The organism is Streptomyces sp. NPDC006384 (assembly GCF_042870695.1).
Classification (GTDB): Bacteria; Actinomycetota; Actinomycetes; order Streptomycetales; family Streptomycetaceae; genus Streptomyces.
The window spans coordinates 1-56,731 of sequence record NZ_JBIAHR010000033.1 but is presented as its reverse complement, the minus strand read 5'-3'; the positions used below and the strand labels follow the sequence as shown (position 1 = coordinate 56,731).

The following is a 56,731-nucleotide window of genomic DNA, read 5'->3' as shown; positions in this document are numbered from 1 at the left end:
GCCCTGGCCGCGGGCGCCGTGGTGCTGCGCCCGCGGGCGGTCTACGGCACCGGCGACCCGCACCTGGTGCCCCGGCTGCTGGCCCGCGTCCGCCACGGCCTGCTCGTGCTGCCGGGACCGAGCGTGCCCCTCAGCCTGACGGCCGTCGAGAACCTCGCGGACGCCTGCCTCTCGGCCGCCGGCTGGCCGCCGGGCGCGTACAACATCGCCGACCCGGAGCCGTACGACCGGGACGAGGCGATCCGCGCCGTACTGAAGGCGCACGGGGAACGGGCGCGCATCGGCCGTCTGCCCCTGCCCGTCGCCCGCACCGCGGCGGGCGCCGCCCAGCGGATGGCCCGGCTGCTGGGCCGCGGGGAGTCGCCGCTCACCCGCTACGCGGTGGACCAGCTGGCGTCCCCGGTCGTCCTGGACGTGTCCAGAGCCGTGTCCCGGGGCTGGACGGCCCGTCGGACCCTGAAGGACTACACCACCGCCGTACCGGACGACTGCCGCACCGAGCGGACGAACCAGCCGTGACACCGCCGGCGCGCGCGGCACGACCGGAGCCCCGGAGCGGACACGGAGCCCCGGCGCGGGCACCGACGCGTGCGCCGGCGCCAGTAGGATGCCCGGATGCCCGAGCCGATACGGAGGAGCCGCAGAACACCGCTCGCCGCGACAGCGGGACTGGTCTGCGCCGGCGCCGTGGCGGTCGTCGCCGTGAACGCCGCGTCGGATCCGGAACCGGAGCCGCGGCCCACGCCGTCGCGGGTGTACTCCTCCTGCCTGGCGGTCGACACCGAGCCGGTGCCGGCGGGCGGCGACCCGTGCGGCGGCCGTTGAGGAACAGCTGAGCGGCTGCCCGCCGCAGGGGAGGGCGGCCGCCGGCACCGAGCAGCCGCAACGCCAGGGCCCGCCCCCGCTCGTGACGCCGGTGGCGTCGACGGTCGGGGACGGGCGGCCGCGGCCGCGCGGGCCACGGGAAGGTCAGCAGGGCCGGATGTAGAAGACCGGTGTCCAGGACGCGGTGCCGGTGTCCTTGGCGCGGTTCGTCCAGCGCAGGCTGCCGTCGGAGTTGTAGAACCGGGCGACGGTGCCGGACGTCTGGTTGTTGTTGAAGGTGCCGTCGCCGATGCCGTCGAAGCTGTAGCGGCCGCACCGGTAGTAGTCGTAGTGACGGCCGCGGCCGTCCACGATGCACAGGTGGCCGTGGGCGCAGGCGACCGCGGCCTCGGGCGAGGCGAGGTCACGGACCTGGCTCTGTCCGGGAGCCGGGAGGGTCACGGACCCGCCCTCGGTCGCGAGCCGGTTCGCCGACACCTGACGGGCGTCCGGGTGCGTCGCCAGGTAGGCGTCCACCTGCCGCTGGAGCTCGGAGGCCTGGGCACCGGTGAGACCGGCTTCCAGCGCCTGCCGGGTGTACGCGGACTGCGTGGCCGCCGGCTCGGCCGTCGCGGAGCCGGACAGCGCCGGCCCCATGACCAGAGTCACCGCGGCCGCCGCCATGGCCAGGACCTTACGTGCTGACATGCTCGTTACCCCCTTCTCGGGCACTTCCGGCGGCCGCGTCCCATAGCGGCCGTCCGGGAGACGTCACACATCGTGCCCGTCGGCGGGTCGGCACTTGAAGAGTTAACTCATGCGCATGCGCTGCATATTGATGTTCCGAAGGTTATCGACGGAGGTGAACACGCTTGTGGGGGACTGCGGGAGGGGCAGGCGGCAGGGCACTGTGGGGGAGACACTGACGGGGGCGCTACGGGAGAAGTGGTGACGGACGGTTACGGGGGGCCTGGCGAGGGCAAGGGGTTCGGCCCCTTCCCCGAGCCGTGCGGGAGCGGGCCGGACACGAGCAGGGCAGGGGCCACGGCCTCCGCCGTGGCGAAAGCGGACGCCGGAAGAAGCGGTGAGCCGCCCCCCGGCGGCGGTTCCCTCACCGCGGCCGACCCGAGCACGCACCAGCTGCGGCTCTTCCTGGCACTGGCCCAGGACCTGCATTTCGGACGGGCGGCGAAGCGGATGTTCATCAGCCAGCCCGCGCTCAGCCGGCAGATCATCGCCCTCGAACGCCGGATGGGCGTCGGCCTGGTCCGGCGCTCCACCCGCCGGGTGGAGCTCACCCCGGCGGGGCAGGCACTGCTGCCCGAGGCCCGCGCCGTCGTGGAGGCGACGAACCGGCTGAACGAGGTGATACGGAGCCACTCGCGCCGGATGTGCGGGAGGCTGCGGGTCGGCTTCATCGGCGCCGAGGCGGCGATGCCGTACGCCCGGCGGATCCTCGCCGAGTTCCGGCGGAGGCATCCGGAGAGCGAGATCGAGATGCGTTCCCTGGACCTGGTGAACCAGGTCCAGGCACTGGTCGGCGGCGAGGTGGACGCCGCCTTCCTGCGGCAGCCGCTGCCCGCGGGCATCCGCACCCTGCAGCTCGCCAGCGAGCCACGGGTGGTGTGCCTGCCCGCGGGCGACCCGCTCGCCACCCGCAGCGGGGAACCGCTCACCATGGCGGACCTCGCCGACCGGGTCTTCGTGGACATCCCGGGCGACGCGGTGCGCGGCTGGTGGGACCACTGGACCGGCAACCCACGGCCCGACGGCACCCCCGTACGCTACGGGCCGGTCGTCACCGACATGGAATCCCTGCTGCTCGCGGTCGCGAACGGACAGGGCATCGCCTTCCTGCCGGCGGCGGCCCGCGAGTTCTACCCCCGCCCGGGACTCGTCTACGCGGAGGTCGGGGGACTCTCCCCCTGCACCGCCGCACTCGCCTGGCTCGCCGAGCACGGCGAGGACACCGAGGTCGCCGCCCTGCGCGCGGCGGCCCGCGCCGTACTGCGCACGACCGGCCCCGGCAGGTAGCCGGCCGGCGGGTCGCCCAGGTCTCCCGAGCCGCCGGCCGCGATGCGGTCACGGCCGCGGCGACCGGACGATCGGACGACCGCTCTCCACCCGGCCCCACGACGCCCCTGCCGTCTCCACCGATGCGGCCGAACGGGCGGGCGGCGAGAACTGCTTCCGAGGACACATCCGGAACACGTGCCACGCGTGAGCGATGAATTCGAGCGATGAGCCGGGTCTGCCCTGGTATGACACGGATCATCGCTGACATCTCGGTCTCCCTCGACGGATTCGTCACCGGACCCGACCCCGGCCCGGACAACGGACTGGGCACCGGCGGCGAGGCCCTGCACACCTGGGCCTTCTCCGACGACCCCGACGACCGCCGGATACTGCGCGAGGCCACCGCCCGCTCGGGCGCCGTCGTCCTCGGCCGCCGTCTCTTCGACATCGTCGACGGGCCGAACGGCTGGGACGACACGACCGGCTACGGCGCCGGCGAGGTCGGCAAGCCCGCGTTCGTCGTCGTGACGAGTTCGCCACCGCGGTCGGTACGGCTCACCGGCCTCGACTGGACGTTCGTCACCACCGGCCTGCCCGATGCCGTCGCCGCCGCACGCGAGCGCGCCGAGGCCGCGTCGTCGGACAGCGGCAAGGACCTCGACGTCGTCCTCATGGGCGGCGGGGCCACGATCGGTTCGGCGCTCGGAGCGGGCCTGGTCGACACGCTCGCGCTGCATCTCGCCCCCGTCGTCCTGGGCGCCGGGACGCCACTGTTCACCGGCGGAGCGCCGCGCACGCTGGTGCAGCGCGGCACGACCCCGACATCGACGGCGACACACCTGACCTACGACGTCCTGCGGTGACCACGACGCGCCACTCGTCCCGCCCTCACCGCCACCGCCGCCGTCCGGCTGTCCCTCACGCCGTGCCCGGGCACACCCCTCCGCCAAGGACGTGGGTGCGGAGCCGACCTGCCGTTCCCGGACCCGGGAGGCGGCGGACCCGGTACGCAGTCTTGAACAATGCTCATCTTTCCTGATGTGATCTGCGGCACTGTCGACCGACCGTGCCGGAGGTCCCGTGTACCGCCGTCTGTTCGCCACGCTCGTCTGCACCCTCCTGCTGTCCGTCACCACCACCGCCCACGCGGGGGCCGCCGTCGCGGACCACCGCGATCCGTCCCCCGCCGTCCCCCGGCTCACGGACGACCGGGGCCGCGTGCTGACCCTGCGCGGCTGGAACGTCGAGGACAAGACCCACCGCGGCGAGGCCGCCCTGTCCGCGATCGGCGAGCACCACTTCCGTGATCTGCGGGCCCGGGGCTTCAACTTCGCGCGGCTGCTGGTCTTCTGGGACGACCTCGAACCCGAGAAGGGCCGTTACAGCGAGCGGTACCTCCGCAGGATCGAACGCATCCTGGACTGGGCGCACAAGCACCGCGTCCAGGTCCTGATCGACGCGCACCAGGACGTCTTCGGGCCCGCGTTCGGCCACCGCGGCATCCCCGAGTGGGCGACCAGGACCGACGGACTGCCGTTCACCCCGCACCCCGACGACTGGTTCGCCGAGTACTTCGAACCGGCCGTGCAGCGGGCGTTCACCCACCTCTACGAGGACCCGGACCTGCGGCGCGCCCAGGCGGACATGTGGCGCGTGCTGGCCGGACGGCTCGGGGACCACCCGGCCGTCCTCGGCTACGACCTGATCAACGAGCCCATGGGCGAGATCGCGGAGGGCGAGGACCTGCCGACGGCCGCCCGGCGCATCGAACGCGAGCACCTCACCCCCCTCTACAACCGCCTCGCCGACGCCGTCCGCTCCGTCGACGACGACTCCTGGATCTTCTTCGAACCGACCCCCATCGTGGGCGAGGGCGTCCCCACCGGCCTGGGCCGGATCCACGACCCCAAGGCCGTCTACGCGCCCCACTTCTACAACACCGCGATGGAGGCGGGTGCCGACTACGACCCCTCGGCCGGCTGGATCGAGGCGTACGAGGCCGCGGTGACCGTCTACCCGAGCCGGTACCGCGTCCCCGTCGTGGTGGGGGAGTGGGGGCCGCTCAACAACACCCTGCCGAACATGGGACGTTTCTACCGTGACGCCCTGGCGTCCCTGAACCGCTACAGCTCCGGCTGGGCGGGCTACGTCTGGTGCTACGGCGGCGGATACTGCGCCGTCGACGCCGAGGGACGCTTCAGGGCCAACAAGGAGCAGACCGCCGCGCCGTACGCCCCGGCGGTCGCCGGCCGGGTCACCGCCGAGACGTACGAGCCGGACAGGGGTGTCTTCCGGCTGACGTACCGGGCCGGCCACGGGGTCACCGAGGTCTCCGTGCCGCCCCGGGCGGGCGGCTGGCGCGTCGCGCTGACCGGGGACGCCCGGACCGCCGCACCCGTGCTCCCCGGCGACCGCGCGACGGTCGCGCAGGTACGGGCCAGGCCCGGGGCGCGGGTCACCGTCGTCGTCACTCCGCGTAAAAGTTGAGCAGTTGTCTTGTTCCAAGGGTTCCCATGGGGCCTACCGGCCAATAAAACCCTCGGTAACCCCACCACCAGGAGGTGCAGTGAAGGGCACACGGCACAGACACCACTGGCTGACGGCGGCCGCCGCCGCGGTGGCGGTGATCGGCGGGACCATGTCCGCCACCGCCCCCGCGCAGGCCGCACCGTCCGGCCCCGGCGCGACCGTCTCCTCCGTCCCGCTCCCTCCCGAACTGGAGACCCTCCGCGCGGCCGAGGCCGTCGAGCTCTACGGAAGCCCCGCCGAACGGCCGCTCGACGACCGCAGGACCAGCCTGGTCTCCCTCGGCGACAGCGAGATCTCCGGCGAGGGCATCGGCACCTACGAACCCGGCACCAACGGCCCCGACAACTGGTGCCACCGCTCACCGGAAGCCGCCATCCACCGCACCGGCATCCCCGCCGACCTCACGTTCGACGTGTCGTGCTCCGGCGCGTCCACCGTCAACATCCGCATCGGCGGCACCAAGCAGTACGCCGACGAACTCGTGCAGAGCGACAACCTGGCGATCAAGGCGCGCAACACCCGCGTCAAGATGGTGCTGCTGGTCGCCGGGGCCAACGACGACCTCCAGTTCGGCCCCGTCATGACCGACTGCGTCACGCGCTACCTGCTCGGCCAGGGCCCCTGCGAACCCAAGTACGCCCCCGGCTGGCAGGCCCGCGTCGACGGCCTCGTCCCCAAGGTCGAGCAGACCGTACGCGACCTGAGGAGCGTGATGAGGGACGCGGGGTACGCCGACGGCGACTACAAGCTCGTCCTCATGGGCTACCCCAGCCCCATCGGCCCCGACTTCCGCGACAACCCGGACTTCTCCGGCAAGCTCGCCTGCGGCGGCCTGGGATACGACTCCGACACCGTCTGGGGCCGCAACACCGCCGTACCCGCCTTCGAACGCGGCATGCGCAGGGCCGCGGCCGAGACCGGGGCGATCTACCTCGACAACTCCCGGCTCTTCCACGGACACGAGGTCTGCATGGAGGACACCTGGGCCCGGGGCGCCTACATCGACCTCTCCAAACCCGGCACACCCGACGAGAACTCCCTGCGCCAGTCCTTCCACCCCAACGCGCGCGGCCACGCCGCCTTCGCCTCCTGCCTCACGCAGCTGTACGCCTCGGGAGCCCGGGAGGCGAGCTGCGCGGACGTCGACTCCTCCGGGAAGCCGGTCCTCTTCCCGCACGCCTGGGACGCGGTCTACCGGCCGCTGACCAACAGGGCGACCGGCACCTGCGTGGACGCCGACGCCGCCGCGAGCGCCAACGGCACCCGTGTCGTGGGCTGGACGTGTCACGGCGGCCGCAACCAGGGCTGGTGGTACGACCCGCAGCGGGGAACCGTCCACACCGAGCTGACCCAGGACCGCTGCCTGGACGTCCCCGACGCCCGCTACCCGGCCGGCACGGGCCTGGTCCTGTGGAACTGCCACGGCGGGACGCACCAGAAGTTCGTCCGTGACGGGGACACGATCCGGCCGTCGGCCGCGCGGGGGCTCTGCCTCACCCTGGCCGGCCCGAAGGAGCCGCTGCGGATCCAGAACTGCGACGGCTCGGCGAACCAGCAGTTCACCTAGGCACCCCACCACCCCACCGGCCCACCCGGGCACCCCGCCCCCCGGCGGGGTGCCCCCGGCGGGACCCGCCGGAACGGCCGGGCGGGAAGCCGGCCGTGCCGTCCGAGTGGTGTGCCATCCGGGTGGTGTGCGGGCCGCGGCTGTGCCTGTGCCCGCCCGCGTACGCGTCGACTGCCAGAGTTGCCCGCATGGAAATCGGCTACAAACTGGCCTCAGAGGCCTTCGGCCCGGAAGAACTCGTCCGCCAGGCGGTACTCGCGGAAGCCGCGGGCTTCGACTTCGTCGAGATGAGCGACCACTTCCATCCGTGGCTGGACGTCCAGGGCCACTCCTCCTTCACCTGGACCGTGCTCGGCGCGATCGCGGCGAAGACGGAACGCGTGGGACTGGTGACCGGAGTGACGTGTCCGACGGTCCGCTACCATCCGGCGATCATCGCGCAGGCCGCCGCGACCCTCGCCCTGGTCTCCGGCGGCCGCTTCGTCCTGGGAGTGGGCTCCGGCGAGCGCCTCAACGAACACGTGGTCGGCCGGGGGTTCCCCGACTCGGTCCGGGTCCGCCACGAACTGCTGCGCGAGGCACTGGACATCATCCGCCTGCTGTGGCGCGGCGGATACCGCTCGTACGAGGGAAAGCACCTCAGGCTGGAGGACGCGCAGGTCTTCGACCTGCCGGAGAAGCCCCCGCTGATCGCCGTGGCCGCCAGCGGTGCCGATTCGGCGCGCATCGCCGCCGAACTGGGGGACGGCCTGTTCGCCACCGAGGACAAAGCCTCGATCGTCCAGCACTACCGCGCCGCCGGCGGCACGGGCCCCGGCTACGCCGAAGTGCCCATGGCCTGGGCCCCCGACGAACAGACGGCCGCCCAGGCCGCGCTGAAGACGTCACGGTGGGCCCTGACGGGCTGGAAGGTGATGAGCGAACTCCCCAACCCCGTCAACTTCGACGCCGCCACCACCACGGTCCGCACGGAGGACATCCTCGGGAAGTTCGCCTGCGGCCCCGATCCGGACCGCTACGTGACGGCGGTCCAGTCCTACCTCGACGCCGGGTTCGACAGGCTGGTCATGCAGAACGCGGGCCCCGACCCCGACGGGTTCATCGACTTCTACCGCCGTGAACTCGACCAGCCGCTGCGACGACTGCGTCCCGCCCGTGCCTCTTCCTGACGGCCACCGCGGCACCTCTCCCGTCCGCGGCATCGACCACGTCGGCGTCACCGTCCCCGGCACCGAGACCGCCGCCGCCCGCGTCGAGGAAGCGGGCGGGCGCGTCCTGCCCGGACCCAACCCCCTGCCCGGCCCCGAGAACGGGCAGCGCAACCGCCTGGTCCACACGCACACCCCCTGGGGCAGCACCCTCGAGCCGATCACCCACCCGGATCCCCAGCCCTACGAGAAACACACCGCACGCCGACGCCGGCGCCCCTGACCTCCCTGTTCCGCCCGGTTCGCCAGAGCGGGCGGACGGCGCCCGGACGCCGGCTCGTTCCGTCTCGCGCAGTGACCTGTCGGGTGCGCTCCGGCGACCCCGAAGTACCGCTCGGAGCGGCGGCGGGCCCGGCCGGCACTTCGCAGCACGACGGAACGCCGCGTACAGGGCGCCCTTGGACCCCGGCAGCACTCTTAGGCCACAAGTGGCGTGCGTCGGCTCGTAGTTGGGAATTAGGGTCGTACTCCTGGAGGTCGTCGGAAGGGGAGACGCGTGGAACCCGTGGCAGCGGACCTTCTCATGGCTCTGGCGAGCGGGACCGCCGGGGCCGCCGGACAGAACCTCTGGGAGCGGCTGCGTACCCTCGCCCAGCGGCCCCCCGCCCGGCAGCCCGACGCCGCACAGGCCGACGGCGAGCCCGCGGTGGACGAGTTGGCCGTGGCCCTGGACGAGGACGCCTCCGACGAACAGCGCGCCGCCCGGCTGGCCGAGGGCCTCGCCCTGCGGGCCCGCCAGGACCCGGCGTTCGCCGAGGCCCTCACCCTGTGGCGACGGGAGGCGGAGCAGCTGTCCGCCGTGGCGGCCGGCAAAGGCACCCAGCATCAGGAGATCTCGGGAGGCACCCAGCACAACGTCGTCTTCACCCGTGACGTCCACGGTTCGGTCAACCTCGGCTGACCGGGGAACGGAAGCGGGGGAGACGGGTGTGGCGGGCGGCGAGGGAGGCCGGACGGCCGACGGCGGCGGTTTGCATCAGGAGATCTCCGGGGGAACCCAGCAGAACGTCGTCTTCGCGCAGGTCATCGAGAACGTCTCTCTTCACGGGGATCACGACCTTCGCGCGGTGCGCGGCACCGGCGGTCCCGGCGCGGCGGTCCTGCCGTCCGCCGTCGTTCTGCTCGGGGTTTTCCTGCTCCTCGCCCGCCCCAGGCTTCCGCTGCCCGCGGAACTCGACCCGGGGCCGGTGACCGGCGGCTGGGCACTCCTCGCAGGCGCCGCCGGATATGCCGTATGGTCCCGGGTCCGCAGGGAGCGGGCCCGCCGACGCCTGGCCGCCTGGCGCACCAGGCGCAGCCTCGCCCGCGCCACCGAGGCCCTGGCGGAGGGCCTGGCCGTCCGCTACGACGAGGACGAACGTCTGACAAGGATCAACGACCCCTACCCGCTGGACGTGACCTGGACGACTCCGGAGGCAGAGGAGGCAGGGGAGGGAGCCGACGCAGAGGAACACCACCTGCCGGCGCGTCCCGCCCCGCCCGACATCGCCGCCTTCTACACCACCACCCCCGCCCGCCGCCTGGTCGTCCTCGGTGGCGCCGGGGCCGGCAAGTCCGTGCTCGTCCTGCGCCTGGCCCAGACACTGCTGCACCGCCGCGCCAAGGGCTCCGACGACCCGGTGCCGGCGGTCGTGTCCCTGGCCTCCTGGGACCCGGACCAAGGACTGCTGCGCTGGATGGCGGAGCAGCTCGCCGACGCACACCCACAGGCGTGCACCCCGGTCCCCGAAGCGCCCGCGGCGGACGTCGCCTTCCACCTCCTCCTCACCGGCCGGGTCCTGCCCGTACTCGACGGCTTCGACGAACTCCCCGAGGACCGGCGGGCCGCCGCCCTCCACCAGATCAGCCAGACCATGCGCGGCCGCCGCCCCTTCGTGCTGACCAGCCGTGAACCCGAGTACCGCGAACACGCGCCCGAAGAGGCGGACTTCGAGCGCACCGAGATCCGGCTGAGCCCGCTCGGTGACGCGACCGTACGGGCATACCTCGCCCCCGGCCGGGCCCGCAGCCGATGGACACCGGTCCTGGACCGGCTCGCCGGCCACTCCTTTGCCGCACCGCCCGAAGTGCGGCGGCTGCGCGAGGTGCTGAGCGTTCCGCTGATGGTCGGCCTGGCCCGGGTCGCGTACGCCCGCACCACCGCCGATCCGTCGGAGCTGCTGGACCCGGTCACGTTCAGGACCCGCGCCGACATCGAACGTCACCTGTACGACGCGTTCCTGGACGCCGTCTACAGCTCCTCGCGCGACATACAGGCGGCGCACGGCGGCTGGTCGCCCCAGCAGGCCCGCGCCTGGGCCGGTTTTCTCGCCGCCCGGATGAAGGCGGCGAACGAACAGGACCTCGCCTGGTGGCGCCTGGACGAGTCCCTGCCCCGGTCCGTCGCCGTGCTCGTCCTGGTGCCGGCGCTCCTCGTCGGCTCGCTGTCGGTCGCGGGCATTGGCTACGGCCTGCCGTGGTGGTGGCAGTGGCTGCCGCTGCTGTCTCTGTCCGGCGCGTACGCGATGCTCTGCGGGCTGGCACTCGCCGGGGAGGCGGCAGCGCGGACCACGGGGCGGCATGTGCCGCCGCGCAGGCTGCGCCGGCCCGGCCGCGAAGACGTCCGGGACGCCTTTGCCCGGTGGCCGGACCGGGCGCGGGCGGCCCTGGCCGTCTTCGCGATCGCCGCGGCAGGGACAGCCGCCCTCCGCGGGGGCGACCTGGGGTTCTTCCCGCTGGCCTACGGCTCCGGCGTGGTGGTGTGGTGGTACGGGCGCCGGGTCCTGGGGCGCGTGTGGCGCAGCGCCGATCCGGCCCTGGCCGGCACCCCGGCCGCCCTGCTGCGGGCGGACCGGCGAGGCGTGCTCACCCTGGGCTGGTTCGCCCCGCTCCGCCCGGGCAACGAGGCGACACCGCTGAGGTATGTCCTCCTCCTGCCACCCGTGATGCTGCTCACCTGGCAGTTCATAGGAGGCGGCAGGGACGTCGTCACCGTCCGCCACTGGGCGCTGATGGCCGTGACCATGCCGGTGTTCTGGCTGCTGTTCTCCTTCGGCCACTCCGCATGGGGCGGGTTCACCATGGCCCGCCTGTACTTCTGGGCCACCGGCCGGCTTCCCTGGCGTCTCCTGCCGTTCCTGGAGGACGCGCACGCCCGCGGGGTGCTGCGGCAGGCCGGCGGCGCCTACCGGTTCCGGCACATCGAACTGCGGGACCGCCTTGCCTGCAGCGTGCCGGCCGAGGTGCTCGCGCAGCCCCGGACCACCCCCGAGCGGGTTCGCCGGGCCGTGGCCGCGGTGCTCGCCCTCGCGGTCTCGGGCGGGCAACTCGCGGTGGTCTACGGCGTAGTGCACGCCGAGAACCTGCCGGGGCCGGTCCGCTCGCTGCCCGCCGCCTGCGCACTCCTCGACCCGGCGGACCTGTCCCGGCTGATGAAGGACCCGGCCGAGGCAGGCACAGCCGACGGAGGGTCATGCTCGGCGGACGAGCAGGCGCCGTTCAGCCGCAACGTGTCCATCCGCATCAGTCAGAACCTGCTGGCCGGCGACGGGGCCTCCCTCAGCGGACCCGAGACAACCCAGTCCTTCTACGTGCAGTTACGGGACCAGGCGACGAAAACCGCAGAGAAGGACGCGTCGGCCGGCGGCTTCCACCGGGATCTCAGCGGCCTGGGACACGAAGCGTACCTGGCGGTCTGGCCCGGTTCGACCGACCTGGCGGGGAGCAACGAGGCGCCGGGGGCGACGGCCAGGGTCGGCGTGCGGACCGGCAACGCCCTGATCCAGCTCGACTACACCGAGGAATTCGCCCCCCTCGGCCGCGCCGCCGAGATCGCCCAGATCCTGTCCCGAAAGGCGCTCCAGAGGGCGGACCTCACCGGGCTCCAGCCCCGCGAGGGGGATCCGGAGCCTTTCTTCCAGGGGACCACCGAGCCGGCCGTCGACCGGCCGCTCACCTCCGTCACGCCACAGCCGCCCCTCCCCGGCAGAGACCACCGCTTCGTGTTCTACAACCGGCGGACTGAGGGTTCGGTGCACGGCGCGACCTGGCAGGGCGACGAACGTTCCCACCTTTGGCTGCTGTCCCTCGCCCACTTCGTCTTCCGCGCACCCAAGCACATGGACTGCCGTTTCGGCAGTTACGGCGCCGGCGCCCCGCCCACGTACACGTGCACAGCGCTGCCCGACCACGTCGAGGCGGGTCTGCTCCCCGAACTGCGACTGGAGTTCCGCAGCCTGTGGTGCGGAGAGAACTGCACCGACGAACAGAAGACCGAATTCCTGCGCGCCGCCCCCGGCCATGCCGCCACCACCTGGACGAAGCACGACAGACGTACTTACTACGCGCCCGAATCCGTCGGCGACAACCGCTACCGCATGGCCATGAAACGGCTCTGGGGCTGGCAGGACAGGAGCGAAGGCACCCAGCACGCCTTCCTGCTGTGGGTGCGCATCGAGGTTCCGTCCGAGCACCGTGCCCTGGCGCAGAAGGTCGTCAACGACATGTACGCGCAGACGGGCGCCGCCGAGATCATGCAGTTCGACTGACTCCGTACCGGCCCGGCCCGCACCCGCCCGCCTCCGGACACCAGGGCTCGCCCCCGCCCCCGGCCGGCGGCCGGAGGGTGACCGCCGTGCAGATACCCGCCAGGGAGTCCCTCTCCGCCACGTTCCAGTCGCTGGAGAAGGCCGGGACCGCACCGGCGTCACGCAGGCGGCGCATCGGCCACGTCTTGTGCCGGCGGTCCGCGGCTCGATCACATCGTCGGTGTACGGCTTCAGCGGCCCCACGCGCAGGCGGCCGCAGCCCTTGCCGCAGTGGAACCTGGCGGGACGTCAACGGCTGTACCGCCGGCCCCATGGCCGATCCAGAACAAGCGTCGGTGCGATCATCTCCCCATGGACACGAGCGCGGGAAAGATGATCGCCGTTCCGCCGGGGCAGGTGACGCTGTCGGACCGGCGGACGCAGCGCAGTTGGCCGGTCGAGCTCGCGCCCTACGCACTCGCGGCGCTCCCGGTCACCCAGGCGCTGTACGCACAGGTCACCGGCCTGCGGCCGAGCACCGCCCAGGGGGACTCACTGCCCGTCGAGAGCGTTTCCTGGTGGGACGCGGCCCGGTTCTGCAATGCCCTGTCCCGACGTGACGGGCGCTCACCCGCCTACCGCTTCCACGACGTCGGGGAAGGAATCGAGTGGGACGCCTCCGCCGACGGGTACCGGCTGCCGACCGAAGCCGAGTGGGAGTACGCCTGCCGTGCCGGTACGACCGGACCTCACTACGGGCCGCTCGACGAGATCGCCTGGTACCGCGACAACTCGCACGAGCGGATCCACGACGTGGGCGGCAAGCAGCCCAGTCAGTGGGGCCTTTACGACATGCTCGGCAACGTCTGGGAGTGGTGCTGGGACGTCTACGACGCCGAGGTCTACGGCGCCTACAGAGTGCTGCGTGGCGGAGGCTGGTTCGACGAGCACTGGAGCTGCCGGGCGTCCGTGCGGCGTCGCAGCCACCCGGCTTTCCAGGTCGACGACGTGGGATTCCGCATCGCGCGTTCCCTTTGAGTGTCGAGGACGGCCACCAGGCGGCCTCCCGCGGACGTCCCGTCCGAGCCCCGTCCGGCTCCTGTACGGCCTACGGGAGCCGCCCTGCGCAGCCTGACCGCACACCAAGTGGACGTGCCCGGCGGGGCCCTGCCGACTTCCACCAGCCGTTCCTGCCCGAGGGGCCGGCGCGCATGACGGCGGTGGAGGAGGAACGCCCGCGCGCTGCTCGCGGGCGCCTCGCGGCAACGGGTGCGGCTGATGCCGCGGGCCGTGGCGTTCGTGCTGTGCGCCGCCCTGCCGCCCGTGATCGCAACACCGCGCGGGGAAGAGTGTGTTCGCGTGCGCTCGGGGCATCCGGGTCGGCAGGAAGCCGCCGAGCCGCAGGGGCCGGACGCTGTCGAGGGGATGGGAACGCACATGCGGAGCAGAGGGACGAAGGCGAGCACGATCGGTGTGGCCGCCGTCATGGCGAGCGTCGTTCTGACGGGCTGCGGTGGCGACGATGAACCGAAGGCGCAGAAGACCGGTGCCGCACCGAGTACGAGCGGTGGCGCTGGTGCTCAGGAGCAGGGCACCGCGCAGGTGCGGGCCGCCTACGACAAGACGGCCGCGGCCGAGACAGCCAGGATGACGATCGACATGAAGCTCTCCGCACAGGGTGAGTCGATCACGACCGCGGGCAAGGGCGCGCTCGACTTCGAAGAGGGCGAGAGCGTCATGACCGTGACCGCCGAGGGCAAGAGCATCGAACAGCGCGTGGTCGACCAAGTCCTCTACCAGAAGGTGCCCGGGCAGAAGGTCCAGGGCGGCAAGACCTGGATGAAGATCGATCTGAAGAAGGCCGCGCAGGCCCAGGGCGTGAACGGCCGGCAGATCGGCGACCCGGCCCAGTCGGCCGCCTACGCCAAGGCGATCACCGACAAGGACGTCACCGAGGCCGGCAAGGAGAAGATCGACGGCGTCGACACCACCCACTACAAGGTTTCGGTGGACGTCGCCGAGCTGCCGAACGGTGCCCAGCTGCGCCGGCAGGTCGGCCCCACCCTGCCGATGCATGTCTGGCTCGACGACGAGGGGCGGCTGCGACGCCAGCAGCTCGACATGACGGTCAAGGCCCCGGCGTCCGCCGGCGCGAAACCGGACAACGGTGCCTCGCCGCAGCAGATCAGGATGACCATGGTGATGCACTACTCCGACTTCGGTACCGAGGTCGACGCGGAGGCACCGCCGGCCGCCCAGGTGGCCGACATGACGGACGAGGTGATGAAGCAGGGCCAGAAACGGTAAGGCGGTGCAAGGAACGGGCGGTCGGGCGGCACGGCTACGGCCCGGCAACCGGGGCGTGTTCGGCCGCCGGTTGCTGGGGCCGCCCCACGAGGAAGAACCACGGATGACCGAGAACCCGTCTGTGCCCGGTCCGCGCCGGGACATGGTGATGCGCAACGACCGGTGGGATTCGGGCTGGAACCACGTCCTGCCCCGCCAGGGCTTCCCGCCGACGATGCGGATCAGCCCCCTGGACCGCCTGGCGGCCGCCACCGGCCAGAACACCGACGATGTCCGCGTCACCCTCACGGAACTCGTGAAGTCCGGCGACGCCCAGGCCCGGCACGGGCAGGAACCGGCCGACACGGTACGCCTGGCGACACACCGGCGTCTCCGCCCGGTCATGAACTGGGACCACTTCCACGAGAACCGGACGGAGCCGAGCGCAGGACCGACGGCCCATGACTGAGAACGTGCCGGGCGCGGTGGGAAGGGAAGACACCCGCCTGATCGTGATCCGCGGCAACAGCGCCTCGGGGAAGTCGTCCGTCGCGGCCGGCCTGCGCGAGAAGTTCGGCCGCAATCTCGCGATCGTCGGCCAGGACAACCTGCGCCGGACCGTGCTGCGCGAACACGACCGGCCCGGCGGCGCGAACATCGGCCTGATCGACCTGACCGCCCGCTACGCCCTGGACAACGGCTTCCACGTCGTCGTGGAGGGCATCCTGTACGCCGACCGCTACGGCACGATGCTCCAGAACCTGGTGCGCGCCCACCGCGGTGTCACACGCTGCTACTACCTCCACGTCCCCTACCCGGAGACGGTGCTCCGGCACGCGACGAGAGCCGACGCCGAGTACCTCGGGCACGTCACCGAGGACCATCTGCGTGACTGGTACCGGGAGAAGGACCTGCTGCCCGACGGCATGGAGAGCGTCATCGACGCGGCCTGCACCCTGGACGACACCGTCCGGCGGATCCTGCGCGAGAGCGGCCTGGACCGGATCCCGCCGGTCGACCGTTGACGAACCGGCCGAAGGTGCCGCCGGGAAACCACTCCCGTCGACCACACCACGAGCCCCGGGGGAAACCTCAGTCCCTCTCCCGTACGGCGACCGAGAAACCGAACTCCCCGCCGGGCTCCTCGCACAGTGAGCCGGGGATCCCGCCGACGGCCGCACACAGGGCCTCGGCCATGCCGCGGGTCAACGGTCCGTCGGGGCGCGGGTCGTCGGAGCGAGGGTCGTCTCCGGACGCGGCGTCGGACTCCCGCCGAGGCCGGAGGCCCGTGTCCCGGTCGGTGAAACGTGGCAGAGTCACCCTGCCGTCGTCCTGGAGCCATCCGCGCGCCGCCGCGGCCACCACGACCCGGATCCGGCGCTCGTAGGTGTCCGGCACCACCTCGGTGAACAGGGTCAGCCGCACCAGCCCGTTGCCGTCGTCCATCCCGTAGGGCAGGGACCACTCCACCACGCCGTCCACCGGGTCCGAGCCGAGGTCCCCCGCCGCACGCTGTGCCAGGTAGTCGGCTCGGCACAGATCGATGAACGGCCCGAGTTTCTCTGCGACGTAGGCGTGCCAGTACTCGACGGCCATGTACAGCCTCCTCGGTGAGGGCGCAGCCTTCCGGTCCGGCCTGGTAACGGCCAGCCTACACAGCGCAGTTGGCGCTGCGGCGGCAACGCCGGCCGGAGGGGACCGGTCCGGGCTTTCTCCTGCCCGGGCTCCACCCGTGGTGCGAGACCGTCCCCCGGCCCAGGAGGAGTGGGCTCGTCCGGACGAGGGCCCGGGACGCTTCCTGTCAGCGCACCTCGTCGAAGAACTCACGGGCGTCTCCGACGAACAGTTCCGGGGCTTCTCTCGCGAGGAAGCGGCGCCCCTGCCGTGTCCGGCCTGGGCGGTCCGATGCCCCGCGGCATCTCTGACGTGCTCGGGGGCCGGGTAGGGGAAGGCGAGAGACCGAATGACATGACGGTGTCCTCTCTCGGGTCATACGTTTGCCCGTCGATCTGGCCATCCGCGACTGGGCCCGCCGCGATCCCACCGTCGCCGAGCGTCTGCGCCGCGTGGACAATAAGCGCATTCAGCTGGCGCGCGACGCGATCCGCACCTTCTGCGACGACCCTGACGAGGTCGAGGCCCGCGCCCTGCTCGCCTTCTGCACAGCCATCGGCAGCCACTTCCTCGCCGCCGACCACCCCGGCACCACCCGTGCCCCAGTCCTCGCCCGCGCCGCCGACATCATCTTCGGCCTCCCCCCTGGCAGCCCCGGCGTATGACCACCCTCCCAGGAAGTGCGTTGCCGGTCCTCGCTGTCCGGGGCCGAGGGCCCGGACTCCGGGGAAGGGCCGGCACTCGGCTTCGCCACACCCGCTCAGCTTGCGGTTGAACGTCAAGCTGACGAGTCATCTCCTTCGGTGTGCTGCGATCGCCGCCAGGAGCGTAAATCCGTTGCCGTAACACCGACGTCTTCGATGGAAATGCCTCCATGACTGCCGCTGAGGACCGTGCGGAGCACGTGGTGCGGAACCGGCACTACTGGGACGACCAGGCGGCTGCGTGGCACGGGCCGCTCGCCCGCGATCAGTGGTCACAGACAGAACCACGGTGGGGATTGTGGGCCACGCCCGAGTCAGAGGTCCGCGTACTTCCCGACGGCACAGCCGGGATGCGCGCCATCGAGCTGGGCTGCGGCACTGCCTACGTTTCCGCCTGGCTGGCCAGAGCAGGGGCCGACCCGACCGGGATCGACCTGTCGGAGAAGCAGCTCGCCACCGCTCGCGCGATGCAGGCGGAGTTCGGCATCGGCTTCCCCCTCGTCCTGGGCTCGGCCGAGAAGGTGCCCTGCGACGACGACACGTTCGACCTGGCGATCAGCGAGTACGGCGCCTCGTTGTGGTGCGACCCCTACCGGTGGATCCCGGAGGCGGCCCGGGTTCTCGTTCCTGGAGGCCGTCTGGTGTTCATGCGCTACTCGCCGCTGTACGCGCTGTGCGCATGGCCCGGCGGATCGGCGACCACCACCTTGTCCCGCGGGCAGTTCGGTCTGTCCCGGCTGGATTGGGGGGATCGCGTGGAATGGGTCCTTCCGCATGGCGAGATGCTTCGTCTGCTCCGGTCCTGCGGCTTTGTCGTCGAAGACCTGATCGAGGTCCAGGCACCCCGGCCCGCACACCGGGACTACGCGGAGATCCCCGCCGACTGGGCTCACCGATGGCCCGGTGAGGAGATCTGGAAAGCCCGGCTGGCAGGCTGACAGGCCGTCGAGGTCACCGCGTCGGACAGGGAAGGAGAAACGGCTCGTCGGCCGGCCGCAGGAGACGTCCAGCGGCCGGCGCCACCGCGCGGACAGGCCCTCGGGCAGGCCGGCGGGGCGCGGACGTATCTCCACGCCGAGCAGTGCGGCGGCCCGTCGCCGGTGCCACTCCGACCAGTGCCGCAGCGCCCGCACCGACCCGCATCAAGAGGGGCAGTGCCGTCAGCCCGAAGGCGATCGCGCCCACGGCCGGTACCGGCAGTACGAGCAGGGGCGCCGACGCTGCCGGCAGGCCTACCGGCAGATACGCGCTTGCCCTGATCACTTGCCTTCGTGACTCGCTCGTGCGGATCAGCGCGTGGCACACCCCGTGGCGTGCACAGTACGGCTGGCTGTACCCCTGGCCCCGGGCGTCGGCCTCCGCCCGCCACGTGCAGGCGCGCCACCGCGGCCATGCGCCCGGCACCCTCACCCGCCCGGTCCCTCCCCCCCGGCCCGTCCGTGGGCAACGTACGTCCGCGCACCGGCCCCTGCAGCGGCAGCGCCTTTTGGACGGTGAAGAACACGCCCTTGAGGTTGACGGCGATGCCGTGGTCGAAGTCCGGTTCGGTGACGTCCTCGAATCAGTGCCTCGACCGCGCCGAGGTCGGCGGCGCCGGCCACGATCCCCGAGGCACCCGGGCCGAGCTCCGCGACAGCGGAGTCCACCCGTGCGCGGGTGCCGCCGGTGATGAGGACGGTCTTGTCGGTGCACCGGTTCATGCCGGTGTTCCCGTCAGGGTGTGCGTGAGGTGGTCGCCGAGGTGGGGCAGCCAGTCGGGCCGCGCGTTACCGAGGAGATGGTCGCCGTGCGGGACGGACAGGTAGCTGCCGTGCGGCGCCAGACGGGCCAGGGGCTCGCCGTTCGTCACGCCGGGGATGACGTCCTGACCGCCGTCCACGACCAGCAGCGGAGCCGCGATGCGGGGTGCCAGGGCGGTGAGGTCCACGTGGTGTACGAACTCCTGGGCGGCGTCGGTTCCCCCGGCGCGTCGGGCCATGAGGTCCCGTACCGGCGGGGGCAGTTCTTCCCAGTCGAGGCGGAAGGGACCGCTGACGGTGGCGACGGCCGCCACGCGCGGCTCCAGCGCCGCGGCCCGGGCCGCGAAATACCCTCCCAGACTCAGGCCGACGAGCCCGATGCGTGCGACGCCGAGGGCGTCGACGACCCGCCCCACGACCCGCTCGTAGTCCGGCACGAAGGTGGTGGTCGCCGCCAGCACGCCCTGTCCCGGGCCGTCCATCGCGAACACCGCCAGCCCCCTGGCCAGCAACGCGGACACCAGATCGAGGAACTCCTCCTTGGCCGAGTCCAGGCCGGGGACGACGACCACGGTCCCCGGCGCGTCGACGGGGCCGCGCAGCCAGCCGGTGAATCCCTCGCCGCTCACCCGCCGCGCACCGGGCTCCAGCACGGTGAGCGCTCGGCTCAGGGCGCGATCCGCCTCGACGGCGGCACGAGGTGCTTCCGCGTACGGCGCCAGGGTGGCCAGGTGGAACCACCGGGCCGCCGCCAGCAGGTACTCGCCCGCGGAGAGGGGGGACTTCGCGCCCTTTGCCCGCTGGAGGTAGCCGTGCCCGGTGCGCAGGAAGGACGGCCCCCAGTCGGCGACGGAGGTGAGTCCATCGGTGACGCGCCGGTACTCGTGCGGGTCCACGCCCGCACCGATGGCGCGGGACCACTGGGCGGCGGCGTACTCGGCGGTGCTCATCGTGCTCCTCCGGTCAGCAGGACGGCCTTGCCGCGTATCCGGCGCTCTCGCAGGTCGACCAGGGTGCCGGCGGTCTGCGCCCAGTCGGTGATGCGGCCGATCTCCGGGTGCAGCCGGCCCTGTTCCACGAGGCGCACCAGGGCGGAGAGATCGGGACCGTACGGGGCGCCGGCGTAGTGGAAGTGCCGGATCGTGACGCGCTCGGGCCCGCCGAGAAGCTGGAAGAAGTCGAGGGTCACCGGGATGCGGCTCGCCTGGCCGAACCAGACGAGTGTGCCGCCCGGACGCACCTTCGACAGGGCGAGGGGCAGATCGGGCCCGCCCGTGGACTCCAGCACGACATCGAACGGTCCCCGGGCCGCCGCGACCTCGTGCACCACCTTCGCGCCCAGCTCCGCGAGCCGCTCACCGCGCACCGGCGTGGCCGTCACCGCGGTCAGCTCGGCTCCCGCGCTGACGGCCAGCTCGGTGACGTAGTGGCCGACGCCGCCCGAGGCACCGGTCAGCAGCACCCGCCGGCCGACCAGGGAACCGGCCGTACGCAGCAGCCGCAGCGCGGTGATGCCCGCCAGCGGCAGGGCCGCCGCCCGTACGCTGTCGATGGCGCCCGGCAGCACCGCGAGCGAGTGCGTGGGCACGGCGGCGTACTCGGCCCAGCCGCCCTGCGCCGGGTGCCCGACCACGCGGGCGCCGATGCCGGGGCCGGAACCGTCGGCTGCCGCCTGCACGACGAGACCCGCGATGTCCTTGCCGGGCAGTGCCCCCGGCCGGGGGCACTCGAGAAGGAAGGTCTCGCCCCGGTTCGGTGCGAACGCCTCGACCTTGACCAGCGTCTCGCCGGGCTCCGGCACGGGCTGGGGGACCTCGGTGAAGGCGACCGGACGCGCCGGGTCACCCGTGGGAATCAGTCTTCGCATGGAGAGGATGCAACTCCCGTGGGAGCCCCACGATCCAACAACGAACGGGCGAAGCCGACAACTTCTGGTTGTCACCTATGGTGAGAGCCATGGATCTCGACGTGGCCCAGGTACGTGCCTTCGTGCGCACCGCCGAGGAACTCCACTTCGGCCGGGCGGCCGGGGCGCTCGCCATCTCCCAGCAGGCGTTGTCCAAGAGGATCGCGCGGCTGGAGTCCCTGCTCGGCACCGAACTGTTCCGGCGCGGCGGCAACGGCGTACGCCTCACCGACGCCGGACGGCGTTTCCTCCCGCCGGCCCGGCAGGCCGTGGCCGCCGCCGATGCCGCCGTCGCGGCAGCGGTCGGTGAGGACCGTCCACTGCGCGTGGACGTCTGGGGCCACCTCTACGCGCCGATGCGGACGCTGGCCCAGGTCGCCGGGCAGGCCGGGAAGCTGACGCTGGGGCACGGGCGTGATCTGCCGTCGGTGACGGCGGCACTGCTGCACGGCGACATCGACGCGGCCTTCGGCCGGGTCCACCCCCCACTGCCCGCCGGTCTCGCGCACCGCCTGGTCCGCCTCGAGCCGGTGGATGCCGTACTGAGCACGGACCATCCGCTCGCAGCCGAACCGGCGCTGCGACCGGCCCAGTTGCGCGGCAGCACGCTGTGGGCACCCGGTGCGCTGGACCGGCTCGATTTCCTCCACCGGTTCGCCGACCGGTTCGGCATCCGGGACACGGCCACGAGCGTCAACCTGGGACTCGCTCACTTCCTCGCCGAGGTGGCCGGAGACCCGCACCGCTTCTCGCTGGTGCCCGCGGACGTGCCACTGCCGGAGGTCCCCGGCCTGTGCTCGGTCCCCCTGGTCGATCCCACGCCGCTGTACGCCTGGTCACTGCTGTGGCGCACCGGCAACGGACATCCGGGACTGAACAGCCTCACCGCCGCCTGCGCGGGAGAGGCCGGGCGAAGGCGATGGCTGGAGTACGACCCGGCTCGCGACTGGCTGCCCGAACCCCCCGCAAGCGACCCTGGCCCCGGATCAGAGTGACCTCGCTGCGGACCCTGCACGAAGCAGCCCGGGATCGTGAGCGACGACTTCAAGCGTGTGGGATCGCACGACCGCCCGATGTCCATCCGCGCCGGCCCTGCGGGCTCCCCGTGCCGGATCGGCAAGGACGAGGTGGCGATCCAGTACCGCATCGTCCGCCGCGCCTCGACCGCCAGGCAGTCCCTCGACGCACAGCAGGACTCCCTCACCGAGGCCGGAGCGACACACGTCTTCTCGGAGAGGATCTCCACCCGCGTCACCACGAGACGAGCCTGCGCGACACCGCCACGCGGCTCGTCGTCACCACGGGCGCGAAGAAAGACCGGCCCCTCACCCGCCACCGTCGTGCGGATGCTGCGCGAACACGACGAACAGGCCGCCACGACGGCAGCCACGTGATCACCCGGCCGGGTCGGTCATGCTCAGAGTCAGCCGGTGATGGGCTGCGGCGGTGGCGGTGCCGAGGCAGACGTGGCGGCGCATGTCGTATGGAGTGACCACCGCCCGGTAGTGCTTGAGCCGGTTGACGGCCCGTTCGATAAGCGCTTTCCGTGCACGCCGTCGTCAGCGAGCATTGATGGCGTGAACCCACCTACACGTATCAGTACGCTCACGCTGAGGCATGCGATACCGCACCCTCTCGCGACAGAGCAGTGGGCGGAGATGCGCCCACTGATCGATGGCCGGGATGTGCTCGGAGAGATCCATCCCGAAGGGGTGGCGAGCTGCTCACGCCGGGAGTGGTTCGGGCCGGCCGAGGAGTGGCCGTTGACGGCGCTGAAGGAACCTCGCCGGATCGAGCTGTCCAACAACGACTGCTGCACCGGATGCTGCGGAGGAATCTTCGTCACCATCCACCGCCAGGGCGGCCGGGTGGTGTGGTCGTCCTGGCAGAACACGAACGACATCCGGATCCCCGTACCCGCGGATGTCCACTTCGACGCAGTTCAGTACGACGCCGAACTGGCACGTGCCGTTGCGGACACCGCCTGGGAAGAGCCCGTGGACACCATCGCCCGGCTGGTGACCCAGGAACTCGCGGGCAGCAGCTGGTTCGAGCGGTGGGATTGCACGGTGGACCAGGTGGAGCTCCGGCGTACGGTGCCCGAAGGGGTGGAGGTGTACTTCAGCCGCCGGGACACACGGGCGCACGGCCCCGACTTCGCCTTCGATCTGCCCGTCACCCGGCACGAACCGGCCGAGGAACAGGCCCGGCGGTTCATCGAACTGATCACGTCCGCCGATCCCCGCAAGATCGCCGAACCGCTGTAAGGGCTCCTGACAGAAGTGGTGGGCTTTGACCTGGCGAGAGGCCGGTGTCGTGCACGAGGCCGCGAGGCGAGCGGAACGCGGTCAGCCGCGTGATCGCACGTGAGGAGCCCGGCGACGCCGGCGGTCATCCCCGGGACACGGGTCCCCCGTGGATGGGGTCGAAGTCGCCGTCGCCCGTTCCGAGCACGGGCCCCGATTGTCGCAGCGCTGTTATATTAGCGCTATGACATCTTCGGATCCCACAGCGCTGCCCGATCCCTGGCGCTCCCTGCACGAGCTTCTGGCATCCATGGACGCCGAGATCGAGCAGGTCTACGTCGAGCGTGGCATCGAGGGGGTACGGCCCCGGTTCGCCTATCCGCTGATCCGGCTCGCCCACACCGGACCACTGACCATCCGCGAGCTCGCGGAGTCCCTGGGCCGCTCGCACTCCGCGATCAGCCAGACCGTCACCGCCATGCGCAAGGAGGGTCTGGTCACCTCCGAGCCTGGTCCTGACGCCCGCACCCGGCGGATCGACCTGACCGAGCGCGGCCGGTCGCTGGTGCCGTTCCTGGAGGCGGAGTGGCGCGCCACCCACGAGACCGTCGCCGAGCTGGACGGCGAGGTCCCGTACGCGATGACCACCGTCGTCGAGGATGTACGGCGGGCGCTGGAACGCCGGCCGATGCGGCAGCGGATCCTCGACCACCTTGCCGGGCCACCGCGATGAGAGGGCGTGTCCGTGTCCGGTTCCTCGACACCCGGCCGCTGCGGACCAGTCAGCCGTTCCGCGACCTGTGGATCGGCACCTCGTTCTCCCAAGCCGGTGGACAGATAGCCAACGTGGCGGTGCTGGCCCAGGTCTGGGACCTGACCGGCAGCCCGGTGGGCACCGGTGCCATCGGGCTCGCCACCGGCCTGCCGATGGTGCTGTTCGGGCTGCTCGGCGGCACGTTGGCCGACACCGCCGACCGCCGTGCGGTGGTGCGGGCCACCACCGCAGGCCAGCTGCTGGCCGCCGCAGGGCTGTGTGCCCAGGCCCTGGCGGACAACCGCAACGTGCTGCTGCTGCTCGCCCTGGTGGCCATGGGGACGAGCTGCGGTGCCCTCGGAGCTCCTGCCCGGCGCACCTTCCCGGTCCGGCTGCTGCCGGGCGACCAGGTCGCGGCCGGTCTTGCGTTGACCAACGTCTCGTTCCAGGCGGCGATGCTGGCGGGTCCCGCGATGGCCGGACTGATCATCGCCCACGGGGGTTTCCCTGCCGCCTACGCAGCCCAGGCCGTGGCCATGGCCGTCTCGGTGCTCGCGATGATCCGTCTGCCCGCCATGCGGCCCGAAGGCGCCGACGCAGAAGGCGGCAGGCGGCGGGCGGAGCGTGGCGGCTGGCGGATCGTCCTGCGCCGCCCGACGCTGTGGGGCTCGATGGCCACCGACCTCTCCGCAACGCTGCTCGCCATGCCCGTCGCGCTCTTCCCGCTGGTCAACGAGATCCGCTTCGGGGGAAACCCGCAGACCCTCGGCCTGTTCCTCTCGGCCGTCGCGGTCGGGGGGATCACGGCCGGTCTGCTCTCCGGCACGGTGACGCGCTGGCGCCGTGGCGGCCTGGTCCAGTTGTCCGCAGCCGGTGTCTGGGGCCTGGCGCTGGCCTGCTTCGGCCTGTCGGGGCAGTTGTGGCCGGCGCTCGGATGCCTGGCCGTGGCGGGCGCCGCCGACACCGTGTCCGTCGTCACCCGCGGTGCCCTGGTCCAACTGGAGACCCCGGACGTGTACCGGGGGCGGGTCTCCTCGGTGGAACACGTCATCGGTGTCGCGGGCCCCGAACTCGGCAACTTCCGTGGCGGCCTGTTGGCGTCGGCCACCTCCGCCTCCTTCTCCCTGGTCATCGGCGGACTGTCCGCCGCCCTGGCGATCGCCGCCGTGGCCGCGGTCAACGCGCCCCTCCGCGCCTACCGCACGCCGCCTGCCGCCGCGAAACCGACCGCTCCCCAGGCCGCCGACACAGCGGCGACCACCGGCCAGGTCACCTGATGCGCCTCCGGCCTCGAGCCCCGGTGAGAGGGGGTGTCACCGCGTCGTCGGCCGAGGACCTGCCCGGTGTCCCGCCCACCGGCGGCCTCGGCCACGGCACCGTGTCCTGGGACGCCGAGCGGGTGCGTGCCATGGCGGCGGTCGTGGCCGGACGCGGGGTGACACCCTGCTGACCGTCGCCGCCGTCCACGGCGACGAGAGCGACGGCAGCGCCCGGCAGTACGACACCGCCGTGGTCCCCGCCCACCGCGGCAGAGGGCTCGGCGTATGACTCGAGGCACACATGCTGCGCCGGCAGCGCGCCATCCACGCGTACCGGCTCGTCCTCACCGAACGGAAGGAATCCGCATGACGTCCTTCGACCCGGTCGCCGAGTTCGACCGGCGGGTCCGCACCCTCACAGGCCTCGGCTACCCGAAGCTGTCCCGGCTCACCGAGGAGAGGTTCACGGCCCTGCTCGAGCCGCTGCGTGCCGCCGTGCCGACGGCGGCCGGCGCGGACCGGGACCTGGAGGCCGGCCGTGTGCCGTTCGTCCTGGCCGTCACCCGCGAACTCGCCCCCATCGAGGAGACGATGCCGCGCACCGCGCTGCACGGCGGCGGACCGCCCGGCTTCGTCGACCGGTCCTTCGAGCCCGGCGCCCTGGAACGCTTCACCGCCACACCGGAGACGCGCCTTCCCGGACAGCGGGCATACCTGCTGACCGGCGTCGAACGCGGTGAGGAGTTCTGCGGCGTCGTGCCCCGCGACGCCATGGCCACGATCACCGGACGGGGCCGCTCCCCGCTGACCATCGAGGAAGGCATCGCCCTTCTCACCCGGTTCCCGGAGCTGATGGTGAAGAACAGGTGCTTCTCGCTCGGCGGTTCCCGCAGTGGTGACCGCCGGGCGACGGAGGCCATCATCCCGGTGGCGGCCTGCGCTGTGGGGGCTGATCAGGGCGACGACCGGCACGAGGGCTCTCCACCGCCTCTGCTGCCGGCTCCCGTCGTGATCGACGCCCCGTTCTGGTGTGAGGGACGCCCCCTACGCCGACGTAGGGTCCTCGTCGGCGCGTTCGGCGCGTTCGGCGCCCGAGGCCCGGGCCGGTAGCCTCTCCCGTGCCCACGCCAGCACCTCCTCGGTGCCCAGTCCTGCGACCCAGACGTCGGCATGCCCGCTGTCACCGCCGTTCGGCAGCGGCCCCACCCCGATCACCCGCAGACCCGCGCGCCACGCCGACTCGATCCCGGTGAGGGAGTCCTCTACGGCGAGGGCGGCCGCTGGAGGGACGCCGCACAGGCGCGCCGCCGTGCTGTAGACGTCGGGCCACGGTTTGGGCCGCACCACCCGGCCCTCCTCCCCTTGCGCCACCGCCTTCGCCGCCTCCTCCGCTCCGGGCTCGCCGGGCATCACCGTGGGCACGACGACGTGGCGGAAGTACCGGCGCAGTCCGGCGCGGGAGAGGCTCTCGTCCACCACCTCCAGCGGACAGTTGCTGGCCACCGCCAGCGGAACCCAGCGGGCACACAGCCGTACGAACTCGCCGGCGCCCGGCATGGTCAGCGGGTCTTCCGCGACGAGGGACAGGAAGTGCCCGAGGAGCGCCGCCGTCAACTCCAGGGCCAGTTCCGGCTTGTTCGTCTCCTGGGCCATGAGTCGCCCGCAGTCGACGTAGTGCACGCCCTTGGCGCGTTCCGCGAAGCCCGGTGGCGGCAGCAGTCCGAACTCGCGGAAGGCTCGGGTGCGGGCGTCCTGCCAGTGACGCTCGGTGTCCATCAGGGTCCCGTCGCAGTCGAAGACGATGGCCTCGGGGAGCCAGTTCGGGAGAAAGCGTGACGTCGGTGCCACGATGGCCTCCTGGGAGCGAGCGGTCGCACGCGTCGTGGGACCGCGGAGCGAAGAGCTGCGGCCTCCCGGGACGGGCCTCCAGGGCCGTCGCCGTTCCTCGCCGATTCCTTCGACCGGAACGATTCGCATTTCGGGGCATCAGCCGCAAAAGGAAAACATTGCAACGGCTACGTTATTCTGGCTCCGAAAAGCGGCGCAATCACTACTTCGAGTGCTCGACTGCGACGCGGTAAGGGTGTAAGCCGCCTTTGGCGGTGAGCCCGGACCGGCGTTTCCGGGACGTCAACGCATCCTGGAAAAAAGGAACTTGGTCCTGCCTCTGCGGTGCCCGAACTCCGCCGACGTGCGACGACGCCGTCGGCCGGCGGAGCGGGAATCGACCCTGAAGGGTCACTTGTCACTCGCGCGTGTGCGTATTCGAAAGAAAATGCAATGACGGCGCACGGTTGACGCTTGTTTACTCCGGGCGTACGCGGGCGCACTACATTTTCCGTCGTTCATTCCCCAACGAGCAGAGGGACACGGGACTGTGCAGGAACGGGCCAGAGAAACCCGCAGATCACTCCTGGAGGCGGCCGCCTGCCTCTTCGCCCGGCAGGGATACGTGGGCACCAGCGTCAACGAGATATGCGCCCGGTCCGGACGGACCAGCGGCTCCGTCTATTTTCACTACACCAACAAGGAAGGCATCGCCCTCGCCGTCGTCCGCGACGGCTTCGCCACCTGGCCCGGCCTCGCCGCGCGGTACGACGACCGGACCGTGCCGCCGCTGGACCGCCTCGTCATCCTGAGCTACGAGATCGCCCGCGCCCTCTCCGAGGATCCCCTGACGCGCGCGGGCGCCCGTCTGTGGGCAGAGCGCAACACGATCAACGTCCGGCTCCCCGACCCCTTCGTCCTCTGGACGGCCGCAGCCACGCGGCTGCTCGCCCAGGCCCGCAGAGAAGGACAACTGGCCGCCCATGTCCACCCGGCCCCCACCGCCCGCACCCTGGTCCGCGCCTTCTTCGGCTTCTGCACCCTCACCGAGGCGCTGGAAGGCCCGGCCGCCCTCACCGGCCGCCTCGCCGACTGGTGGCACCTGACCCTTCCCTCACTCCAGCGGGACCTGCGCCCGGTGCACATCCCGGTGCTCCCTCCGGCCGACGGCGCGACTGCCTCACAGGCGCCCACCGCCGCCGGGCACGGCGGATAGGGCCGGCCGGCAGCGGCTCCCTCGTGCCGGCAGTTGCCGCACTGCACGGGGGAGCGTGTCCCGGAACGACGTGTCAGCCCGGTCCGCCGAGCCGTCGGCGGCCGGCTTGCCTTCAACGGCACGCTCATCGAGACCGGCACCGACTCCGACCTGCTCGCTTCCAGCAGGGCCGAGGGCGGGGGATCCGCCAAAGTTCGACTGACCCGCGCACGTCCCCAGCCAAGGCCGGAGACCGACCATCCCTAACAGACCACGCGCGAACGCCGGCACAAGATCCATGCCCTGCTCGACGCAGGCGTCGGCCTCATGGACTGAGCCCGCCGCCTCGACGTCGCCCTGAACACCGTCAAGCGCTACGTCCGCACCCCCTGAACCGCCCGCCGACGGGACCGCCCATCCCCCGGTCAGGAAGGCGATCCTGGCCACCCGGATACGGAACCCGTCGGACCCGCGCGCGGCCGCGGTCGAACGACCGGGCGGACCGGGATCACCGCGCCTCCCCGGGGTCCCCCGACCGGTGCCGGGCACCGGGGCGGCGTCGGCCGGGACCGGCCAGCCAGTGGTGGACCGCGAGCGCGGTGGTGCGGGCGTGCTCCTCCAGCACGGTGAAGTGGTCACCGGGCACGGTGACTTCGGTATGCGGCAGGCTCCAGACCGGGGCGGGCTCCGCGCCGGGCAGCGGGTCCCGGGCCCGTACGAAGAGGGTGGGGGAGTCGAGCGGCGAGGGCTCCCAGCCGGTGAACAGCTCGAAGTACCCGGCCATGGCGGTGAGCCGGTCCGGGTCGGCCGAGGGGAACTCCGCGGCCCGGAGCAGCATGTCCGACGTCATCGCGGAGAGCGCCTGCCCACGGTCGTCACCGCTGGGGTAGGTGTCCACCAGGACGACGGCGAGCGGGGCGGAGCCTTCGGCCTCCAGTCGCTCGGCCACGGCCTGGGCCACCCAGCCACCGGCCGAGCGGCCCAGCAGGACCACCGGTCCGTCACCCGCGACCGCACGGACGGCGGTGGCCTGAGCGGTGACGAGGGCGTCCAGAGTGGCCGGCAGCGCCTCTCCGGCCGCGAACCCCGGGTGCCGCACCGCCGACACCGGTCGCAGACCCCGCAGCCCGGCGCCGAAGCGCGCGTACTCCTGGGGCCCCGAGAGCACGCTGAGGGCGGGGAAGCAGACCAGCCGGGGCCCCGCGCCGCCCGGTGCGAGCGTGACGGGGCCGAGCGCCGCACGGGACGCGTCGGCCGTGCCGAAGACCGGACGGAGGCGCGCGGCGATGGTGAGCAGCGCCATGGCGTCCCACGTCCGCCCGCGGGCGCAGGCGGTACGGAAGAGCGCACCCAGGGAGGCGTCCGAAGCGACTGCGGCGTCCGGGCCGCCCGCCGCCCGCGCCGGTGCTCCCGGCCGACCGGAAACACCGGCACCGTCGGAAGCCCCGGCGCCGCCGGAAACACCGTCGTCCACCGGCCGTCCGGAGCCGTCCGGACGGCCGACGGCAGCCGGCCCTCCGGGAGTGCCGGGAGGAATCGCCTCCCGGGCGTACCGCTCCGCCAGCTCGGCGGCGACCGCTCGCGGGGTCGGGAAGTCCAGCAGCAGCGTGGCCGGCAGCGCCAGCCCCGTCGACGTCACGAGCAGGTTGCGCAGATCGACCGCGGCCAGGGAGTCGAGCCCCAGGTCCGCCAGCAGCTCGTCCCCGTCGATCGCGTCCGCCCCCTCCGGATGGCCCAGTACCGAGGCCGCCAGGGCCCGCACCTCCGTGAGCAGCAATCCGTCCCGCTCACCCGGGGAAGCGTCCGCCGGCAGCCGGCCGAGCGGAGCCCCGCCCCCGCCGCCCGCGCCCGCCGCGGCGGAAACGGGCGCCGGGGACCGGCCCACCGCCGGATCGCCGTCGCCGGGGGCGCCCGGTGCGAGGCGGGCCGCCACCACCACCGGGTCGTCACCCGCCACGGCGGAGTCGAACAGGGCCAGGCCCTCGTCCTCCTCCAACGGGCCCAGCCCCGAGCGGGCCATCCGCCGCAGGTCCGCGTCGCCGAGGTGCGCCGTCATGCCCCCGTTCTGCCGCCAGGGACCCCAGACGATCGACGTACCGGGCAGACCGAGCCGCCCGCGGTGCTGTGCCAGCGCGTCCAGCACGCAATTGGCAGCCGCGTAATTGGCCTGACCGGCGGAGCCGAAGGCACCCGCCACCGAGGAGAACAGCGCGAACACGGACAGGTCGCACCCCCGGGTCAGCTCGTGCAGGGCGAGGGCGGCGTCCGCCTTGGGCCGCAGCACCCGCTCCAGGCGGCCGGCGGTGAGCGCCGGGACGATGCCGTCGTCCAGCACCCCCGCGGCGTGCACCACGCCGGTCAGCGGACGGTCCGCCGGCACCGAGCCGAGCAGGGCGGCGAGAGCCGTCCGGTCCGCGACGTCGCACGCCCGGACGGTCACCTCGGCACCCGACTCGCCCAGTTCCGCGACGAGTTCCCTCACCCCCGGCGCGTCCCCTCCGCGCCGCCCGGCGAGCAGCAGATGCCGGACGCCATGGACGGCGACCAGATGCCGCGCCACGAGCATGCCCAGGGAACCGGTGCCGCCAGTGACCAGGACGGTGCCCTCCGGATCGAGCCGCCGCACAGGCCGCCGCTCCTCGGCCGTCCCGGTCACCGGCACCAGTCTCGGTACGTACGCCGTTCCCCGTCGTACGGCGATCTCCGGCGCCGCGGCGGCCAGCAGGGCAGGGAGGCGGCGCCAGGAGCCGGGACGACCGTCCATGTCGATCAGGGCGAAACGGCCCGGGTTCTCCCGCAGGGCCGAACGGACCAGCCCCCAGACCGGAGCGTGAGCCGGTACGGACGTGCTCGCGCCGGGCGTTCCGATGTCTTCTGAACCAGTGCCACCGTCCACCGGACCACCGGTGTCCGGGGCGACGGCGCCGGAGGTGACGAGGACGAGACGGGAACCCGCCGGGCGCGGGTCGGCGAGCCAGCCCTGCACCAGCTTCAGTGCCCAGCCCGCCGCCCACCGGATCTCCGCCGCCGGGTCCCGCGTGTCACCGGCCGTCCCCGGCGGTGGCGGGCACGGTGCCACGAGGACGGCCGGGGCCGCACCGTCCGCCTCCGGAGCGGCGTACACCGGAACGCCGGAGCCCTCGGGCGCGAGCACGTCCACCAGCGGGGTGCCGGCCGCTCCCAGAACGCCCCACGAAGGCACCGCCGCGGGTACGGCCGGCTCGGCCAGCGGCACCCAGTCCGTCCGGTGGAGCGTCCCGGTGACCGCGGCGGACGTTCCCGGTCCGGTACGCGGAAGGGACCGGAGCGTCAGCGAACGTACCGCCGCCACCGGCGCGCCCGACGCGTCGGACAGCTCCACCCCGGCCCGCCCGTCCGGCCCGGGCGTGATCCTCACCCGCAGCCGCCGCGCGCCGGCCGTGTGCAGCCGCACCCCGCTGAAGGCGAACGGCAGGGACACCCCACCGCCGCCCGTCCCGCCGGGCTCCGGGACGCGGCCGTCGAGCGCCAGCGCGTGCAGCGCCGCGTCCAGCAGCGCGGGATGGAGCGCGAACTCCGGACCGCCGGCCTGCGGAGACGCGGCCCCCGCGGCCTCGGGCAGCACGACCTCGGCGTACAGCTCGGCCCCGAGCCTCCAGGCCGCGCGCAGACCACGGAAGGCGGAACCGTAGCCCAGCCCGCTCCCGGCCAGCCGCTCGTACGGATCGGCGTCCGGCCGGCCGGCGTGCAGCGGCACCGCGCCCGGCGGTAGCCAGGGCTCACCGCCGGCCCCGGCGGCGGCCGCGCCGAGGTCCGCCGGCCGCTGCTCCGGCACGAGCGTCCCGGAGGCGTGCCGCCGCCACGTCCGGTCACCGGCCGGGGTGTGCGGCCGGGCGTGGAAGACCACGGTCCGCCGCCCCGTGCCGTCCGGCCCGGACACCTTCACCTGCAGCTCGACCGTGCCGTCGGGGGACAGCGACAGCGGTGCCGTCAGGACGAGTTCGTCCAGGACCGGCGCGCCGGCCGACTCACCGGCGTACAAGGCCATCTCCACGAACGCGGCCCCCGGCAGCAGTACCGCTCCCGCCACCGCATGGTCGGCCAGCCAGGGCCGGTCGCGCACCGAGAGCAGCCCGCTCAGCAGCAGCCCGCCGTCGTCGGCCGTCGGGGTACGGGACGACAGGAACGGATGGGCCGGCGCGTCCGGCGGGGGAGCGGACCGGTGCCGCGGGGCGGCGTCGAGCCAGTACCGGCGGCGCTGGAAGGCGTACGTGGGCAGGGTGACGCGCCGCCCGCCGCGCCCGGCGAAGACGGCCCGCCAGTCCACGGGCACGCCGTGGGCGTGCAGCGCGGCCACCGTGTCGAGCAGGGAGTCCGCCTCCGGACGCGCCCCGCGCAGGGCCGGCAGGACCAGCGGCGCCGGGGGCCGCTCGCCGTCGGGCGCTCCGTTTCGGCCCGGATCCGCCGGAGCCGGTCCGGACGGGGCGAGGCATCTGCGGACCAGGCCGGTGAGCACCCCGTCCGGACCCAGCTCGACGTAGTGCGCCGCGCCCCGGTCCCGGAGATGTGCCACCGTTTCGGCGAAGCGGACCGGGCGCCGGACGTGGTCCACCCAGAACTCCGGCGAGCGCATCTCCTCGTCGCCGGCCGCCCGGCCCGATACGGCGGTGACCAGGGGAAGCCGCGGCGTGGCGAAGGACAGACCCCGCACGACCTCCGCGAAATCGGCCAGCATCGGTTCCATCCGCACGGAGTGGAAGGCGTGACTCACCCGCAGCGGTGTCGTGGACCGGCCCCGCTCCCGGAAGTGCGCCACGGTCCTCTCCACCGCCGCCTCGTCCCCGGAGACGACCACCGAGTCGGGCCCGTTGACGGCGGCGATCTCCACCGCACCCCCCGTTCTCGCCAGATGGGCGGCCACCTCGTCCGCACCGGCGGACACGGCGGCCATCGCACCGCCCGGGGGCAGCGCGTCCATCAGCCGGCCCCGGGCCGCCACCAGCGTGCAGGCGTCCGCGAGGGACAGCACTCCGGCGACATGCGCCGCGGTCACCTCGCCCACCGAGTGCCCTGCCACCAGATCCGGGCGTACGCCCCACTCCTCGAGCAGCCGGAACAGCGCCGTCTCCAGGGCGAAGAGCGCCGGTTGCGCGAACCGGGTCGTGTGCAGGAGCGCGCCCTTCCCGGTGTCCGGGCCGGCGAACACGACGTCCCTCAGCGGCACCGGCAGCAGCGGATCGAGCAGGGAGCAGCACTCGTCGAACGACCGGGCGAAGCCCGGATGCAGCCCCCGGGACTCGTACAACTCGCGCCCCATGCCGACGCGCTGGCTTCCCTGGCCGGTGAAGAGGAGGGCCAGCGCGCCCCGGCGGCGGGACGTGCCCGTCCGTACCCGGGACAGGGGTGAGCCCTCCGCCACCGCCCGCAGGGAGGTGAGCAGTTCCGCACGGTCCCGGGCCACGACCACGGCCCGGTGCGTGAAGGCGGCGCGGGTGGTGGCCAGCGAGTACCCGATGTCCACCGGGGCCGCGTCCGGGTCGGCGGCCACCCGGTCGTGCAACCGCCGCGCCTGGGCCCGCAGCCCCGGCCCGCTCCTCGCCGACACCGGAACAGCCACGGGCACCGGACCAGCCACGGGCACCGGAGCCGTCCCGCCGTCGGCGCGACCGTTCCCGGCCCCGTCGTCCACCCCGGCGGCCGGCGGCGGGGTGTCCCGGTCCGCCGGCGCCTCTTCGAGCACCACATGGGCGTTGGTACCGCTGATGCCGAAGGAGGACACCCCCGCCCGGCGCGGACGGCCCGTCCTCGGCCACTCGACCGCCCGGTCCAGCAGCGCCAGCCGCCCCGACGACCAGTCGACCCGGCCGGTCGGTTCGTCGGCGTGCAGCGTACGCGGCAGCATGCCGTGTGCCATCGCCTGAACCGTCTTGATCACGCCCGCCACCCCGGCGGCGGCCTGCGTGTGACCGATGTTCGACTTCACCGAGCCCAGCCACAGCGGACGCTCCCGCTTTGCCCGCCCGTACGTCGCCAGGAACGCCTCCGCCTCGATGACGTCGCCCAGCCGGGTACCGGTGCCGTGCGCCTCCACCGCGTCGACGTCCCCGGGGGCCAGCCCGGCGTCCGCGAGGGCCTGCAGGATCACCCGCTGCTGTGCCGGGCCGTGCGGTGCCGTCAGTCCGTTGCTCGCCCCGTCCTGGTTCACCGCCGAGCCGCGCACCACCGCCATCACCGGAAGCCCGGCGCGGCGTGCTTCGGACAGCCGGCTCAGCAGCAGCATGCCGACGCCCTCGGCCCACCCCGTGCCGTCGGCGGACGCGCCGAACGCCTTGCAGCGGCCGTCCGGGGACAGGGCCCGCTGCCGGCTGAACTCCACGAACGACAAGGGTGCCGACATCACCGTGACCCCGCCGGCCAGGGCGAAGGAGCACTCGCCGCGGCGCAGCGCCTGGGCCGCCAGGTGCAGGGCGACCAGCGACGAGGAGCAGGCCGTGTCCACCGTGATGGCCGGGCCCTCCAGGCCGAAGGTGTAGGCGATGCGGCCGGAGGCGACGCTCCCGGCGCTGCCGATGCCGAGGTAGCCCTCGACGTGCTCGGGCGTCTCCGTCAGACGGCCGGCGTAGTCGCTGTACATCAGCCCGACGTACACCCCGGTCGGCGAGCCGCGCAGCGTGCGGGGGACGATCCCCGCGCGCTCGAACGCCTCCCACGCCACCTCCAGCAGCAACCGGTGCTGCGGGTCCATGGCCACGGCCTCGCGGGGGGAGATGCCGAAGAAACCGGGATCGAAGCGGTCCACGCCGGTCAGGAAGCCGCCCTCGCGCACATACGTCCGCCCGGGCCGCCCGGGGTCCGGGTCGTACAGCGCCTCCGTGTCCCAGCCCCGGTCCGTGGGGAACGGACCGATGGCGTCCGTCCCGTCGGCCACCAGCCGCCACAAGTCTTCGGGGGAGCTCACGCCGCCGGGGTAGCGGCAGGCCATCCCCACGATCACCACGGGATCGTCGTCCGCCGGGGCCACGCCCCGGTGCGCGGCCCCGGCGCCGGACGGCGCGGCGGCGCTTTGCGAACGAAGGTGGGCGGCGAGCGCGGCGGCCGTGGGGAAGTCGAAGGCGACGGCCTCGGAGAGCGGGAGACCGGTCGCGGCCGACAACCGCTCCCGCAGCACGGTCGCCGCCAGCGAGTCCATGCCCAGGTCGCGGAGTGCCGTGTCGGGTTCCACCGTCCTCGCCGTGCGCCCGAGCACGGCCGCCGCCTCGCTGCGCACCAGGTCCAGCAGGTCCGCCGCCGGCTCCCCGGCCGCCGCGGCGCCCAGCGTCCGTGCGGGCAGGCCGGCCAGGGCGTGCCGTCGGACCTTCCCGGAGGCGGTACGGGGGATGTCCTCCACCTCGTACAGCTCGGCCGGCACCTTGGCGGCGGACAGTTCCGCACGGCAGGCGGCCAGGATCGCTCCCCGGTCCAGCACACCGCCCGGCCGGGGGACCAGATAACCGACCGGTACCTCGCCGAGGACGGGGTGCGGGCGTCCCGCCACGGCGGCGTCCGCCACACCGGGCAGCCGCCGCAGCACCGCCTCCACCTCCGACGGATGGATGTTCGTCCCGCCCCGGATGATCAGCTCACTCGTCCGGCCGGTGATCACGAGCTCGCCGGAGGCATCGATCCTGGCCAGGTCCCCGGTGCGGAACCAGCCGTCGCGCAGTACCTCGGCGGTGGCCTCCGGCCTGCCGTGGTAGCCGGCCATGACCCCGGGCCCGCTCACCCACAGTTCGCCCTCGCCGGTGTCCCGTCCGTCCGCGCCTCCACCGACCCGGACCCGGGTGCCGGGCAGTACCCGGCCGCACGACCCGGCCGCCGGGGTGTCGCCCGGCGCCGCCATGGTGACCGGGCCCGCCTCGGTGCTGCCGTAGTGCTCGAGGTAGGGGGTGCGGCAGACCGTCTCGAAGGACCTGCGGAACTCGGGCCCCGCCGAGGCGCCCCCGCTGACGCAGCCCCGCAGCGCGGGCGTCCCGAGCCGGCGGTCGTCCGTCCCGCCCTCCTCGCTCCGGACGGCGTCGAGCAGGGCCGAGTACGTCGTCGGCACGCCGCCGAGGAGGGTGCAGGGGGCGTCCGTACGGCGCAGTTCGCCGAGCACCTCCGCCACCGAGAACCGGGGCGGGAGCACGGCACTCGCCCCGGTCGCGGTCACCCCGAGGACGCAGACCACCTGGCTCATGGCGTGGTGGAGGGGCAGAGGCCACAGCAGCCGGTCCCGTTCCGACAGGCCGAGGACGCCGACGAGGCCCGCCGCGACCGGCGCCAGGCGGTTGCGCTGAGTGGACAGGACCCCCTTGGGGGTGCCGGAGGACCCGGAGGTGTAGAGCAGCCAGGCCGCCTCGTCCAGTCCGAGATCGTCCCGGGCGGGAGTCCCTCCGTCCGTACCCGCCAGCACCTCGTACCGCAGGACGTCGCCCGTCGCCCCGGCCCCGTCCGCGGGCTGGCCGGATTCCCCGGACGGCGAAAGGGCCGCGTCCTCCTCGCCGCCCTCGGCCACCACCACGACCAGCCCGGGACGCGACAGCAGTCCCCGCCGACGCCGCAGCCGGGCCTCATCGGTGATGAGCACGCGCGCACCGCAGTCCTCCAGCAGGCGGTCCAGCTCCGCCCACGTGCTCCCGGGATCCAGCGGTACGCCCACCCCGCTCGCCCGGGTGACGGCGAGCAGACTCTCGACCGCCTCGACGCGGTTGCCGAGCAGGACGGCCACCCGCTCGCCCCGCGCCAGCCCGGCCTGCGCCAGGTGGCCGGCCAGCCGCTCGGTCCTGCGCTCCAGGTCCCGGTAGGTCAGCCGCGTACGGCGGTCCTCGAAGGCGACCTTCGCCCCGAGCCGCCGGGCATGCTCCCGAAGCGTCTCGGAAAGCGGCCTGATGACGCCCGTGTCTGTACTCACTCGCTGCTCACTCGCCGCTCATTCGCTCGAACCCGCCGGTGATCCCGTAGGTGAGGATGGCGGCGTGCTCCGTCCGGTTCCCTCAGGGCGCCGGCACGGTGGACATCGTGAACGGGGCCGCCGAGTCGGAACAGGCCGGGGCCGCTGAGACGGCTCGGGTTCCGCGGGTTGCGGACGACCAGCTGCTCGCGATGCCGGTGGACCGGGCCCGGAGCGAGGGCCTGCGGTTGACCGGCGAGGGCGGGCTGCTGCGGCAGCTGGCGCATCCGGAGCCGGTGAGCCGGGGACACATGCCGGCCCCCGTCCTCGCGGTGGATCGCCCCGCTGACGCCGTGGATGCCCGGCTCACCCCCGACGCTGTCGGCCACCTGATCAGGGTCCACGAGGCGCACGAGCGGCCCGAGAGCACTCACCGTCCACTCCGCCGGGTCGCACGAACACGCCGGCGCGACGGAACGGGGCTGGGAGTGAACCGGAACCGCAGCGGCGTCGTTGGGCGGGTGTTCGCTCGTTCATCTCCTTCTCTTTCCAAGGCGGTTGCGTGCCCATCGACGACTACAGCGGAGGCACGGTGCAGGGCTCGGAGGTCCTGGTCGTGACCACCGACGACGTGCCCGGACACGAGGTGACGAAGGTCATCGGGGAGGAGTTCGGGCTCACGGTGCGTTCCCGCAGCCTGGGTTCCCAGCTCGGCGCCGGCCTGAAGTCGGTGATCGGCGGTGAGCTGAAGGGGCTGGCCAAGACGCTGGTGCAGACCCGGAACGAGGCGATGGAGCGCCTGGCCGAGGCCACCAGGCCCACCAGCGCATCCGCCGCTGTCACCATCGTCCTCACCTTCTCCTCGAACCCTCTGGCGGGTCGTCTCTTCGGAACCGTTTCGTTCGCAGTGCTCCCCGTGCCGACCGTGCCCGCGGCGGCCCTCGGTGCCGGCCCAGGTGTCGGGAAGACTCGACGCCCTTGCGGGCAAGACGGTGCCGGAGAGCACGGGACGCGAGCCAGCCTCGCGGGTGACGGTAGTAGTAGCCCTTGTCGGTGTGCAGTTTGCCGGGCCGCCTGCGCCGTGGTCCGCGGCGGGAGCGGATGGGCGGGATGCCACGGACCAGGGGGATGAGGGCCTGGCTGTCGTGGAGGTCGGCGGCGGAGATGCCGATCGACAGGGGCAGGCCCTGACGGTCGACGACGAGGTGGATTCTCGATCCCTTCTTGCCGCGGCCGGCCGGATGCGGTCCCGTCGGCTGCCCCCTTTGAGTGCCCGGACGCTGACGGAGTCGATCGCGCACCGCGACCAGTCCGGCTCGCCCCGGGCTCCGAGTCCCTCCAGGACCAGGCGGTGGAGCTTGGCCCGCACTCCGGCCCCGGTCCACTCGGTGAACCGCCGGAAGGCGGCCACGCCCGACAGGCCGAAGCCCGGTGGCGGCTGGTTCCAGGTGCAGCCCGAGGGGGCCGCGAAGATGATCGCGGCCAGTACCTCACGGCCCCCCGCCGACGATGCCCTCCACTCTGCGGGCGACCGGCGCCGGTGGCACCACCTGCTGGAACAAACTCCACAGGTCTTCCGGCGCCATCTGCTCGACAAGCGCAGCAGCCCTCACCCAGACTGCCGCAAGACCACGCCAGGTGAAATGGCGTCTGAACCTCCGGGGGCAGAACCCCACCCGAAAGACCTCACAGGCGCTCTCGGGAGCGACTGCTCGCATGGTTGTTCTAGGTTGACTCCATGGGTAGGCCAAAACCGCACGAGGTGCCCCCGCCGTATCGGCGGTTCGCTGGGTACTGCCATGTCTGCGACGCGGGTCTGCAATGGGAGGCGAACAGCCGTACGGCGTTGGTTGACGGTGAAGGCAACTCATCGTGCGAGGAGTCGTTCACGGGGCGGCACGTGCTGATACCGCCGAGCTGGCGTCGCGGTCGGGACTGACGACGGGCCTGTAGCGTCCGCAGTCCGGGATGGTGTCCTGCTGCATGGGGTAGGGGATCTCCGCGGCTGAGTGCGCGGGTTCTGCTCCCTCGGGTGCACCGTCTGCCGGTGACGGTGTCCTGCTCACCTGGCAGGCCACCGTGCAACTGTCCGGAGTGAACGGGCTGTTCGGTTCCAGGGGGTGCACGGTGGCCTTGTCCCGGCATAACCTGTTTCGCCTGCTTGAGCCACTATGTTCGGCCGATGGTCTTGAACTCGTTTGTGAGGCCGCCGAACGGCTGCTGAAGGAACCGGTCGAGGCAGAGGCCACCACGCCGCTCACGCCCACCAAGTGAGTCATGCCCAAGACCTGTGGATCGAGCCCGGGGAGCACGTGAAGGGGCGTACCTTCCCGAGTGATCGGCTGATGGTCATCGAGTAGGCCGGTGTTCGCCCCACCGGCCGGGAAGGCACGTCCGTGCTCAGCGTAGTCAACGTCGACGGCTCCACGCCGAACGGCTCCCTGATCGACGAGATCGTCCGCGAGGGCGCACGGCGGGTGCTGGCCGCCGCCCATGAGGCCGAAGCCAACGCGTACATAGCTGAGTCGGCCGACGAGCGCGACGGGAACGGCCGGCGGGGCATGCGCGCCCCGGTCCTGGCGGTCGGCGACGGAGCCCTGAGCCTCTGGAAGACCCTGGCCGAGGTCTTCCCGGAAACCCGCGAGCAGAGGTGCCGGGTTCACAAAACCGCCAATGTTCTGGACTCCCTGCCGAGGTCCGCGCAGCCGGGGGCGAAGAAGACGATCCAGGACATCTGCAGCACCGAGGACCGCGACCATGCCGAGGCGGCGATCAGGACGTTCGCCCAGCTCTACGGCGCGAAGTTCCCCAAGGCTGCCAAAAGGATCACCGATGACCGGGAACAGATGCTGACGAGCTACGACTTCCTCGCCGAGCACTGGGTCCACCTACGGACCACGAACCTCATCGAGTCCACGTTCTCCACCGTCCGCCTGCGGACCAAGGTCACCCGCGGCGCCGGCTCCCGCACCGCTGCCCTCTCCATGGTCTTCAAGCTCGCCGGGTCAGCACAGGCCCGCTGGCAGGCCGTGAACGCACCCCACCCGGTCGCCCTCGTCCGCGCCGGAGCCCGCTTCGAACACGGTCGGCTCATCGAACGTCCTGGAGTGATCGCCGTATGAACGCCGTTGCCGTGCGACCGGCGGTCCCGGCCGACAGCGAGTTCTGCTTCCAGCTCCACAAGGCCGCCATGGGTGACTACGTCGCGGCGATCTGGGGCTGGGATGACGACGATCAACGCGCCTATCACGATCGCGGGTTCGAGCCCGATCGATGGCAGATCATCACTGTCGACGGGGCCGACGCAGGCACATTGGTCGTCGAGTACCGCGCGACCGAGGTCTACCTGGGACGGATCGAACTCCATCCCCGCTACCAGGGGCGAGGCATCGGTGCCCGGCTGATCCAGTCCCTGATCGATGCCGCAACCCAGCGGGGCCAGCACCTCATCCTTGACGTGCTCGCGATCAATACCCGTGCTCATGCCTTCTACCAGCGGCAAGGTTTCCGGGAGGTGGCCCGGCACGGGGAGAACAACAGGAAGATCCGAATGCGCTTCACTCACCGGCAGACCAACGAGTGAAGATCGCTGAATCACCCGTTCCACAGGTCTTCAGTCGGGCGTGGTCACGGTTGAACTGCTGGTAGTGCTCGGGCTGTTCGCGGTGGTGGTGGTACGGGGTACGGAAGGTGGCGCCGGCACCCTGGTAGGCGCGGTCGGCAAGGACGAGGATCTGCCGGGTCAGGCAGGCCTGCACGATGCCATGGGCCCGGGTTGGGGGTACCCCCGGCCGGAGGGTGGGGGAGGACAGGTCATGGGTTCTGCCCGGTGTCGCGCGGGAGAACCACAGCGGGGTGCCGTCGGGACGGGCGATGACCTGCACGTTCATGCCGTGCCGACGGTGCTTCATCGAGTAGTACGGCTCGTCCGCACCGATCCGGTCGGTGGGGATCAGGGTGCCGTCGACGATGACGTGGTCGCCCTCACCGAGCCCGGTGAGGGCTTCATGGAGACCGGGCGCCCAGCCGGCCAGCACGCCCAAGGTCTCGTCGACGTAGCGCCAGGCGGTGGCCTGGGATATCCCGAAACCGGCTCCGAGCTGCGAGAACGTCTCGTTCTTCCGCAGGTGCACCAGCGTGAGCAGCGCCTGCTTGAAGCAGCCGAGCTTCCGCCAGCGGGTGTTGCGGGCCTGGCGGTGTTCGTGCAGCAGCCAGGCGACATGTTCGACAAGCTCGTGCGACACGTCGAGCATGGCAGGATACGGAACCAACAGGGCCCCTCCGGTCGCCGGCGTGATGAGTGAGATCACCACGCCAACGACGAGGGGCCCTGCCTCGTCACCACACCCGCTGACCAGCCCATTTCACCCTCCAGCACAGGATGAAAGAGGTTCACTGAGTCGATCACACCTCGGCGGTCCCGGAAGACGCTCTCCCAGGGCGAGCCGGCCACCGCCGAGTGGGCCGACTGGTACAACCACAGACGGCTCCACGGAGAGACAGGCCATGTCCCGCCGGTCGAATACGAAGCCAACTACTACACAGCACTCACGAAACCCCAGGTCACAACCTGAGATCTCCGACGAATCCGGGGCGGTTCAGCTCCTTCGACGTCGAGATCCGCAAGGCCATCTGGCGCGGAGCCTGGCGAGGCGGCGGCCGGTGCGGGCCGTTTGCAGGTCCCGTCCTCCGGCGCGGGGCAGCGGAACCATTCGTACCGGTAAGCCCGTTGGAAACAGTGGCACCGTCGAACCCGGAACATTCGTTCCCAGCGCACCGTCCGGAAGGATGCAACAGACCATGAGTTCGCGCCGTTCCCTGCTCCTCGCCGCCGCCGCAAGTCCCGCCGCCTCCCTGCTGGCTCCCGCGGTGACCGCCTCCGCGGCTGCGTCCGCGTCGCCGTCCCGGGGAAGGACGGGCGACGACCCTGTTTACACCGAGCCGATCGGCATCGGCCTGGAAGGCTTCCCCTCCCCGTTCCCCTTCTCCTTCCTCCGCCTGGTGGTCCAGGGCGAGGTGGTCAACATGGCGTATATGGATGTGGCGCCGAGCGGCCGGGCCAACGGGCAGACGGTCACGCTGCTGCACGGCAAGAACTTCGACGGCGGAGCCTGGGCGCCCACTGCCCGGGCGCTCGCGAAGGCCGGTTACCGGGTCGTCATACCCGACCAGATCGGCTTCGGGCGCAGCAGCAAGCCCGCGGTCGACTACGGTTTCGCAATGCTCGCGGACAACACCGTCGCGCTCCTGGACCACCTCGGTGTGGACCGTACGCATCTCGTGGCCCACTCGATGGGCGGCATGCTCGCCACCCGGTTCGCCCTCCGGCACCCCCGCCGTACCCTGCGGGTGGCGCTGGCCAATCCGGTCGGCCTGGAGGACTACCGCGAGCTGGTCCCGGAGCACACCACCGAGAAGCTGTTCGCGGACGAGCTCGGCAAGACCGACCAGGCGGCCCTCCGTGACTTCTACCGGGGCTATGTGGTGCGCTGGCGCCCCGAGTACGAGCGCAATGTGGAGATCCGCTGCCGCGTCACGCTCAGCGGTGAGTACCCGCGCTGGGCGATGGCCGCGGCGCTGACCTACCAGACCGCCTACCACCAGCCCGTGGTCCACGAGTTCGGCCGGCTGCGCGCGCCCGTCCTGCTGGTCATCGGGCAGGAGGACCGGACGGCCATCGGCAAGGAGTACGCCGCCCCGGCCGACCGTGACAAGCTCGGCAACTATCCGGTCCTGGGCAAGCGCACAGCGGAAGCCATTCCCGACGCCCGCCTCGTGGAGCTGCCCGGGGTGGGCCACAATCCGCAGATGGAGGCCGCCGGCCGCTTCCAGCGCGAGCTGATCCGGTTCTTCGCCGGGTAGCACGCGGCCGCCCCGACGCCCCGCCGGCGGGGCGTCGGGGCGGCCGCGTGCTGCAGCAGTGACCCGGGGGAGGCGGCCCGGCCCGGCCGGCAGGCTGCCGCGGCCTGCTCCTGAAGCGCCTGGACGGAACCTGCACGCCGGCCTCGATCAACGATGACGACGTGGCGATGAGCACCCTCGGGGGCCACGAAGAGACGCTGTGACGGCCCGGCGACGGCATTCGGCCGTGAGAGGACGGGACGCCGCACGCGCCGTACGGGCCACCGCAGTTGGGGAAGAGTTCAGCTGGGTGAACAGACGGCTCGCACGGGTGATGCCGGGGTGAATGCCGTGGACGTGCCGTGGGCGGCCCCCCGGTTCCTCCACCCGGCGGCGGGCTCCGTGCCCACCCGCCCCGAGCGGGGAAGTTCACCCAAAGATCATTTCGAGCCGACGTACACCCCGGCCGGTCAACTCGGCGTGCTACTGATCTTTTCGTAAGTTCGGTGGGCGTGGTGGGTGGATGGTCAGGCCGGTATGGGTGAGGAATGACCATGGCAGTCGGGGGTTGGTGTTGATGCGGTGGATGCCTTGCTCGGTGGCGTCGGCGACATCGGCGAGGTGGTCACCGGCGAGGTTGGCGAGTTGGCGCTTCTTGAGTGAGGACCACAGCAGTTCCACCGGGTTCAGCTCGGGAGCGTAGGCGGGTAGAGGGTGTCTGAAAAGCCCCTCAGTGGACTGGGCTTGCGAGGCGACGCACCAGGAGCATGGCCATGGCGAGGTAGATGGCATTTTCTGAGCAGACGCGCAGGTACTCGTAGTCCTTCGACAGGCGGCGGCACCGTCCCAGCCAGGCGAACGTCCGTTCCACCACCCAACGACGCGGGACCACCGCGAACTGGGGCACTGCCGGCGGCGGTGCCCCCACCTGGGCCCAGGCCGGACGGAAACCACCGTCACGGCGCTGCACGATCTCCACGGTGATACCGGTGGCCTCCAGAGCCCAGGCGTGGAAGTCGGCACCGCGGTAACCCTGGTCCGCCCACACGTGCCGCAGGCGCGGGAAGGCATCGGCGGCCCGGGCGAACAGCACCACGGCGCCATCGCGGTCACCCACACTGGCCGGGCTCACGCACGTGGCCAGGACGGTGCCGCGGGTGTCGACGAGCAGGTGCCGCTTGATGCCGCTGACCTTCTTGCCGCCGTCGTAACCGTCCAGGCCGCCACGTTCACTGGCCCGGACGCTCTGGCTGTCCACGACGGCGGCGCTGGGAGTGGGATCCCGGCCGAGCTGCACCCGCTCGCGTTCACGCAGCGCCGTCAGCATCTGCTCCCACACGCCGTCCTCCTGCCAGCGCCGCCAGTAGTGGTAGACCGTCTGCCACGGCGGTAAGTCATGCGGCAGGAGTCTCCAGGTACAGCCGGCCCGCAGCCGATATGCCAACGCGTTGAGGATCTCCCGCCGCGCGTGCTTCGCCGGTCGCCCACCAGGCTTGACCGCCGGAACCAGCGGACGAAGGATCTCCCACTCCCGATCGGACAGATCCGTCGAGTAACGGGTACGCAACCCGCACACCCCAGCCCCCGAAAGTACGTCGCCGCCCCGCTACCAGGGACCTGCCCGCTGAGGGGCTTTTCAGACCCCCTCTATCAGCCCCGAGCAGGTGAGGACATCTTCCGGCAGTTCGTCGCCGATGAGTGATCTCGCATCATGCGACATGACGCGATTGTCCAGCACCGGCCGTCGCCCCGACATGCAAGGTCGTCGACGTCGACCGCTTACCCGGCCTTCCTTCCCCCGCCTCTTCGCGGTCGGTCGAGAGCATTTCAGTGACGGGACCATCGCTTACGGCCCCGGCCGCGGCGTGCACGGTGCGCTCCGGTGATCTCGTTGCCTCGCGAGGACCAGAAGGATGGCGAAGCGCAGGGCAGGCTGACGCGGCCCGCAGGAGTGGTCGGTCGGAGCCTGAGCCAGGTGAGGGTAGGGGCGACATCCCCCATGACCAGGGCAGCCCAGTGGAACCCGCCTCGCTCGCGCTGCTCGGTACCATGAATGAGACGCGTGTGCGAATTGATGTAAGGGAGAGCGCCGTGGCCTATGAACTCGAGAAGCGCTTGGTCATCGGGGTCGCCTCTAGTGCGCTGTTCGACCTGGCAGAGGCGGATACGGTCTTCCGCGAGCAGGGAGAGGACGCCTACCGCGCCTACCAGGAAGCGCACTTGGACGACACGCTGGGCACAGGGGTCGCCTTCCCCTTCATCCGTCGGCTGCTGTCCCTGAACGACCTCTCACCCGACGACCCCTTGGTCGAGGTCATCGTCCTGTCCCGCAATGATCCGGACACTGGCTTGCGGGTCATGCGGTCCATCCAGGCCCACGACCTGCCGATCACTCGGGCCATCTTCATGCAAGGCCGCTCGCCGTACCACTTCATGCCCGCCCTGAACATGTCGTTGTTCCTGTCCGCGAACGAAACCGATGTCCGGGAGGCCGTCGTGCTCGGACTGCCGGCAGGCCGCGTCCTGGGACCTGCGGCGGCCGACGAGAGCGATGACCAGGATCTGCGGATCGCCTTCGACTTCGACGGAGTCCTTGCCGACGACGCCTCAGAACAGGTCTACCAGGCTGACGGCATCGAGGGCTTCCGCTCCCACGAGACGATGAACGCCGCCACCCCGCACGATCCCGGGCCGCTGCGGGATTTCCTCGTCAACGTCAACCGGCTCCAGCAGCGCGAAGAAGAGCAGCGCGCGAAAGACCCAGACTACAAGCTCCGCCTCCACGTCTCCCTCGTCACCGCCCGCAACGCGCCTGCTCATGAACGCGCGGTGCGCAGCCTCAAGGGCTGGGGTGTGACTGTCAATGACGCGTTCTTCCTCGGCGGCATAGACAAGAGCACGATCATGGGGGTGCTCAAGCCTCACATCTTCTTCGACGACCAGGTCAGCCACCTGGCCGGCACCTCCCGCAGCACACCCAGCGTCCACGTGCCCTTCGGCAAGATGAACGAACCGGAGCGCTCTGCCTCCGCCGACGCGACCCGGTAGACCTGCGTTGCAGGCCCCGTCATGCCACGTCCTTGAGCCGGAACGGTTCACGCCGAACGTGCACCGGGTCTGCTGAAGACGCTGCGCGAACACGACCCCGACCTCGTCCTGCCGGACGGCACCCTCGCCGAGTGCGACCGGGTCGGCGACGGCCGGGCCGACTACTCCCACAAACGCCGGCGCCATGGCGTGAACGTGCAGATCGTCACCGACCCCGGCGGCCGGCTGTTGTGGCTCTCGCCGGCCTTGCCGGGCCGCACCCACGATCTGACCTCCCCCAGCCCGTACCCACCGGATCATCCGGATCTGCGAGCGCCAGGGCGTTCCCATCCTGGCCGATCTCGCTTACCAGGGTGCCGGCCCGTGGCTGACCACCGGCATCAAACGCAAGCCCCTGCAGGAACTCACCCCCACTGAGAAGACCCTCAACCAGGCACTGGCCGCCGCGCGAGCGCCCGTCGAACGCGGCATCGCGCGCTTGAGGTCCTGGCGCATCTTCCGCAGGTCCCGAGGCAGCCCCAACCGCATGACGTCAATCGCCAAGGCCATCCTCACACTGGAACGGCAGCGCTGAAGAAGCTCAGGGTTCGGGGCTGCTCTATCGGCGTTCCGAGGAGGGTGTGCGGGGCGAGCTTTTCTGGGCGGTGACGATGACTGCGGGGAGGAGGGCGAGGGCGAAGGCGGCGCCGGTGAGGGCGAGGAAGGGGTAGCTGGCCGTGGCGACGACGATCCCGGAGGTCATGCCGCCGGTGGCTCCGGCGATGGCGATGGCGACGTCGACCATGCCTTGGGTCTTGGCTCGCGTGGCCAGGGGGACGGCGTTGGTGATGATGGTGGTGCCGCTGACGAGGCCGAAGTTCCAGCCGATGCCGAGCAGGATGAGAGCGAGGGTGAGCAGGAGGACGGAGTCGGCCGGCGCGGTGGCGGCGAGGATGCCGGCAGCCAGCAGGGTCAGTCCGGAGGCGGCGGCCGTCGCGGTGGGGCCGTAGCGGTCGGTGAGTGCTCCGGTCAGGGGTGAGGGCAGGTACATCGCGCCGACGTGCAGGGCTATGACGAGGCCGGAGGCGGCGGTGCTGTGGCCGTGGTCGTGCATGTGGACGGGGGTCATCGTCATGATCGCGACCATGACGAGCTGGCTGAGGACCATCACCAGTACCCCCAGCGGCAGGCCGGGGCGGCGGTGTGTGGCGGGCTGCGGGACGTCGGGCGCCGCTCCTGCGCCGGTGCGCTCCGGTGCCTCCGGCTCGGAGGGGAGGGTGCGGGCGAGCAGGAGGGGGTCGGGACGCAGCCAGATCAGGAGCGTCAGTGCGGCCAGGGCGAACGCCGCGCTGGAGACGAGGAACAGGCCGCTCAGCGGGGGCAGTGCGAGGGCGGTGGCGAGGTGTCCGGCGGGGGCGGTGAGGTTGGGGCCGACGACGCCGCCCAGGGTGGTGGCGACCAGGACGGTGGACAGGGCGCGGGCGCGGTGGCGCGGGGCGGCGAGGTCGGCTCCGGCGTAGCGGGCCTGGAGATTGGCGGCGGTTCCGGCGCCGTAGAGGAAGAGGGAGATGAACAGCAGGGCGGGGTTGTCGAGTGCGGCGGCGACGACGACTCCGGCACCGCCGAGGGCGCCTGCGAGGTAGCCGGCGGCCAGGCCGGGGCGGCGCCCGCGGGTCTGCGAGATGCGGCCGATCGTGACGGCGGCGAGGGCGGAGCCTGCGGTGAGCAGGGCGCTGGGCAGCCCGGCCAGGGTGGTGGAGTGGAGCATGTCCTGAGCCAGCAGGGCGGCAACGGTGACGCCGGCCGCGAGCCCCACGCCGCTGAGAACCTGGGACACCAGCAGGATGACCAGGATGCGCTTTTGCGTCTCGGGTAGAGAAGGGGCAGGGGTGGCCTTTGGGGTGCCTGTCGGCCCGCTGGGTGGTGTGGTCGCCGTGTGGGGCATGGTGTCTCCGTTACGTGCCCAGGGGTGATGGGCGAGGTGTGCGGGGTCTGAGGTGACTGTCGGCGGGCGGTCCGCGCGAACTGCCCCCGGGGGTGTCGGGGCCGTATCAGCGTGTGGACGCGGGGGCCGGTGCGATGGGCAGGGTGTAGGCGTCGGCGATGAGTTGAGTGGAGCGCAGGAGCGCCTGAGGGGTGTGGCCCACACTGGCGATCATGATCTCGTCGGGCCGGGCCGCCTCGTGCAGGCGGTTGAGGTGCGCGGTGACCCGGTCGGGCGTGCCGTGCAGGACGGTGTTGGTCCAGCGGTCGAGAACGTGCTGCTCGGAGGCGGTGTAGCGGTAGGAAGCCGCCTCGTCGGGGGTGGGCACGAGGTAGGACTTGCCGTGGAGCATGCGCATCATGCTGTGGGCGTAGCTGCGTGTCTGACGCAGGGCCTCGTGCTCGTCGTCGGCGGCCATGACGGCGAAGCTGGCCAGTGCGTACGGCTCGGTGAGGACGGCCGAGGGGGTGAACCGGTCGCGGTAGAGCTGGAGCGCACCGGCGACGTGATCGGGAGAGAAGTGCGCGGCGAAGGCGAAGGGCAGGCCCAGGCGGGCGGCGAGCTGGGCGGAGTATCCGGAGGATCCCAGCAGCCAGACCGAGGGGCGGCCGGTCGTCTGCGGAAGACCGTTCTCCTTGTCCTGCCCCGGTCCGGGCACGGCGTAGACGCGCTCGCGGTAGGGGTGCTCTTCGGGGAAGTCGTCGTCGAGGAAGCGCAGCAGTTCGACGACCTGTTGCGGGAAGTCGTCGTCGGAGCGGCCTCGTCGCAGGGCGGCGGCGGTGGCCTGGTCGGTGCCCGGGGCGCGGCCCAGACCGAGGTCGATCCGGTCCGGAGCGAGGGCCTGGAGCAGGCCGTACTGCTCGGCGACGATCAGTGGGGGGTGGTTGGGCAGCATCACTCCGCCCGCCCCGAGCCGCAGCCGCGTCGTGTGGGCGGTCAGCCGGGCCAGCAGGACGGCGGGGCTGGAGGAGGAGACGCCGGGCATGGAGTGGTGTTCGGTCACCCAGTAGCGGGTGAAACCGCGCCTCTCGGCGAGTTCGGCCAGTGCGATGCTGCCTGACAGGGCGTCGGCGGCGCTGACGCCGCGGCCGGCCAGGGCGGTGTCGAGGACGGACAGCGGCGCGGGAGCGGAGCCACGGGCCCTGCCCCTGATCGGGTCGTTCACGGGGATTCCTTCTGCGGTGCGCCGGCCTGGCGCGAGTGGCCGGGCCGGCGAAAGGACCGCCGCGGTGCACGCGTGGCGCACCGCGGGGCCAGGGGGTTCGGTGTCAGGCCAGTTCGACGCGGTCGATCAGTCCGGCGGTGGTGAAGGCGTCCACGAGCTGCTCGCGGCCCTCGGTGAAGTGGGCCCAGCTGTCGAAGTGGACCGGCACGATCCGGCGGGCGCCCAGGATGCGGGCGGCCTCGGCGGCCTGAGCGCTGTCGAGCGTGAGCAGCGCGCGGTCCAGGACGGGAGTGCGGACCGCGCCTGCGAACAGTACGGCGGTGTCCACCGGGCCCAACCGGTCGGCGATCTCACGGACCAGGGAGAGCTGGGCGTTGTCGCCGCTGACGTAGACGGTGGGCAGGCCGTCACCGCTCAGGACGAAACCGACGACCTCGCCGACGACCGGTTCGAGGTCCGCGCGTGCCCCGGGCCCGTGCAGGGCCGGGACGCCGGTGACGGTGACCGTGCCGCCACCGGGGCGGTCGAGCTCGATGGACTCCCAGTCCTTCAGGGGGCGTGCGGCGCCGCCCAGCCGGCCCGCGCCACCGGGCGTGGTCAGGGTCAGGGGGACATCGGCGAGCAGGGCCCGGCCCGAGACGTCGAGGTTGTCGTCGTGCTCGTCGTGCGACAGCAGCACCACGTCGATACGGCCCAGATCAGCGGGCGTGGCGGAGGCGGGCGCGGTCTTGGCCAGGCCGGACGGGTAGGTGCCGGGAGCGTCGAAGGTCGGGTCGGTCAGGAACCGCAGCCCGCCGTACTCGATGAGGGCGGTCGGACCGCCGAAGACACGGATGGGCACCTGCTCGCTGGACGCGCCGGTTGCTGCCATGACGACACCACCTCACGGATAGATTGACTTACATCCGTGACCATAAGCGTTTGTCACGGATAGGAGCAAGCTGTAGCGTGAGATGCGTGAGTGAGACCGATACCGCCACCACCGTCGACGCAGCCGGCCCGGTGCTGCCCCCGGCACCGGGCGCTGAGCAATACCCCGCCCTCGACCTGGCCAACAGCGCCATCGCCCTGCCGGGCGGCCAGTTCCTCGATGCGCTGGGCACGCCCTCCGGCGCCAACCAGTGGCTGGTGGACCACAACCTGGCCCCCGCGGACGCCGGCATGCAGGAAATCTGCGCGGCACGTCTGCGCTCCCTGCGCGAGCAGGTACGCGCCCTGCTCGCCGCCCAGGTAGGCGGGCATCCGGCTCCCGCCACCGCGCTGGCCGCCGTCAACGAGGCCCTCACCAGGGTGCCCACCGCCTCCCCGCTCGGCTGGGACCCGGTCCGCGGCATGCACCGCACCGCCCCGCACCCCATCGACCAGATCGTCGACCAGGCCCTCGGCATCCTCGCCGCCGACGCCGCCGACCTGCTCACCGGACCCGACGCCGAACGGCTGACGGCCTGCCCCTCCACCCCCTGCAACCGCTACCTGCTCCGCGCGGGACGCCGCCACTGGTGCTCGGTGCGCTGCGGCGACCGCGCCCGCGCCGCCCGCGCCTACGCCCGCCGCACGCAGACCACCACCGACTGAGTCGAGCCACCCCCGCCCCGCCACCGGTTCACCGGACCCGCGCCGGGGCGCGGTTCCGCACACCCTCAAGCCCCCGGCATGGACAGCACACCTCGCCCTCCCTGCCGGTCGTTCCCCACGATCAACGAAGGACCATCGCCTCTCATGACGGCCACATTCACCCTGCTGACCACCGGCTACGACAGCCTCGACGCACGCAACGCGGACCGCGACGGCCGCGAGAAGCCGTGGCACGTCGCCTCGACCGTCTGCCTCCTGCGCGACGGCGACACGATCGTCGTCGTCGACCCCGGCATGGTCGAGGACCGCAAACTCATCCTGGACCCGCTCGCCGCCGCCGGTGTAAGCCCCGAGCAGGTGACCGACGTGGTCTTCAGCCACCACCACCCAGACCACACCCTCAACGCCGCCCTCTTCCCCAACGCGCGCGCCCACGACGTCTGGGCCGCCTACCACAACCACCTCTGGTACGACCGTCCCGCCGACGGGTACCAGCTCTCCCCCTCGATCCGCCTGATGGAAACGCCCGGCCACACCCCCCAGGACATCTCCACCGTCGCGGAGACCGCCGAAGGGACCGTCGTCCTCACTCACGCCTGGTGGAGCGTCCACGGCCCCGCCGAAGATCCCACCTCCGACGACCACGAGGGCCTGCACGCCTCCCGCCGCAAGATCCTCGCCCTCAAGCCCGCCCTGATCGTCCCCGGCCACGGAGACCCTTTCGTTCCCGACGAGAACACCCCCATCTGAACCACGCTGTCGACTACCAGCAGGCGGTGCCCGTGGTCGTTACCGAGCTGGAGCGGATCACCGCCGACCCGGCCGGGGCCGCCGGGAAGGTGTGGCGACGGCTCGGCAGGGATGAGTGGCAGACGCTGGTTGAGGCCCTGGACACCCCGGACGGCGCGACCGGCTGTACCTCGTGCAGTGAAGGGAGGCCAAGCGCCGGCAGGCGGAGCGGGAGGCCGCGGAGCGTGAGGCGCAGCGGCCGGTGTGCGCTCGCTGCGGGACGAAGTTCACCGACAACCGCCGGCAGTCGGTCCGGCAGACGTCATGGAGGGGTGTCAGGGACGAGCTGTGTGGGCCGTGCTGGAAGGAGGACGTCGACCGGGCGGAAGCTGAGCGCGTCGTACGCCGCCAGTCGGAGGAGGCCGCGGCACGGGAGGCGGCCCAATCCGAGACCGAGCACCGGGCCGTCGACGCCGCCCGCGGCGAGGTCCTGGCGATGCTCACCGAGCGCTCCAGCATCTTCGCGCAGGCGGAACAGTGGGCGGCCTGGCGCTGGGATCCGGCCTGGCCCACGCCGCGCCTGCCCCGGCTGGTTCCCGCGACGCGACGCTAACGGGGTCGGTGTTCTACGTTTCCGCCCGCTCGGTCCCGCGACCGTGTCTCCAACCGGGAGACCCGCGCGGCCGGGCGGAGAGGACCGTCACCATGACCTTCATCGAGCCCGGCCTGTCCGTGCGTAACGGCTTCGCCGAGGGGCCGCTCGCCGACGCCGCGCTGTCCCGCGCGACCCGCGCCGGGCAGCTCCTCGACGATCTGCAGGAGCAGGCGCCCACGCTGACCGACGGCCAGCTGCGCGACGGCGTGTACCGGGCGCTGCGCCGCTTCACCCGGGAGCAGCCGCGCACGTACCAGGTCGACAGCATCACCGCGCTGATCCGCCCGGGGTGCGCATCGACTGGCTGGCCTCCGGCCGTCTGCCCTGCGCCTGACACCCGCAGGGCGGGAGGCCGGACGCCGCCGGCCTCCCGCTGTCGGTGGTGGCTGGGAGGCCGGCCGGATGAACGATGGTGACGAGCAGCTGCTGCGCGGCCGGGTGTACGGCTGCGACCACGACGACTCCCACCCCGGTCCGCTTCCGCACCGGACGTACGCCGTACTGGTCGGCGGCCCGCTGGACGGCCTGCTGCTCGACATCACGGGCTGGCGACCGGAAGAGATAGACGACGGCGTCGCCCTGATGACCGAGCTGGGGCGGTGGCCCGGCGGCCGGGCGCTGTAGGACCCGCGCCCCGACGCTCCGCGCCCATCGGCCGGCCCGGGTGTGGTGTGCCGCTTCTACTACTCCGGCGACACGCCCTGATCCCGGCCGCCGGCCCCGGCGCCCGGTCTGCCCTCGGTCAGCTGGGCGGCGGTGTTCTCGATCCACAGCAGCGTCCACTCGACACCGGAGCGCCACCCGGGCTCCGCGCTGTCGTAGCGGCCTTCGACGTCGGCGCGGATGTTCGCGGCGAGGGCGCGCAGATCCTTCTGCAGCCCCTGCCGCTTGGCCACATCCATGGCCTGGATCATCTCGTCGGTGATGTCACCGGGTCGCAGTGCGCTCATTGCCCCACCCTGGACGACCGACCCCGCGCAAGACCCCCTGCCCCTGCCTCGTGCGAAGGCCTCGCGGCAAAGCCCTGGTCATCGCGTGATCATCCGTGGCAGGCTCGTGACCTTCCAGGCGGAGGGAGCGAAAAGATGAAGAACGGCTTCGCGGAGACGCCGGGCGAAGTTCCTTGCCGCGCAGGAAACAGAGAAGAAGTAGATATCGCATGTTCCTGATGGCCGCGTTGCTGGCTGCAAGTCTGGTCACTGCAGTGGTGGGTGTCGTGGTGGTCTTCATTCTGCTGAGCTACTCGCCACTGCCCGTGCCCAGGGTCTACGCGTTTGTCGTCCTGTTCCTGGCTTCCTCGGCGGTGGCGGTGTACTGCTACGGCTGGTTCTCCGTCACTATGGGGGGTCCTTTCCCCGAACTGTGCACGAACCGGAACGACGCCGGCGCCGACTTGGCGGCCATCGAGCAACAGTACTGGCCCCTTCGAAACGCCTGCGTGTACTCCGACGGTTCGTCCGTGGAGTACGTCTCGGTGTCGGTCACCGTGTTCGTATGCCTGCTGGCGGGGGCCGCCCTCGTCTCGGCCGGCACCTCCGCATACCTGCGCAAGCGAGTCAGAAAAAATTCTGGAGTAATCTCATAAACACCGATTTCTCGCACCGCACCCTGCTCAGAGGGTTCGTCGGCGTCGCCGCCGGAGCCACACTGCTCGCCACGGGGGAGGGCCTGCTCGCTCCCGGCACCGCCCAGGCCGCCGACGCTTCGTGGAACGAGCTCAAAGCCGTACGCGGGAGTTGACCAGCAGTTCCGCCACGTCGGCCGGTGCGGTGTCGGGGTCCACCTGCGCGAACAGCTCGGGCATGTCGGCCAGATGCATGGCCGGTGCATCGCGGCCGGCCCTCGCGCAGGCCGGGCAGCCGGTACCGCGGCTGCGGTTGGATATGCGCGCCTGGTACTCGTGCCCGACCGGACAGCACCACCAGACCTTGCGCTGCGATCCGGGCCCGAACTGGTCCGGTGCGGCGTCGTTGCGCGGGTGTCACTCGGCTACCAGGTCGGGCGAGTGCTCGCTGAGCGTGGTCCGGCCACGGGGCACGTACCCGGCGCACTGCGGGCAGCCGGTCCCGGCGACACGGGAATGGACCTGGGCCTGCCATACGTGCCCGTCGTCGCACCGCCGGAACACAGCCTTGTGCGAGCCGGGACCGATCTTCGCCAGGTCCAGGTCGGCGTTCAGCTCCGGATGCCACTGGGCGGCGATGGCCGGGTGCTCGGTGACCAGGAAACGGGTGCGACGTGTCATGGGCACGCACCGTAGGGTGCGCCACTGACATGCCGTTGCCGAGGTCACCGGGCTGGAGCGAAGCACCGCCGGATGGTCCCGGGCAGACGCCCTGACGGTGATCGTCGTTCAGTCTCCGGCTGTTGTCAGTGGGCGAGCGGAGAATCACCGGATGGCCCATGGACCGACGGAGGTCGGCGAGTCCGAGACCCTCGCTGTCTCCTTTCGCGCGTACCTGTCCGAGACCGGCTTCTCCTTCGCAGGCCTGACCGGCAAGGAGGCGACCCAGGCCATCACGCGGGCGGTGGTGCAGTGGGTCGGAGCGTCGGGGTGGAGGTGCACAGCGGAGAGTTGCACGGTGGCCCGTCCTCGTTCAGGGCGCACGAGCGGTCCACCAGGGGCAACGCGGTGGCGAGCCGGGGGCGCACACCGGCCAAGACCGGTTACACCACTTCAAGGGACGCCATCCCGGCCCGGGGTTACGGCGGCACCGCCGACGTCGTCGCCTGCGCGAAACGGCAGGGCACCCCCGTGCGGATCGTGTGGCCCGAGAGGGCATCCCGCTGACGTCAGGGCCCCGGTTTCCCCGGGTGCTGGCGGGCGGATGGCGGTTGTTACGGTCGCCGACTGTGACAGAAACCCTTCCCGAGTTCCCGTACCACCCGGACCCGCTGGCCACCGGCTCGGTGACGGCCTCCGATACGGCCTGCGCCTGCTGCGGCCGGGCGCGCGGATACGTCTATGCGGGCCCGGTCTACGCCGCCGGGGAACCCGGCCGGCTGTGTCCGTGGTGCATCGCGGACGGGCGCGCTGCGCGCCGGTACGAGGCTCAGTTCACCGCGGACGTGGTGGGTGACGAGGTCACCAGGGACGTGCTGGTGGCCATCGCCGAGCGGACACCGGGCTTCACCGCCTGGCAGGACGGGCAGTGGCTGGTGCACTGCGGTGACGGCGCCGCCTTCCTGGGCAGGGCAGGAGCCGGCGAACTGGCCGGCTACCCGGACGCACTGGAGGGCCTGTGGCAGGACCTCCGCACCTTCGGCTGGCCCGAGGACCAGGTCGACGACTTCCTCGGCGCCCTGGACAGTGACGGCCAGCCGACCGCCTACCTCTTCCGGTGCCGGACCTGTGCAACCCATCTCGCCTACGCGGACTTCACGTAGCCCCTCGGCTGGGAGATCCACCGAACAGGGAAGTGATCCGACTCGTCCGGGGCTCGCTCGCGTACCCGCGGGGGCGGATGTGCATGCACGCGATGCCGTGTTCAACGACGTGGCGCTGCGCCGGTCACCTGGCGTCCGTGGGATGACCGGCCGGCCAGGACTAGGCCGCCGCCGCGGTCCAGTAGCTGTTGCCTGGTGGTGGTCAGTAGGCCCCGAAGGACCAGAAGACGCCTACCTCTTCGTCGTTCACCGCGATCACGCCCAGGTCTTCGAAGATGTCGAGGCCGGCGATGTATGCGGTGGTGTGGAAGCGGTGGGTGCTGATGCCCTGGAGTCCTGAGGCGAGGAAGTCGGGGGCCGGGGTGGAGGCGGCGGCTGTCGCGTTGGTCCAGTAGCGCGCGCTGGGCCCGTACCGGTCGAGCAGCAACCGGGCGTCGGCCAGCAGGGCGTCCCGGTCCGGGCGGGAGCGGACGGGGGCCTGCTCCGACTGCCATTCCTCCGCCATGACGGCCAGCGCTGCCACTGCCGCCTGGGCGTCCAGGGGGTGCAGGTGGGCGGGCATGTCGACCGGGGCCGGCGGGTCGAAGGGGTAGGCGGGCACGGTCTGGCGGGCGGGGTCGGTGCGGTCCGTGTCCAGCCGGAGCCAGCCGCGGGGATCGGTGACCGTCCGGTGCAGCACGGCGTGGACGTCGTGCGTCCAGTCCTCGTGCCGTCGCGGGCCGGTGGCGACGAACGTGTACGGGTCGTACAGCAGCCGCAGCACCGCCGCGTTCCAGGGGCTGCGGCGGGAGCGGAATTCCATGAGCAGGTCGCCGATCTCACGGGCGAAGGCGTCCTTGGGCTCGCGCGGGATGCTCCGGAGCCGGCCGAGGGCCCAGTGGACGAGCTCGCCTGCTCCTTCCCCTGCGAGTCCGGACGGCTCCGTGGGAAGCGCGGTGTCCGACGCCTCCCACGTGTGCCACAGCGTCTCGAGGTGGGCGTCCAGCAGGTCCAGGTCCGTCCGTTCGTCAGGCGGAATCATTCCGCCACCTTAGAGGTCGCGCGGATAGGAGGGCGTACGAGGAGGCAGCAACTGGTCCGACGGTGCTGGCTGCTGGGCATGGTCCGGGGGTGGTTGGTAGGTCTGCGGCGGAGCGACGTCAAAGGATCACTTACCGCCGGCTCCGGTAGCATCGGCGCCATGTCTGGTGCTTCGTGTGCGGCTTGTGCCGCGGTGACGAGGACGCTCCGCTAGTGTCCTGCGCCAGTAGTTGATCGTTAGTAGTCGTGTGACTTCTACTGCTGGTGCGTCAGTTCCTCGTCGGGGCCCGAAGCTGGAACCG

Annotated in this window: 47 protein-coding genes and 9 pseudogenes (1 of these 56 cut by a window edge); 39 read left to right on the top strand and 17 right to left on the bottom strand. The window is 72.0% G+C overall.

The features are described from left to right. Positions 1-519: the 3' portion of an NAD(P)-dependent oxidoreductase gene (locus ACFYOJ_RS32835; RefSeq protein WP_356557650.1), read on the top strand. The gene continues 420 nt to the left of window position 1, outside the view; 519 of the gene's 939 nt are visible here — the last part of the coding sequence; the start codon falls outside the window, past its left edge; its stop codon occupies positions 517-519. A gap of 96 nt (positions 520-615) precedes the next feature. After that, positions 616-825, top strand: a complete 210-nt coding sequence (locus tag ACFYOJ_RS32830; protein ID WP_356557649.1) for a hypothetical protein — start codon at positions 616-618, stop codon at positions 823-825. Positions 826-969: 144 nt separating this feature from the next. Here the strand turns inward: ACFYOJ_RS32830 and ACFYOJ_RS32825 are convergent, their stop codons facing one another. Beyond that, positions 970-1,512, bottom strand: a complete 543-nt coding sequence (locus tag ACFYOJ_RS32825) for a hypothetical protein (protein ID WP_356557648.1) — start codon at positions 1,510-1,512, stop codon at positions 970-972. A 348-nt stretch (positions 1,513-1,860) separates the two neighbouring features. Between ACFYOJ_RS32825 and ACFYOJ_RS32820 the strand changes: the two genes are divergently transcribed. The 12 genes from ACFYOJ_RS32820 (at position 1,861) to ACFYOJ_RS32765 (ending at position 15,940) form a co-directional block, all read left to right on the top strand. After that, complete coding sequence (locus ACFYOJ_RS32820; RefSeq protein WP_356557647.1) at positions 1,861-2,838, top strand: LysR family transcriptional regulator; 978 nt, start codon at positions 1,861-1,863, stop codon at positions 2,836-2,838. A 227-nt stretch (positions 2,839-3,065) separates the two neighbouring features. Continuing rightward, complete coding sequence (locus ACFYOJ_RS32815; protein WP_356557646.1) at positions 3,066-3,683, top strand: dihydrofolate reductase family protein; 618 nt, start codon at positions 3,066-3,068, stop codon at positions 3,681-3,683. 217 nt (positions 3,684-3,900) lie between these two features. Further along, entirely contained in the window at positions 3,901-5,307 is a 1,407-nt protein-coding gene (locus tag ACFYOJ_RS32810) for a cellulase family glycosylhydrolase (RefSeq protein WP_356557645.1), read from the top strand. Between the two features lie 79 nt (positions 5,308-5,386). Next, on the top strand, positions 5,387-6,916 hold the full coding sequence (locus tag ACFYOJ_RS32805; RefSeq protein WP_356557643.1) for a ricin-type beta-trefoil lectin domain protein: 1,530 nt from the start codon (positions 5,387-5,389) through the stop codon (positions 6,914-6,916). 188 nt (positions 6,917-7,104) lie between these two features. Then, positions 7,105-8,085, top strand: coding sequence for a TIGR03557 family F420-dependent LLM class oxidoreductase (locus ACFYOJ_RS32800; RefSeq protein ID WP_356557642.1), 981 nt, complete (start codon positions 7,105-7,107; stop codon positions 8,083-8,085). After that, complete coding sequence (locus ACFYOJ_RS32795; RefSeq protein WP_388598430.1) at positions 8,072-8,347, top strand: hypothetical protein; 276 nt, start codon at positions 8,072-8,074, stop codon at positions 8,345-8,347. Before ACFYOJ_RS32800 ends, ACFYOJ_RS32795 begins: the two co-directional genes overlap by 14 nt. Positions 8,348-8,629: 282 nt before the next feature. After that, entirely contained in the window at positions 8,630-9,025 is a 396-nt protein-coding gene (locus ACFYOJ_RS32790; RefSeq protein ID WP_356557640.1) for a hypothetical protein, read from the top strand. 28 nt (positions 9,026-9,053) lie between these two features. Continuing rightward, positions 9,054-12,650 carry an NACHT domain-containing protein gene (locus tag ACFYOJ_RS32785; protein WP_356557639.1) on the top strand — a complete coding sequence of 1,199 codons (3,597 nt, stop codon included), beginning with the start codon at positions 9,054-9,056 and terminating at the stop codon, positions 12,648-12,650. Positions 12,651-13,001: 351 nt separating this feature from the next. Further along, entirely contained in the window at positions 13,002-13,667 is a 666-nt protein-coding gene (locus tag ACFYOJ_RS32780; RefSeq protein WP_356557638.1) for a formylglycine-generating enzyme family protein, read from the top strand. A gap of 399 nt (positions 13,668-14,066) precedes the next feature. Further along, positions 14,067-14,936 carry a hypothetical protein gene (locus ACFYOJ_RS32775; RefSeq protein ID WP_356557637.1) on the top strand — a complete coding sequence of 290 codons (870 nt, stop codon included), beginning with the start codon at positions 14,067-14,069 and terminating at the stop codon, positions 14,934-14,936. 103 nt (positions 14,937-15,039) lie between these two features. Then, complete coding sequence (locus tag ACFYOJ_RS32770; protein WP_356557636.1) at positions 15,040-15,384, top strand: DUF6042 family protein; 345 nt, start codon at positions 15,040-15,042, stop codon at positions 15,382-15,384. Then, a complete protein-coding gene (locus ACFYOJ_RS32765) occupies positions 15,377-15,940 on the top strand; it encodes an AAA family ATPase (RefSeq protein ID WP_356557635.1) in 564 nt (187 codons plus the stop codon). The genes ACFYOJ_RS32770 and ACFYOJ_RS32765 overlap by 8 nt, the downstream gene beginning before the upstream one ends. 67 nt (positions 15,941-16,007) lie before the next feature. Here the strand turns inward: ACFYOJ_RS32765 and ACFYOJ_RS32760 are convergent, their stop codons facing one another. Further along, positions 16,008-16,511, bottom strand: a complete 504-nt coding sequence (locus ACFYOJ_RS32760) for a hypothetical protein (RefSeq protein WP_356557634.1) — start codon at positions 16,509-16,511, stop codon at positions 16,008-16,010. Between the two features lie 401 nt (positions 16,512-16,912). Here ACFYOJ_RS32760 and ACFYOJ_RS32755 point away from each other — a divergent pair. Then, a pseudogene (locus ACFYOJ_RS32755) lies at positions 16,913-17,194 on the top strand (TetR/AcrR family transcriptional regulator); the annotation flags it as partial. Positions 17,195-17,403: 209 nt separating this feature from the next. Further along, positions 17,404-18,171: a class I SAM-dependent methyltransferase gene (locus ACFYOJ_RS32750; protein WP_356557633.1), complete on the top strand. Its 768-nt coding sequence runs from the start codon at positions 17,404-17,406 to the stop codon at positions 18,169-18,171. Positions 18,172-18,929: 758 nt separating this feature from the next. Here ACFYOJ_RS32750 and ACFYOJ_RS32745 read toward each other — a convergent pair. Both ACFYOJ_RS32745 and ACFYOJ_RS32740 read right to left on the bottom strand, forming a co-directional pair. After that, positions 18,930-19,922, bottom strand: coding sequence for an alpha/beta fold hydrolase (locus ACFYOJ_RS32745; RefSeq protein ID WP_356557632.1), 993 nt, complete (start codon positions 19,920-19,922; stop codon positions 18,930-18,932). Further along, positions 19,919-20,839, bottom strand: a complete 921-nt coding sequence (locus ACFYOJ_RS32740; protein WP_356557630.1) for a zinc-binding dehydrogenase — start codon at positions 20,837-20,839, stop codon at positions 19,919-19,921. Before ACFYOJ_RS32740 ends, ACFYOJ_RS32745 begins: the two co-directional genes overlap by 4 nt. Before the next feature lie 89 nt (positions 20,840-20,928). Here ACFYOJ_RS32740 and ACFYOJ_RS32735 point away from each other — a divergent pair, with 89 nt between their 5' ends. From ACFYOJ_RS32735 to ACFYOJ_RS32705, 7 genes are all read left to right on the top strand, one after another. After that, positions 20,929-21,873, top strand: coding sequence for a LysR family transcriptional regulator (locus ACFYOJ_RS32735; protein ID WP_356557629.1), 945 nt, complete (start codon positions 20,929-20,931; stop codon positions 21,871-21,873). A gap of 36 nt (positions 21,874-21,909) precedes the next feature. Beyond that, positions 21,910-22,272, top strand: a complete 363-nt coding sequence (locus ACFYOJ_RS32730; RefSeq protein ID WP_356557627.1) for a hypothetical protein — start codon at positions 21,910-21,912, stop codon at positions 22,270-22,272. Between the two features lie 369 nt (positions 22,273-22,641). Next, positions 22,642-23,145 carry a hypothetical protein gene (locus ACFYOJ_RS32725; protein WP_356557625.1) on the top strand — a complete coding sequence of 168 codons (504 nt, stop codon included), beginning with the start codon at positions 22,642-22,644 and terminating at the stop codon, positions 23,143-23,145. A 223-nt stretch (positions 23,146-23,368) separates the two neighbouring features. Then, positions 23,369-23,857, top strand: coding sequence for a MarR family transcriptional regulator (locus tag ACFYOJ_RS32720; RefSeq protein ID WP_356557623.1), 489 nt, complete (start codon positions 23,369-23,371; stop codon positions 23,855-23,857). Beyond that, positions 23,854-25,155, top strand: coding sequence for an MFS transporter (locus ACFYOJ_RS32715; RefSeq protein WP_356557622.1), 1,302 nt, complete (start codon positions 23,854-23,856; stop codon positions 25,153-25,155). Before ACFYOJ_RS32720 ends, ACFYOJ_RS32715 begins: the two co-directional genes overlap by 4 nt. A gap of 23 nt (positions 25,156-25,178) precedes the next feature. Next, positions 25,179-25,328 (top strand): hypothetical protein, encoded by a 150-nt coding sequence (locus tag ACFYOJ_RS32710; protein WP_356557621.1) that lies wholly within the window; start codon positions 25,179-25,181, stop codon positions 25,326-25,328. Positions 25,329-25,503: 175 nt separating this feature from the next. Further along, on the top strand, positions 25,504-26,247 hold the full coding sequence (locus ACFYOJ_RS32705) for a DUF5701 family protein (RefSeq protein ID WP_356557620.1): 744 nt from the start codon (positions 25,504-25,506) through the stop codon (positions 26,245-26,247). Here the strand turns inward: ACFYOJ_RS32705 and ACFYOJ_RS32700 are convergent. Next, positions 26,182-26,985, bottom strand: coding sequence for an HAD family phosphatase (locus tag ACFYOJ_RS32700; protein ID WP_356557619.1), 804 nt, complete (start codon positions 26,983-26,985; stop codon positions 26,182-26,184). The genes ACFYOJ_RS32705 and ACFYOJ_RS32700 overlap by 66 nt on opposite strands. Positions 26,986-27,514: 529 nt before the next feature. Between ACFYOJ_RS32700 and ACFYOJ_RS32695 the strand changes: the two genes are divergently transcribed. After that, positions 27,515-28,180 (top strand): ScbR family autoregulator-binding transcription factor, encoded by a 666-nt coding sequence (locus ACFYOJ_RS32695; protein WP_356557618.1) that lies wholly within the window; start codon positions 27,515-27,517, stop codon positions 28,178-28,180. Between the two features lie 487 nt (positions 28,181-28,667). On the opposite strand, the gene ACFYOJ_RS32690 is transcribed toward ACFYOJ_RS32695, so the two are convergent. Further along, positions 28,668-37,067, bottom strand: coding sequence for a type I polyketide synthase (locus ACFYOJ_RS32690; protein ID WP_356557617.1), 8,400 nt, complete (start codon positions 37,065-37,067; stop codon positions 28,668-28,670). Between the two features lie 541 nt (positions 37,068-37,608). Here ACFYOJ_RS32690 and ACFYOJ_RS32685 point away from each other — a divergent pair. Beyond that, positions 37,609-37,899: pseudogene (locus tag ACFYOJ_RS32685) on the top strand (heavy metal-binding domain-containing protein); the annotation flags it as partial. An 88-nt stretch (positions 37,900-37,987) separates the two neighbouring features. Here ACFYOJ_RS32685 and ACFYOJ_RS32680 read toward each other — a convergent pair. Further along, positions 37,988-38,632, bottom strand: a pseudogene (locus tag ACFYOJ_RS32680) (IS5 family transposase); the annotation flags it as partial. Between the two features lie 508 nt (positions 38,633-39,140). On the opposite strand from ACFYOJ_RS32680, the gene ACFYOJ_RS32675 reads away from it, so the two are divergent. The 3 genes and pseudogenes from ACFYOJ_RS32675 to ACFYOJ_RS32665 all read left to right on the top strand — a co-directional run bounded on the left by ACFYOJ_RS32675 (position 39,141) and on the right by ACFYOJ_RS32665 (position 40,629). Beyond that, a complete protein-coding gene (locus ACFYOJ_RS32675; RefSeq protein ID WP_356557616.1) occupies positions 39,141-39,320 on the top strand; it encodes a hypothetical protein in 180 nt (59 codons plus the stop codon). A gap of 278 nt (positions 39,321-39,598) precedes the next feature. Then, a pseudogene (locus ACFYOJ_RS32670) lies at positions 39,599-40,150 on the top strand (transposase); the annotation flags it as partial. Between the two features lie 14 nt (positions 40,151-40,164). Further along, complete coding sequence (locus ACFYOJ_RS32665) at positions 40,165-40,629, top strand: GNAT family N-acetyltransferase (protein ID WP_356557615.1); 465 nt, start codon at positions 40,165-40,167, stop codon at positions 40,627-40,629. Between the two features lie 28 nt (positions 40,630-40,657). Here ACFYOJ_RS32665 and ACFYOJ_RS32660 read toward each other — a convergent pair. After that, positions 40,658-41,359: pseudogene (locus ACFYOJ_RS32660) on the bottom strand (transposase family protein); the annotation flags it as partial. A 111-nt stretch (positions 41,360-41,470) separates the two neighbouring features. Here ACFYOJ_RS32660 and ACFYOJ_RS32655 point away from each other — a divergent pair. After that, positions 41,471-41,620 (top strand): annotated as a pseudogene (locus ACFYOJ_RS32655) (IS3 family transposase); the annotation flags it as partial. A 226-nt stretch (positions 41,621-41,846) separates the two neighbouring features. After that, positions 41,847-42,908: an alpha/beta fold hydrolase gene (locus tag ACFYOJ_RS32650; protein ID WP_356557614.1), complete on the top strand. Its 1,062-nt coding sequence runs from the start codon at positions 41,847-41,849 to the stop codon at positions 42,906-42,908. 462 nt (positions 42,909-43,370) lie between these two features. Here the strand turns inward: ACFYOJ_RS32650 and ACFYOJ_RS32645 are convergent, their stop codons facing one another. Further along, positions 43,371-43,568 carry a transposase gene (locus ACFYOJ_RS32645; RefSeq protein WP_356558801.1) on the bottom strand — a complete coding sequence of 66 codons (198 nt, stop codon included), beginning with the start codon at positions 43,566-43,568 and terminating at the stop codon, positions 43,371-43,373. A 49-nt stretch (positions 43,569-43,617) separates the two neighbouring features. Further along, on the bottom strand, positions 43,618-44,463 hold the full coding sequence (locus ACFYOJ_RS32640; RefSeq protein ID WP_356558803.1) for an IS5 family transposase: 846 nt from the start codon (positions 44,461-44,463) through the stop codon (positions 43,618-43,620). Positions 44,464-44,978: 515 nt separating this feature from the next. On the opposite strand from ACFYOJ_RS32640, the gene ACFYOJ_RS32635 reads away from it, so the two are divergent. Next, positions 44,979-45,935: a 5'-nucleotidase gene (locus ACFYOJ_RS32635; RefSeq protein WP_356558805.1), complete on the top strand. Its 957-nt coding sequence runs from the start codon at positions 44,979-44,981 to the stop codon at positions 45,933-45,935. Between the two features lie 51 nt (positions 45,936-45,986). Continuing rightward, positions 45,987-46,509 (top strand): annotated as a pseudogene (locus ACFYOJ_RS32630) (transposase family protein); the annotation flags it as partial. 24 nt (positions 46,510-46,533) lie between these two features. On the opposite strand, the gene ACFYOJ_RS32625 reads toward ACFYOJ_RS32630, so the two are convergent. The 3 genes from ACFYOJ_RS32625 to ACFYOJ_RS32615 form a co-directional block, all read right to left on the bottom strand. Further along, positions 46,534-47,859 (bottom strand): MFS transporter, encoded by a 1,326-nt coding sequence (locus ACFYOJ_RS32625; protein WP_388598426.1) that lies wholly within the window; start codon positions 47,857-47,859, stop codon positions 46,534-46,536. 106 nt (positions 47,860-47,965) lie between these two features. Further along, positions 47,966-49,063 carry an LLM class flavin-dependent oxidoreductase gene (locus ACFYOJ_RS32620; RefSeq protein WP_356558809.1) on the bottom strand — a complete coding sequence of 366 codons (1,098 nt, stop codon included), beginning with the start codon at positions 49,061-49,063 and terminating at the stop codon, positions 47,966-47,968. Positions 49,064-49,166: 103 nt separating this feature from the next. Then, positions 49,167-49,934, bottom strand: coding sequence for an MBL fold metallo-hydrolase (locus ACFYOJ_RS32615; protein WP_356558811.1), 768 nt, complete (start codon positions 49,932-49,934; stop codon positions 49,167-49,169). Positions 49,935-50,020: 86 nt separating this feature from the next. On the opposite strand from ACFYOJ_RS32615, the gene ACFYOJ_RS32610 reads away from it, so the two are divergent. The 5 genes and pseudogenes from ACFYOJ_RS32610 to ACFYOJ_RS32590 all read left to right on the top strand — a co-directional run bounded on the left by ACFYOJ_RS32610 (position 50,021) and on the right by ACFYOJ_RS32590 (position 52,727). After that, a complete protein-coding gene (locus ACFYOJ_RS32610; protein ID WP_356558813.1) occupies positions 50,021-50,638 on the top strand; it encodes an ABATE domain-containing protein in 618 nt (205 codons plus the stop codon). 144 nt (positions 50,639-50,782) lie between these two features. Next, positions 50,783-51,388 (top strand): MBL fold metallo-hydrolase, encoded by a 606-nt coding sequence (locus tag ACFYOJ_RS32605; RefSeq protein ID WP_356558815.1) that lies wholly within the window; start codon positions 50,783-50,785, stop codon positions 51,386-51,388. Between the two features lie 241 nt (positions 51,389-51,629). After that, positions 51,630-51,980, top strand: a complete 351-nt coding sequence (locus tag ACFYOJ_RS32600) for a hypothetical protein (RefSeq protein ID WP_356558817.1) — start codon at positions 51,630-51,632, stop codon at positions 51,978-51,980. A gap of 92 nt (positions 51,981-52,072) precedes the next feature. Then, the gene (locus tag ACFYOJ_RS32595; RefSeq protein ID WP_356558819.1) at positions 52,073-52,438 is read left to right on the top strand and encodes a hypothetical protein; all 366 of its coding nucleotides are present in this window, start codon (positions 52,073-52,075) and stop codon (positions 52,436-52,438) included. Then, positions 52,425-52,727, top strand: a pseudogene (locus tag ACFYOJ_RS32590) (hypothetical protein). Before ACFYOJ_RS32595 ends, ACFYOJ_RS32590 begins: the two are co-directional and overlap by 14 nt. Here ACFYOJ_RS32590 and ACFYOJ_RS32585 read toward each other — a convergent pair. After that, positions 52,706-52,972, bottom strand: coding sequence for a hypothetical protein (locus ACFYOJ_RS32585; RefSeq protein WP_356558821.1), 267 nt, complete (start codon positions 52,970-52,972; stop codon positions 52,706-52,708). The pseudogene ACFYOJ_RS32590 and the gene ACFYOJ_RS32585 sit on opposite strands and share 22 nt — an antisense overlap. A gap of 209 nt (positions 52,973-53,181) precedes the next feature. Here ACFYOJ_RS32585 and ACFYOJ_RS32580 point away from each other — a divergent pair, with 209 nt between their 5' ends. Beyond that, positions 53,182-53,607, top strand: coding sequence for a hypothetical protein (locus ACFYOJ_RS32580; RefSeq protein ID WP_356558823.1), 426 nt, complete (start codon positions 53,182-53,184; stop codon positions 53,605-53,607). Positions 53,608-53,880: 273 nt separating this feature from the next. Here ACFYOJ_RS32580 and ACFYOJ_RS32575 read toward each other — a convergent pair. Together ACFYOJ_RS32575 and ACFYOJ_RS32570 are read right to left on the bottom strand one after the other, a co-directional pair. Then, a pseudogene (locus ACFYOJ_RS32575) lies at positions 53,881-53,982 on the bottom strand (zinc-ribbon domain-containing protein); the annotation flags it as partial. A gap of 21 nt (positions 53,983-54,003) precedes the next feature. Continuing rightward, positions 54,004-54,267: a zinc-ribbon domain-containing protein gene (locus tag ACFYOJ_RS32570; protein ID WP_356558825.1), complete on the bottom strand. Its 264-nt coding sequence runs from the start codon at positions 54,265-54,267 to the stop codon at positions 54,004-54,006. 608 nt (positions 54,268-54,875) lie between these two features. On the opposite strand from ACFYOJ_RS32570, the gene ACFYOJ_RS32565 reads away from it, so the two are divergent. Continuing rightward, positions 54,876-55,409: a CbrC family protein gene (locus tag ACFYOJ_RS32565; protein ID WP_356558827.1), complete on the top strand. Its 534-nt coding sequence runs from the start codon at positions 54,876-54,878 to the stop codon at positions 55,407-55,409. A gap of 202 nt (positions 55,410-55,611) precedes the next feature. On the opposite strand, the gene ACFYOJ_RS32560 is transcribed toward ACFYOJ_RS32565, so the two are convergent. Further along, entirely contained in the window at positions 55,612-56,430 is an 819-nt protein-coding gene (locus ACFYOJ_RS32560) for a hypothetical protein (RefSeq protein WP_356558829.1), read from the bottom strand. Positions 56,431-56,731: the final 301 nt, after the last annotated feature.

Excerpts from the sequence above, each read along its gene's own strand:
- ACFYOJ_RS32605 (WP_356558815.1), top strand. The coding sequence starts at position 50,783 with ATGACGGCCACATTCACCCTGCTGACCACCGGCTACGACAGCCTCGAC.
- ACFYOJ_RS32780 (WP_356557638.1), top strand. The coding sequence starts at position 13,002 with ATGGACACGAGCGCGGGAAAGATGATCGCCGTTCCGCCGGGGCAGGTG.
- ACFYOJ_RS32830 (WP_356557649.1), top strand. The coding sequence starts at position 616 with ATGCCCGAGCCGATACGGAGGAGCCGCAGAACACCGCTCGCCGCGACA.
- ACFYOJ_RS32615 (WP_356558811.1), bottom strand. The coding sequence starts at position 49,934 with ATGGCAGCAACCGGCGCGTCCAGCGAGCAGGTGCCCATCCGTGTCTTC.
- ACFYOJ_RS32740 (WP_356557630.1), bottom strand. The coding sequence starts at position 20,839 with ATGCGAAGACTGATTCCCACGGGTGACCCGGCGCGTCCGGTCGCCTTC.
- ACFYOJ_RS32735 (WP_356557629.1), top strand. The coding sequence starts at position 20,929 with ATGGATCTCGACGTGGCCCAGGTACGTGCCTTCGTGCGCACCGCCGAG.
- ACFYOJ_RS32705 (WP_356557620.1), top strand. The coding sequence starts at position 25,504 with ATGACGTCCTTCGACCCGGTCGCCGAGTTCGACCGGCGGGTCCGCACC.
- ACFYOJ_RS32625 (WP_388598426.1), bottom strand. The coding sequence starts at position 47,859 with ATGCCCCACACGGCGACCACACCACCCAGCGGGCCGACAGGCACCCCA.
- ACFYOJ_RS32665 (WP_356557615.1), top strand. The coding sequence starts at position 40,165 with ATGAACGCCGTTGCCGTGCGACCGGCGGTCCCGGCCGACAGCGAGTTC.
- ACFYOJ_RS32750 (WP_356557633.1), top strand. The coding sequence starts at position 17,404 with ATGACTGCCGCTGAGGACCGTGCGGAGCACGTGGTGCGGAACCGGCAC.
- ACFYOJ_RS32825 (WP_356557648.1), bottom strand. The coding sequence starts at position 1,512 with ATGTCAGCACGTAAGGTCCTGGCCATGGCGGCGGCCGCGGTGACTCTG.
- ACFYOJ_RS32770 (WP_356557636.1), top strand. The coding sequence starts at position 15,040 with ATGACCGAGAACCCGTCTGTGCCCGGTCCGCGCCGGGACATGGTGATG.
- ACFYOJ_RS32800 (WP_356557642.1), top strand. The coding sequence starts at position 7,105 with ATGGAAATCGGCTACAAACTGGCCTCAGAGGCCTTCGGCCCGGAAGAA.
- ACFYOJ_RS32560 (WP_356558829.1), bottom strand. The coding sequence starts at position 56,430 with ATGATTCCGCCTGACGAACGGACGGACCTGGACCTGCTGGACGCCCAC.
- ACFYOJ_RS32745 (WP_356557632.1), bottom strand. The coding sequence starts at position 19,922 with ATGAGCACCGCCGAGTACGCCGCCGCCCAGTGGTCCCGCGCCATCGGT.
- ACFYOJ_RS32760 (WP_356557634.1), bottom strand. The coding sequence starts at position 16,511 with ATGGCCGTCGAGTACTGGCACGCCTACGTCGCAGAGAAACTCGGGCCG.
- ACFYOJ_RS32570 (WP_356558825.1), bottom strand. The coding sequence starts at position 54,267 with ATGACACGTCGCACCCGTTTCCTGGTCACCGAGCACCCGGCCATCGCC.
- ACFYOJ_RS32595 (WP_356558819.1), top strand. The coding sequence starts at position 52,073 with ATGACCTTCATCGAGCCCGGCCTGTCCGTGCGTAACGGCTTCGCCGAG.
- ACFYOJ_RS32775 (WP_356557637.1), top strand. The coding sequence starts at position 14,067 with ATGCGGAGCAGAGGGACGAAGGCGAGCACGATCGGTGTGGCCGCCGTC.
- ACFYOJ_RS32580 (WP_356558823.1), top strand. The coding sequence starts at position 53,182 with ATGTTCCTGATGGCCGCGTTGCTGGCTGCAAGTCTGGTCACTGCAGTG.
- ACFYOJ_RS32815 (WP_356557646.1), top strand. The coding sequence starts at position 3,066 with ATGACACGGATCATCGCTGACATCTCGGTCTCCCTCGACGGATTCGTC.
- ACFYOJ_RS32650 (WP_356557614.1), top strand. The coding sequence starts at position 41,847 with ATGAGTTCGCGCCGTTCCCTGCTCCTCGCCGCCGCCGCAAGTCCCGCC.
- ACFYOJ_RS32585 (WP_356558821.1), bottom strand. The coding sequence starts at position 52,972 with ATGAGCGCACTGCGACCCGGTGACATCACCGACGAGATGATCCAGGCC.
- ACFYOJ_RS32715 (WP_356557622.1), top strand. The coding sequence starts at position 23,854 with ATGAGAGGGCGTGTCCGTGTCCGGTTCCTCGACACCCGGCCGCTGCGG.
- ACFYOJ_RS32720 (WP_356557623.1), top strand. The coding sequence starts at position 23,369 with ATGACATCTTCGGATCCCACAGCGCTGCCCGATCCCTGGCGCTCCCTG.
- ACFYOJ_RS32765 (WP_356557635.1), top strand. The coding sequence starts at position 15,377 with ATGACTGAGAACGTGCCGGGCGCGGTGGGAAGGGAAGACACCCGCCTG.